This window comes from Halorussus lipolyticus, assembly GCF_029338375.1.
GTDB lineage: Archaea > Halobacteriota > Halobacteria > Halobacteriales > Haladaptataceae > Halorussus > Halorussus lipolyticus.
This window is the reverse complement of record NZ_CP119808.1, coordinates 57,672-115,342: the sequence shown is the minus strand read 5'-3', so window position 1 is coordinate 115,342 and position 57,671 is coordinate 57,672. Positions and strand designations below refer to the sequence as shown.

Here is a 57,671-nt window from a genome sequence, read left to right as displayed (position 1 = left end):
TCGTATTAGCATCGGTATGGAATATCGGCGGGAATTCCTTGAGGAGCTCATCGCCACACAAGATCGAATATTCTGTTTCCTCCGGCAGTCGGAATCGGTAGTCAGTAATGTCACCCGACCACTCATTTGCGGCGACATCGTAGGAGCACTCGATACAAGTGCCAAAGTTCTCGAAGGTCATGCACACATCAACTGTCTGCATCGGAGGATTTTCGGGGTCATCTAATTCAAGATCTATTCGGACAGTATGCCAGCTGTCATCGTCTGGTGTTTGCCGCTCAACTTTCGCCGTAGTTAGTGAGGGAAACGGCATAACAGCAAAGGGAGATGTTTCAAACTCGTCGATAGCTTCCCCGTGATTTCCGATACCAAGATTTCGAATTGTCGGTTCTCCATCTGCAGTAAGTTCGTCTGCTAGCGTCTCACACCAAGTTTCGAATACCGAGAGCCCAGCCTTCGAGTTTGACCAGATTGATGCTCTCGCAGTACTGATTCCTCGGGTTTTGGTGTTCGATGATTCGGAGAATCTACTATCGCCATCTTCTACGTCCGGCTCAAATGAGGCAAAGACGTGACCGTGCGTATATCGCCGTTTGTCTGAGTGGTAGACCGCACCTTGTACATCACCGCCAGTCAGAAGCTTATGTTCCGGCTGGGTACCGGAGGGGACAAGTACGTTATTCATACCTGCCGCCTTATATTTCGGCGCAGTGAGCGACTGCATCGCCTTCGAGAGTCGCTTCCCGTCTATCTGGGTCAACGCCGTATGATCCCGGAGTAACGCCGTACGAATCGTGTTCGCCCGCCGTGCATCAGAGGTGTACTCGAACAGTAACTCACTATCCGCGGGTGAGCAGTACAGATGCAGGTTATATGTCGGACTCTCTAAAATTGTATTGGTTCCCCATGTCGGAGACTCCTGAGTCGTCGTGATGCATCCCCACACGGATTCAGGGGTTGATAGAACGTGCCCGAAATCAGCGTCTGTCTCAACGACCACATCGTCTGCATCGTCGACAAGCGGCTCAAACACAGTCTCAGCAAGTGAGTAGACGGTGGCCGTTTTATACGGTCGAATATTGTCCGGGTTCACTGCCTCTAACGGCGTTGCGCCACCAATTTTGTCAGTACTATTATTTTTTATGTGCTCGGAGATCAGTTCGTCGGCGACACTTGCCCAGCCGGTATCTTCACGATACAGCTGGCGGACAGCCTCGGACATACCTTTACTCGTGAGTGTAGTATCTGTTGTGAGAATCGTCGCTGGCATTTCATCGTCGGGTTCACGAGCCAGCCGGCCAATGATTTGGAGCATCATCCGGAACGATTTGGGCGGGACATGAAACACGGCCAGCTGGAGGTTGGGCACGTCAAGTCCCTCGGCGAGTTTCTGGACGACAACCACGCCGTCGATCTCACCATCACGGAGGTCGTCAATTGTGTCCTGATTGTTGTCTGCGTCGGAGTGAATAGCTTGAATTTCTAAGTCCGTCTGTTCGCGATAAGTCTTGGCTAGGCTGTCGGCTTCCTCAATTCCGTCTGTACGAGCTAGGAGTGTTGCCTCCGCGTTTGACTCCTGCAGTGTCGTGAGCTGCTCGGCTGCCTCATTAACGAGATCCCGGTTTTGTTCAGGGATAGTTCGCAACCCGACTTTATGATAGATGCCGGCTTTGCATGCCTCTTCAATCGGATAGTGATAGATGAGTTCGCCAGGGAGAGTATCCTCTTCACGCCGAAACGGTGTGGCAGTAAAAAGTAATTGAGGCACCTCGGTGAAATTATTGAGGATTTGTTTCCAACCCGGTGCTGCTGAGTGGTGTGCCTCGTCGATCATTAAGAGGTCAAAGAAGCCGTCCGGCGGTTGTGCGGTCGGCTCCTCATCATTAGTCGCGAACTTCTCACTTACGCTGTTCGGTGTCGTCACCACAATGTCCGTGTCTTCGTACTCTTTCCAGTTACTCTTAGAAGTAAGTCGACTCTTGTGAATCCCCACTTCCGGAGCATCAATGTCACTAGAAAGTACATTCGCTTTCTTTAGCCCCTCAAGCCTCTCGAACTTATCGGAAATCTGATTTCGAACTGCTTCAGATGGGGCGACAATGAGAGCTCGGTCAACAGTGAATTCGAAGGCTGCCAGCATCATCAGCGCTGTTTTGCCGCCACCAGTTGGTAGAGAGATAATCGCAGGCTCATCACGCTGTGTCGTCCGATAGGATTTAATTGCCCAGTAGGCACCTTCTTGGCAGGTTCGAAACTGCGTCGAAGCATCTGACCGATTACCTGGGAATGTAACTTCCTCAGCGTGGTCAGAAAAGAATGAGGTCATTGTACTCGGTATTCTTCCTATTTCCCATATGTAATTTGTGAAGACACGGTCTAGTTGACACTACCTCAACACTCGTACATCCATTGAGCGCAATGTTCGGTCACTCGTAGTTGTAGTGAGGCTAAACCGGCGCAACCAGCGGTAAGGGCTAGCTTGGCGAGCCACACCAGAATAAAGGAAAGCAATCGGTTCACATCGTTACGTCTGGGACCATTTTTCATGACTACTCGCTTCATATCGAAAGAAGGCAATCAGATAGCCCGCTATATCGACAAGAAATCAGCGTCTGAGACATCGAGTTTCTTGGTAAGACGATGGAGAAACGCCGGCGCAGGATCAGTCCCACGACGGCCCTCCACAGAGTTTCAACAGTAGCCTTGACTTCGTATTGTCGTTGCGTACAGTCATTTCTCATCACCATCAACTTTGATCTGTTTCCTCGTCAGCTACGACCCGTCCACGGCGGAGCTGTCGTTTTAGGTTCCCGGAATATCAGAGTCATGGGATACGAGCATCGGTATTGAGCACGAATCGAATATGGATTGAGAATAGATTAACCAACAGGCCATCGAATCCTGTTTTGTTGGTTAACGAATAATCTGCATCAAGAGAGGTGAGTTTCGACTGGAATATCGGGAAGGTAACGATGGTAGTAAGGAGAGGGAAACCAGTGTTGCCAGTATTGCCAATAATGCCGTTATTTAAGTTCCTCTCTCACTCCACTATTGCCAGTAACGAGGAGGAAAACAGAAGCGGTCACAGTTTTAGTCTCGTAACTGTTGTCTTATCCTACTATAGCTAGCTGAGTTTTCGGTAGTACGGATTTGGTTTTATCTATACTGTATTAAGAGTATCGCTATCTAGAGAGGGTCTTTGACCCCCTCCAGTTGTTGCGAAGGTTTTACTGGCAATAGTGGAGTGTGTGTGTTTTATAAGTGAATGCGAAATTGGCAGAACTGGTTCGGGTGGTGGGTTAGTGGTGATACTGGATCCCGTGGTTTTATAATGTCTCTCGGTCTTGAGTCCATTTATGGGTCGATTTAATCGGGAATCGTTCATCATCCAGGACAAAGACGTCCTCCGAGATGATTACCAACCAGAGACCCTCGAAGAGCGGGACGAAGAACTCGACGAATACGCGGCTGCTCTCCGTCCTGTCATTCAGGGCTGGCAACCGAATAACATCTTTCTCTATGGCGTTACCGGCGTTGGGAAGACTGCTGCTACTCACGATCTTCTCGAGGAGTTACAGGAATCCGCCGAAGAGTACGACGACGTCGATCTCAACATCATTGAGCTCAACTGTACTGGCTGCACTACGTCCTACCAGGTAGCAGTCAATCTCGTGAACGAGATTCGTTCTCCTTCTCATCCTCTCACCACGGTCTCTTCTGCTCGCGAACCCATGAGTGAAACCGGGTATCAACAAAAACGTATTTTCAACGAACTTTACAACGAGCTTGAGTCAATCGGTGGGACTATTCTCGTGGTGCTTGACGAGATCGATAACATCGGCTCCGATGATGATATCCTATATGAACTCCCGCGAGCACGGTCTCAACTGGATCTCGACGTAAAGATCGGCGTCATCGGCATCTCGAACGATTTCAAGTTCCGAGAAAATCTGTCTCCGAAGGTCAAAGATACACTCTGTGAAGAGGAGATTCTCTTTCCTCCGTATGATGCGAATGAACTCCGGAATATCCTTCGACAACGTGCTGATATCGCACTTCATGATGATGTTCTTGAGTCAGATGTCATCCCGCTCTGTGCAGCGTTCTCGGCACAGGACTCCGGGTCCGCCCGGCAGGCACTCCGTCTATTACGGAAAGCTGCTGACGTCGCTGAGAGCGAGGCAATGGAAGGTGGCGAGGCGAAGATTACGGAGGAACACGTCCGGGAAGCTGAGCATCAAATTCAACGCCAGCAGGTTGTCGAGGGGATGCATTCGTTAACTCGCCAAGGTCAATACGTGCTACTGACTGTATGTCAGCTAGCTGCTGAAGGCGAGACTCCTGAACGCACGAAGTTAATCTATCAACGGTATCAGAAGATACTCCGGAACCATGGGAGTGACCCGCTGAAACGACGGCGAGTCCATGATCATCTCTCAGATTTGAGCTTGCACGGCATCTTACGGCTCGTCGATTCGACTAGTGGGCGTGGCAACTACAACGAGTACGAGCTGGATGTTTCACTTTCATCTGCCTTGGATGCGCTCGAGAGTGAGTTTGGAGAGCTCACTGAGATTCGTGAAACCGCAAAGAGGCACCAAGTTCTGGACTAAGAGAGAAACCATCGGAACCAGTACTGCCAGTATCCTCTCCACTTTTGCCAGTAAAACGCTGACCGGTAGTGCCAGTTTGTCCAGTATCCTCTCCGGTATTGCCAGTAATCTCTGTCTTCTAATTAATCCGATTGATTAGCTCAGAACCATCGTTGCCAATTTCATCATACAGTATCTTGCCCTCCGATTTTACTGGCAATAGTGAAGTGTCAGACTGGTTTAATATGAATTACATCTACACAAACTATGGTAATCTCCGGGGAACTACTCATTCGGATTGACCGGTCCTTTGTATTTTGATTTAGTTTTGCCTCCGTCCCGCCACTGCCAGTAGTAGTACCGATTGTCGTTGATCTCCTTTACTGTGATTGTCGCCTTTGACGGGACGCCATCTGGGAGGTCGTCCGGCCGTTCTTCGATCTCATCCTCATTCTCTTTCTCGGCAAGACGCTCTTTACGCTCACGGTATTCAGCAAGTTCCTCTGCGTAGCTGGCGACGTGACGAAGGAGCTCGGGCGAGTAGTCATTGAGGGTATCGCCGATGTCGGTGGGGAGTTCAGCTGGGGGTGTCGGTGGCTCGTAGGACATGGTGGCCCACTCTGTGTTAACCAACATGGGGCGGAAAGAGCATATCTTTGTTGGTTAAACCAGTCTCAGGGATTTTCCGTCAACTCAATGCACCGGCTGTAACATTGCTCGAAACTCCATTATAAACGAGTTTCGTACAATGTTACAGAGCATCGAACTTGAAGTCCTTACTTAGCTGAACACGGCGATATGATTACCGAGTCCGTAGCGACGTTCGACCACAGCGCGAGTTATTTCGGTTAAGACTCAGTCGATCTCGTCACAGAGACACTCGTGACTCTGTCGAGACCGTCCGTTGATGTAAGCGTGAATTTCGCTGGCGAGTGCGTACATTGCTTCAGCACGATCTGCTGAGGCAAGGCCATCCTGATAGTACGTCTTTGCTCGGTGATCACGCCACAGATCGGCAAGATCCTCCGCCATCGTTTCAGAAAAGATGCCTCTTGTCGCCGCCTCTCGGTAGACACCAGGATGAGTACCCGGTAGATCATCCGGTTGCATTGTTCCTCGCTCGAGTAGTCGGAACTCAACTGACCGTTCGATGGCGACAAAGGAGGCCTCGATAACAAGCGTGTAATAATTCGCCTCACGGAGTGCTTCGGCGCCAGCGAGCAACCGACAGGCTTTCCGCAACTGGAGGAGTGCTGCGTCCTCCACATCGAGTCCGGATTCAATCTCAGTTGGGCGGCGGTCGAACGCGGCTTGCACCTCGTTGATGAGTTGCTCGATTTGTGTACTACTCATTAGCAACCACCGATTTTCTGATTGATTGAAGCTGGTCGCTTCCGTATACTGTAATCCCTTCAGCGAAAATCTCGCGAAGTTTCGCTCCGGCCCTGCGTGCACTCTCCACAGATTCGACGTATGGCTCGAACTCAAACCGGTCTCCATCGAAGCGTTGGGTTTGTAGATCAGCAACGACGTCCGTGATGATGCGTCGAGCGGTCGTCCGGTTTCCTTCGACTACGACGAAGAGGTCGATGTCGCTCTGGCGATCAGCGTCTCCACGGGCGACACTTCCGAAGACAACGATGCCGAGAAGTTCGCTGATGTCATCAGTATCGGCGAATGCCTCTTGGGTGTGTTCGATGAATGTCCGAATCGGGGTGTGGAACTCTGATTGTTCGATGGCGAGTATCGGGTCGTCTTTCTGGAGTCGATTCAGGTTGATCGCGACGTAGTTGCGCTGTGGTGTCTCTCGAATCCGGACAGCCCCGATACTGTCAAGGAGGTCGACTGCTCGCCAGACGGTTGAGCGGGTGACGTCGGTCGCATCCACAAGTTCCGGTATTGTGAACTCTGTCTCGTGAGCGTCGGCCAGCAGTCGGAGAATATCGTCTGCGGCCCCGATGCGGAAGATACCGGCATCTGTATCTGGATACGCATCAATGCAGATCGTTATATCTCGTTTTGCCATATCAGACACTATCTGATTTTGTGCAACAGCATATAAATAGGTGGCGGCAACAGTTAGCTGAACTTCAGGTATTACGTCTCTTCCTCAAAGAGCGAGTAAAGCGGGGTAGTTCCCAGGCGTTACCCCTCAAGCGACCCAATGATTTCCTGAGCGGTCGAACTGATTCGACCGAGGCGCTTCTGGATTACCTCCGAGTCATCGCCCTGCCATGCAGCGAGGTAGAAGGCCGACCCACTCGTGTTGAGCCCGCAGTACCGGCCAACAATGTACGCGACGGCTTCTGCTTCGACCTCGCGTTTCGCCCGCTCGGTTTCGTCGGTGATGTCTGCGTGGAGGAGTGCATGGGCGTACTCGTGAATCAGCGTGACCGCGAGTTCGGCCTGATTCGAGCGGGCTTTCGCCTCGACGACTGGTTGGAGATCACGCTTACTCCGATATTTGCAGACGCCCGTTGCGTCGCCATGCGCCCACTCGTCAGCATCGACGATACGAACTGTCACGCCGATATCAGCGGCCGCATCCTTGAGTGCGGGCACGAGGTGGTCGGCATCCCCAGTCGCCTCGGCTTCTAGCTCGGGGAGCGGTTCACCTTCGGTCTGAGACACATCGAAGACCGCCGTTGGCTTGAACCCGACGAGGCCTTTCGACCACTCCTCCGGCAGCGTCTCGTCGTATTCACAACCGATTTGTTCGTGGTAGCTCGGCGAGTTCTCACAGTCGGGACACCGGTTGGTGATGATTGGGGCCCAAATCCAGATGGCCTGTTCGCCTTCCTGGACGTGCCGGTCGAACTCATTCCGCCACGTGTTGTAGCCTGCAACCTTCGTCGCCTCGGGATACTGGAGTTGGATGAGGAGCGTGTTCCGATGGGAATAGTCGTGGAAGCGACTCTGGACGTCCAGCCAGTCTTGAAACTCCTCGCTGGCCTGCGCATCGTCGACGTGGTCGACGAGGTCGTCGACCCACGCTTCGATGGTACTGTGCATCTCGTCGCGTCGGGCGTCGGTCTCCTCGAATGAGACCGACGAGTCACTGGTCGTAGTCATGATTTTCAGTAAATCGCGTTCACGGCGACTGCGTCGGAGTAGGACGCGCCGCACCCCTCGGGGCGCAAAAAAACACTCGTGGCGTCACGCCGGTGGGAGGTAGACGCTTTGCTCGCCAGCAAGTTCTTCAAGGTGGTTCCGATGTCGGTGGGTGAAGTAACAGTCGTAGCTACAGTAGCCACAGATGTCCCTCGTGTCGTACTCCGCGACGTATGGACCGCGCTCGGTCGTCCATACGTTTGTGCCACACTCGGTGCACGCTGCGCTCTCGATATCGCCCGGTGACGGACCCTGATACGCGACTTCGCGCCCGTCTTCTTGAGGTGTCGACTCGGGCCAGACGCCCTGCGCCTGCCAGAACTCACGAACACGAGCAAGGCCGTGGCGCACGGTCTTGCGAACCGTTACATGATCGGCGTCGCGACCGCTGTCGTCCCACCCGTCTGGCGTCCAGAACTCGCCGAACTGCGCCCCGCGATGGATACCGTTCCAGTCGAGGCCGACGATATCTGCGGGTTGGTCTCCTGTCAGCGTCGGACGAGTAAGCTGGTCGATCACGCTGAGTTGCTTGGGTGGGCTTCCACCGAGAATATGGACGCGACGGCCACGCCAATCCACGGGGTCAGAGAATTCGTGGGCGAGTCGATCGGCGTAGCCACGGGAGTACCCAACAACGAGGTCATCAGGAATCGCGCGAATCGCGGCACGGCACTTCGGGACGATTACGAGGTCGGCATCCGGGTAACTCCCTTGGATTTCGCGCGCGGCAGTAACGTATTCCTCGACCTCGTCGACGTCGTAGGCGTCACCGACCACACCTACCTGCGGTTCGTACTCGAAAAAGCGCTCGACGTATCGATCAAGGTCGGGATTGCGAAAATCGTTGTCGAGCATCCCGACCGGCAGCTCCAGATCTGTGTACTGTTGCTGCTGGTAGGTACAGTCCTCGCGAAAGCCCGTGAGAAAGCCGAGTTGGAATGCATCAAGCGCGAAGGGAACGCGGTGAAGGAACGCTACATGGTCGGCTTGCCGGGCGGCTGTAATTTCGGTTGCGATGCGACTGGTCGGACGTGCTGAGAGCGCCATCTCGAATCACCTCGAAGACGCGGGAGTGATCGCCCCGTACCCCTCGGGGGCAGAAAAACCAGTCGCAGACGCCAACATTAACCAACAACACCCGTAGAATTCTCCCTACTGTTGGTTACTCCTCGAAGAGACACCGAGTGGCCGCCTCCTCGCCTGTAAGCGTCCGTTGGTCGTCGGCGGTATCGGCAAACAGGGTTGACTGGTCGCTCTCGGACGAGCGCGCTACTTCGGGCCGGTCGTCAACGCCGAACTGGTCTGCTTCCGGCCGGTCCAGCTTGGAATCACGCTTACGGTGGTCGACCTCAGCGCCGAAATCTTCGAGGGATGTCTCGACGCTCTCTTCGACGACTTCGAGTCGGCCATCGTCTCCAAACGCGGTCTGGTGCTGAATCTCGATCTCTGGTCGATTACTCATGTTCTTCGAGCCTCCACCCGCCAGAGGCTCGAAAAACGCACTCCGCGAGACGGAGTGTTACCAGTAGCTGGTAGCACGGTTTCTGTATTCAGAACCGTCCGTGTAACCGTCGCTCAATAGAGAGCGTGTCTCTATTACTGCCACCAACGATTTGACTAACAGGTGTCAGAAAAAGTGTGTTGAATAGAGGGCGCGTATCTCCCACGGCAGCGGCTCACCAATGTGGAAATTGGAATTGTTCGGTACAGGGGATGTAGGGATCACTATCGGCATTCACGACGCGTTTTACCTCCTTAGTGTGATGTCGGCGGCTCTATCGAGTCCGGTTGGTCAACTGCTGCGCCCCGTCACGGACGACCCAAGGAATCGGCTCCGAATCAAGTAATCGAAAGACCGGTAATATCTCCGTCTCGAATGTCCTCTGCGGCCGCCAGTAACGTCCTGAGGGCATCGTTCTCGAGACTGATCGCATCGTCATCGTTGTCAGGGAGTATCCCTAACTTATCGATTACTCCTCGTTTACCATCAGTGACGGTTCCGGAATCGGACCGCTCCAATCTCGTAGCGACGAAAACCGTTTGGCAGGTTTCGGGCCGCCACAGTTGAACGTGAAGCTTTCCCTCGTCGGACCAGGATGGCTCCATTTTCGACTGATAGACGCCGCTTTTGTTCTGCTCACTCACAAGATCTTCGGCGGCTACTTCTTCGAGGTCACCGATTTGTTTGTGGCTGTACTGACGCTTCGCACCCCACAGTCGATCGACCATGTCCTCCCAATGAATCTTCTTACGCCAATCCTCGGTGAGTTCGACGTACGAAAACCGAGCGTCGTCGACGACGAAATCACGCGGTCCAAACCAAATCTTGCTGGTGTGGCCGTCGAACACTCCATATTCTCCGGACTGATTATCTACTTTCCAAGCCATATACGGTGCGTGCTCCCAAACGCCGTCTTTCTGTATCCAGAACTGGAACTGCGAATCGTAGACCGCCTCTCCGTCTGTCACCTGTAGTTCGATGACCTCGCCTGTTCCGTACTCGTCGACGATCGGAGCAGGACCGTCCTCTTTCGGATGATCGCTGTAGCTCACGGCATCTGTCTCGATATCGTCTCGCCAGGGCATAATTGAATGCGCATATATCCCACGCCACACATTTCAATGTGCTCCTGCATTCATCCGCTGTATTCAGCACGGCCACCCCTAAGCTACTCCGAACCTGACAGAAGCTACGTAGTACATTCGCATCATGCATTGAGCAAAATCACCGATTCAGTTACGGGCTATAGCCTGAATAAAGAAATCGTTTCACCAGCTACTGTTAGCTTGTTCTGACCGGAGTTCTTCTGCACGTCGCTTGAGCCGTCGGAGGATTTGGATGCGATTCTGGTGGGTGTTCTCGTAGGCGACACAGGCACGGAGGGTGTCCATGTCGTCTATCGTCGCAATGCTTGGATCGATGAGCCGGATGTTTCGCGGCTCAAGTCGTTGTTCTGGTGAGAGTCCATTCGATTCGTCGTCTCTGACATTGCTCACTTGTTGTCGCCTCCGCTCCTGTCGGAGGCGACGAAAAACCACCGAGAGCGATTTTCGGGACTCTACGCCGGAAGAATACGTGAGACGTGTTTCGAGGTGGAAACGAAAGAGCGCGACCGGACTAGCAGTCGCGGTCGGTGTACCGCTGGTGCTCCGGTCGAACCCCTCCAGCGAGGACCTCGCTTTCGGAGTGGTCGCCGACGTTTCTGTCGAGGTCGATGAGTTTGAATAGGCCGTCGCCGGTCCATCCACAGTCACCTATGCAACGTGCGACTGCGTGCGCATCTGCACCCTCGCCGAGATGGATACCGTCGAGCGTGAGCGCGCTATCGCATCTTGGACAGATGGGATTGACCGAGGTGTACGTCTGCCCGAGCATCACCTCGATGTCTGCCATGGAGTCACCGAGCGTCTCGTTGAGGACGGTGCTAACAGCCGCTTCGAGTGATTCACAGAGGGCCTGCTGTTCGGCTTCGTCTTCTGGAAGGGTGGCGTTCGTGACTGCGATGGTTAGTCGTGCGAGCGAAGCGTCGTCGTTGGTGTTTTCGGGGGAAGTCATAGAGTTCGGAATCTGTTACTAGTCGTTATTGCTTCGATACAGCGCCGGAGTACGCAAGCGGTCGTCTCGACGTGCGGAGTACTATTCAGGGAGGTCACGTCGGCCAGTTCGGTAGCACTCCCAACACGGAAAATCGCTAGAGAGGTCTGCACAGTCGCAGTCCGGTTCTTCTGCCTCTGCTTGTTCTTCGGAGTCCTCCTCGTGGTCGTGAGGGTGATTCGGAGGCTGGACAGTCTTGCCACCGTCGGCGAGGAGTTGGTGGTGGCGGACGGCGTCGAGAATGGGTCGGCGGAGCGCAACAGCGACGCGGTGTTTGCACGCCCCGCTATATTTCGCGTCTGCCGGGCACGTACACGCCGTCGGCAGGTCGTCCTCGATTCGGACGGTATACTCGTGACTCTCCGGGTCGGCGTAGCTCCCGTTCCGAACACGCACATCACCGTTCTGAAGTTCGAATTCGAGGGCTTCGTACTGGGCGCGTTTCCTAACTCTACTCGTCGTCTTGAGTCTTGCAAGTGGTGTCGTCATTGTGGTCGTGAGGCACCGAGAAGTCGAGTGCCCCGCACCCGTCAGGGGCAGAAAAACTAACCGACCGGCTCTAACTCGTCTATCGAAGCGGCTTATCTACAGATGAACGAGGCGAGTGACTTGTGGCTTGATTGTGAGGGATTTATTCCGGCTCGTAGGGGTTCGTGGCGGTATCGAGTCGGTAGACATCGTCAGCCGCATCGAAGTCATCATCGAATGCGTAGAGATACCCCAACCCTTCTGTTTGCATGTAGGCGACGATACATGCATCGACGAGCGAGAGTGCTTTGTGTTGTCTGAATAGTGCTTTTCCCGTCGCAAAGGCATCGGTAGTTAGTGACTCGACATAGAAGCGGGCGTTCTCTTCGATTCGGTCAAGAAGATCGACGGCCGCATCGTGTCCGGCGTGGGTGGTGAGCCCGTTCATCGTCTCTGCCAGAACGTAATCGAGAATGACTGCCTCCGGCAACGACCCGTCGTCAACGCCACGGAGGATGGGGAGCGCAGTATCGTGTGCGTTATCTCGTCGATAGGCCGCTGCGAAGAGGACCGACGTGTCGAGTAAGGCCCGAGGCATTTATTCGATGTCGACGCCCCAGGCGTCGTGGTCGGTAGTTACGTCTGTTTCTGTGTCTCCGTCGTAGCCCTCGAAGTCACTAAATGTGCCTGTCCGTTGTTGAATGACGTGGACGCGGATACTGCCATCCTTTTCGATGTGCCAGCGCAGCTGGTCACCGTCGTCAATTCCGAGTTCTCGCCGGATTCGGGCAGGGATGTTTGCTTGGTTGCCCGAGACCTTGCTCTCGGCGTCGATACGCTCACTACTCATGGTCAATAGAGGGAACTCTATCGTTAAAAAGGTAGTGTGGAGACACACTATGTTCTGCTTGAGGCAGCAAGTATCGTAGGATTTTGATAACGAACACGTCTTCGTTGACCATCTATACGTCTCCGCTCGCTAATCGGTCGATGAATTCACGCTGTTGGCGTTTTCGCTCGTTGACCGTTGATTCGTACTCTTTCTCGATTTGCTCGTGGTAGGTCTCGACGGCCTGCTCGTCGCCAATTAGCAGGAGACCGTCTTGGAGAGCGGTGTGTGCGACGGCAGTCGGAAGTTGTTCGATATCGCTTACGTCCACAAACTCCTCGGCATACTGCTGGAAGTCCGCATCGATTTGGTTTCGCAGTCGGAATCGTTCCCGAGCGTCCAATGTCTCCGGGAACCGGAGTGCGATGTCCACGTCTGAGTCCGGTCCAGCAGTTCCGCGTGCGTGCGAGCCGAAGAGAATCGCAAAGACGACTCGCTGTTGGTCGAGATACGACCGCAGTCGGTCGAGCTCGACGCGTTCGACCGCGGAGTCGTCTGTATGCACCATACGTACGTGTTCATCGTCCCGCATAATATAGTTGTGTTGCCGATTAGTCGAAGCGCTCGCCGAGTTCACGGATCTCGACAGTATCTTCTTCCTCTGGTATCTTGATCGCGTCTCGCATCTCGTCCACTTGCCCGCCGTCGAAGACATTTTGAAGATCACGGAGCGAACGGTTGTCGATGAGGCGCTCGATGGCGTCACTAAACGACTCTCCGTCCTGCCTGTTTGCTTCGATGCGCTCGTAGAGGTCGTCATCCAGCCGAATGTGGCGCGACATTCTTGTCGACGACAGTGCCGCCGAAGTTGAATCAGTATTTGGGCCACTCACGAAATCTCTCCTGACGCTCCCGGCAATCGTCAGCGATAGCATCCGGCTTGATAGGATGCGCCACACCATTCAATCCTCAATTGGCTCCAGAGTCTGAAGGTCTGCTCCCAGGACGTCGCCACGCCGGACGACGTATCGAGCGGCAAGTACTGGGAACCGGCACTTGGTGAATCCGGCCGTCTGAATATCGAGTTCGTCGCCCTCCTCGACGTACGTTGCGAGTGCTCGAAGGAACTCGTGGGTCCGCTGTCCTGCTTCGTAGTTGGGCAGGCCGTTTTCTCGACGCCCGTAGACCTCGAATGCGTCGTAGCCCCAGATTGAGAGTCGGTCGTTGTCGTTGACCTCCCATTCGAGGGTTCCGAAACAGTATGATTCGCAGAGTTCTCGAACTGCCTGTGCATCGGTGACGGTGACACCGTCTGACGTTGTTGCTGCTTGGAGTGTTGCCATGTTTCTCGGACAGGGAATGTTGTCCCCGCACCCTTTCTGGGGTCGAAAAACACATCGTAATCGCAGGTCTCAATCGGATTCACTTCTGCGCGGCCTCGGCGAGTTTCGATGGCGAGTCTCTATTCGAGGGGACGAAATAGAGTATTCTAGTAGTGGAGGAACTCCTCCAAGTTTTGAACGAGACTAACCTCCCGCCCGGCCAACTCGTTGAACTTCAAGTCCGCGAAATGGACGGATAGGGCGCTGATTAAGACAGTACCTCGCTACGTGAGATGGTTGGCATGTGCGTTTCGACAGTTGGGGTTTCGTTTGACCAACGGACTAATGTAGAGCGGGATTTCTGTTCCCGCCTGTTTGTTTCGTATCCCAGAATCAGGTAGTCCTATTTAATTGCGTAGCTATCTCAGGCGTGGCTGACTGCACTTGTTTGAATCTGATCATTCCACCTCTATTTAATTATATCAAAAACAATTTTATAATTGAATTTGTATACTGGCGCAATTAATGGACCGTCGCACGCAACAAGCCCTCGCCGTTACCTTCTCTATCCTCATCGTTACGGCGACACTCACCCCAGCCAGCGCCGCCCTCCACCCACCGAACAACACCCCGACCGGCAATTCGCTCACCGACTCGCTCATGAATTCCCTCACAGAGTTTGACGCACTTCCCGCAATACTCGGCAACGGGAATGGGAACGGGAAGGGAGAGGGGAAAAATACGTCACGAACGACGACTACAGCCACGACGACACCGCCCGGAACCACCACCCAAAACCCACCAGAAGGGCCGCCGACAACCACACAAAAGACGACTCAAGGGCCACCGGGAAACGAAACCGAAGGCCCGCCCGGAAATAAGACGCAGGGGCCACCGGAGAACAAAACGCAGGGTCCACCCGAAAATAAGACGCAAGGACCGCCAGAGGACCCCGGCCCACCCGAAAATAAGACGCAGGGACCACCCGAAGACCCCGGCCCGCCCGAGGAGGGCGGCGGCCCGCCTGAAGACCGAGGTCCACCCGATGACCGAGGCCCGCCCGAATGGGCGCAGAATCCCGAGACACCCCCGAGTATTGCCCACAACCGGTCGGCGCTCGCCAACCGAAGCAAGCCACTCGCCAACGCCACTGTCAACGTCACCATCGGCGACGACGCCTCTGCGGCCGACTACCGCCTCGCTGCCATCGCCGCGCTCCAGCAGGCCGACTTCGACGGCCCCGGTCGGTCGGCCCAGCGCCACCGCACCGCCGCGCTCAAAGCCCTCAACAAGTCTCTCCAGTACGTCCTCGACGCGAATCGGACCACGTCTGCTGTCCTCTTCGAACACGACAAGGAGGCTAGCACCCCGCCGCAGTTCGCGCCGAACGTCACGAAACTCCTCGTCCATTCCGACGCGCAATTAGCCGCGACGGCCATCACCGACGCCGAACGCGTCCGGAAGACGCTTCGCGCTCGTAACGTCTCGTTCAACGAATCGGCAGTCGAAGAGAACATCACCGCCGCCCACGCCGCTGTCGAGCGCGCTGAGCGGTTCCGAAATCGCGGCCAACACCACACCGCCGTCAGCCAATACCGAGTCGCGTGGATTCACGCCCAGCAGGCGCTCGACCTGCTGGACCTCGCCACCACGCCGAACGTCACTATCACCAGCCGTGGCGACCTGCCGCACGACCAGAACATCACTCACGTGGTCCGGGGCCGAGTGTTCGACGTGCGGAGCCACGAACTCACCGCGGTGGTCTCGCTGAACGGCGCGAACCGCACGCTCGCCCTCGACGTGAACGCGACCCCGGAGACGACCCCCGGCGCGGTCGCCACCTTCCAGACCAACCTCACGCTCTCCAAGCAAATCAACACCATTGAGGTCAGCGCGACCGACCCGAACCGACGCTGGGCACCCGATTACGACGACGCCAACGCTACCACCGGCCGGGATATCCTCCGACTCGACGGCGATGGCTTGCCCGACACCTACGAGGAGAACGTCACCGGCACCGACCCGCTGGATCCCGACAGCAACGCCACACAGACCGCGCAGAACGAGTCATCGAACAACATCAGCGACGGCGCGGAGGATCTTGACGGCGACGGCGAAACCGCTTACGAGGCCTACCGGTTCGGCCTCGACCCGCTGGACAACGACACCGACGACGACCGCCTGCTTGACGGCTTCGAACTCCAGTTCCGCGGTCTCGACCCGGCGACCAACGACACCGACAACGACAGCGTTGCGGACCCCGCGGAGGACCTCGACAACGACACGCTGTCGAACTACCGCGAACAGAACGCGAGTACGAATCCCGTCCGGGCGGACACCGACCTCGACGGCTTGAACGACTCTGAAGAGGTTGCGAACGGCACCGACCCGCTCGCGCCTGATACTGATAGCGACGGTCTCACCGACCCCGACGAGTACGAGGTCGGAACCGACCCGCTGGACAACGACACCGACGACGACGGCGTGCTGGACGGCAACGAGACGTTCTCGACCAGCAAAACAGACGCCAAGACCGGCGTCTCGATTAACATCACCGGCAAGGGCAACGTCGCTTCGACGCTCTCGATCAACAACAGTACAGAGCCGATGGTGCAGACCGACAGCGTCAAGAACGTGAGCGCGTCGGACGCTTATGACTTTGAGGCGAAAGCCAACTTCTCGACGGCGAACATCACCCTGCCCTACAACGAGTCGCGGGTTGGTGACGCCAACGAGTCGAACCTCGGCGCGTACCGCTACAACGAGACGCTCCAGACGCTCGTCCCGGTGAACAACTCGACGGTCGATACCCGCAACGATACGGTCACGGCCGAGACCTCGCACTTCTCGACGTACACCGTCCTCTCGACCGAGAAGTGGGAGTCGAAATTCGACGAACCGCTCCCCTCGAAGTGGTCGAACAGCGACAACTTCAGCGACCTCGACCGATGGCGACAGGACGGGAACGTCTCGATGGGGACGGCCGAAGACATGGACGCCTCGCTCGTGAGTGCAACCCGGAGTGAGAACGACACCGACGATAATTCGACAGCAGTCGTCGGGTCGGTCTATCGGATTACCGAGCGCAACTGGACGATTCCGAAAGACAAGGAAACCACCCGTGGAGACGAGACCACAACAACAACGACGACGACAACGAGTTCTGGGACGACCACGACGGGAACGGTTTCGAGTCAGGAGCGGTGTTTCTCGTTCGAGAATTGTGAGCCGACGGAGACAACGACTACCACGACCGAAGAGGCAGTCACGACCCAAGACCCCTATGAGGACTCTGACGGCGACGAAACGTACGACCGCAACGACGACTGTCCGGACAAACCCGGAGAGGCCGAGGATGGCTGTGAGAAGCACAGCGACGACGACGGTATCAGAGACTGGAACGACGACTGTGACGACGAAGTAGGCGAAGGCGACGGCTGTCCGACCGATAGTGACGATGACGGCACTATCAACTACAATGACGAGTGTGAGAACACACCCGGCCTCCGCGACGACGGCTGTACAATTCACTCCGATAAGGACGACGAGAACGACTACAACGACGACTGTCCAGAAGAACCAGGGACGGGTGCGGACGGGTGTCCCATCGACGACGACGGCGACGACACCCGCAACTTCTACGACAACTGCCCGGAGTTCCCCGGCTGGAAGGACAACGGCTGTCCGCGCGAGTCCAACCTCGAACGTACCGTCACGTTACGCGACGCCGAAACCATCACCCTTGGCACCGTCGCTAGGGCGAATGCCGTCAGTAAGCGGTCGGTCGCTCAACTCGTCGTCGTCGGACCGAACGGCGAGCGCATTGAGGTCTACGGCGAGGACCGAAAGAAGATCAGTAGTAGCAACGCGACGCGTCTATACGGTATTCTCCCCGGCGGTGAAGGCGATGCCCATGGCGACTTTGAGGCGGTCGAACAGGACCTGTCGGAGTTCGCTGGCGAGGAAGTCACGATCAAAGTTGAGACGGTCGGGAAAGCGACGTTCGAGATTGACGCGCTGAAAATCGGGTACGACACGGACGGCGACACGATTTACGACGCCATCGAACGCCCGAGTTGCGGATTGCGAGATGGCTCCGGCCAGTGTCTCGACACCGACCCGTATCTGGCCGACACCGACGGCGACGGCCTCTCTGACAGTTACGAAATCGGCGAGCGCAAGCGGGTCCACGGCCACGAGTACACAAAACTCTACAGTAATCCGACGGTTCGGGACACCGACGGAGATGGTCTGACCGACTACCAAGAGGTCCGCGGCAGTTTCGAGATGGCAGTCACGCGAGACCCAGAGGCCTCGAGCAAGTACCTGAATGGACAATGGCCGTCGGACAAGCGAGAGCATCTGTACACGAAGACGGTCGATAGCGACCCGCTTGAATACGATACTGACGACGACGGGTTGAACGACCGTCAAGAGTGGCTGTACAAGACTAACCCTCGTAACAGCGACAGTGACGGCGACGGACGTCTCGACGGCCGCGAGCAGGCAATCGGGCAGGACCCGACGCTTCATGACTATCGTGGCCCGGACATTCGACTCAAGCGATACGGTACCATCGCTAATTATAGTTCTGGTGAACTCAAGTATGTCGTCGAGTACTTCGTTTTCGACGGCGGTGGTGTCAAGAAAACAAAAGTCACTAGGAACGGCGAAACACGGTATCGAGCATCGCCTGACGACCTATTTAGTCGACACGATGGGTCGTTCACTACTACACCTGACCGGCTTTCGGTAGATGGCGGTCGTCGGAGTGGCATCGAAATTAAAGTCTCGGCGACTGACACCCACGGGAATACAGAATCTGTTACTGCGGTCCGTCGTTCAAACGAGTGCGGCCAGGCTGCCAAACGCTGGACCGGGAAATATAACTATTTCAACGAGTCGGCTGTGAGAGCCTACGGTACTTGTTCCGGCTTCCAAGCCAGTATCGGAGCCAGTATCGAATCTATCCTTACATTTGTGGAAAATCCACTCGCATTTGCCGAAGGTTTGGCTCGGCTCGTGACACTCCTTAACAGATCGGGTCTCCTCGATATGTTCATCAACGCGTTCGTCTCTGACCTTCAAAACAAACAAAAAACAAACAATCCGTATCCGGAAGGAACTGAGACGTACGAGGAATATCGTAGCTCGTGGTACGCAGGCTACTCGATTGCGTTCATCACGAAGGCTCTATACGGTGGCTCCGCGACGAAAGCCCTCAGAAGCACAAAATACGTCACGAAAGTTGAGGACTTTGCGAAGGCCACACGCGCCGGGAAGACCGCGATGCGGGTGAAAGCGCCCTACGACCGCGGGAAAGCGCGCGTGGCGACGGGGCTTGCTCAGGCAGGCGGGAAGGCTGCTGGGCCGATTCTCCGCCGTGCGAAGTCTGCGGGGGCGGCCTATCGGTTGTGGAAGCTACAGCGGAAGGGAGGCGTTGATGTCAAGTCCTTGTCGAAGACAGAGCGGGAACGTGTAACGGAATATCTCGCGCGTCACGGGAAAGATGGGGCAACGGACCTCCGCTGGATGGATGATGAAGACTTTGACGCGCTATTCCGGAAGGCGTGTAGTAGTCGTATTAGCACCTTTGAACGCGCTGGCGATGACTGTGCCGAATTAGATGAGATTGAACAGGATGGGTACGAGGACGCTGTGGTAGATGCGGGTGTTGACCCGGATCAGTTTGATGCTCGCTTGGAGCAGTTGGAAATAAATGAGGGGTCTGCTAAGCGCGTATTCTATCGAACAGGAACGCCCGGTGTTAAAATAGCGAGTAAACTTGATGACAAAGTCCTCAATCAGTTCGTGCAGTTGGATGCTAGAACCCAGCGCATGCTCGTCAAGGCGTGGCGGACCGACCGTGAGGTGTCTGGTGGCAAGATTGGATCAGATGGGCTTGACATCATGGTCCGGCAAGGGGCTGACGTGAGGGATTTGAGTCGGGCATCTGGTCTGTCGACTGATGACACTTGTAAATTGCTCCGGGCGTACGGGAGGTCATCGGGAGTCAGCGAGGGTCCCCTAGACGATGCAGACGACCTCCAGTCAGCACTTGAGAATCTGGCTGATGACGACGTTGACGGTTTGGATGAGGCGGTTGAAGATATTTCTGGGACCGAAACTGGATACAAAGGCATCGCTGGCGAAGCTGACATTTCCAATGGTCTGAAGGGTAGCAACAACAACATTGATGCCGATGACCTCCAAATGGAATACGATGTAGAGGTAAGCGAACTTCCAGAGGAAGTCCGTGAGAAGGTCCGCAAAAGTGGCAAATTTAAAACTGGGACAGACATTGACGTGAAAGTTGATGGCGAACTTACTGTGGACGGGAAAACGATGGATTCGCCTGCTATTGAGTCGAAAAACTGGAAACCCAATCCAGGCCTGCCACCAAAGTTCCGAAATGATGACATCAATGACCTAGAAAATAAGCTGTCCACCTATGCGGTTTCTGGTGAGGATGAGATCATTGTAGTAATGGAAAAAGATACTATTGAAGAGTTAGATGGTAGATTAAAAAAGGTTGAGGGGAACGTCAACGAGGCACTAGATAGTCTTGACACGAATGCGGATACCCCCGACGAAATCACCATCGAATTTATATCGTACAATGAGTTGAGTGAATAGTATGGCAGGGAGACCAAGTAGTTTAGGTGTCTATACGAAGAAACACCCTAGTGACGTTGTAGACATTTCACTTCAGGCCTTTGCAGCAGCAGGGTTTGAGACCGAGAGACGGACTGAAAAGTTCGACCAAGATATTCCTTCAATGAATATTCCGCATAAGGATAAAAATTTTAATATTAGTCTTAATCTCGAAGGGGACCTAGACCCTCATGAACCAGTTCTTACGATGAGTTTCAAAGACTGGCTTGATCCATCAAATTGGGAAAACACTAAAGGATATTCTAAATTCTTCGACATCTGTATCGAACTCGTTTGTAGACTTGCTACCGGATTTAGTGCGGATTACGTTCCTGTATGCACTCGGGTCAATCGGGCTGAAGTTCTTCCACTCGAACCTCCCCTCGCTGATCATATTGATCAAATCCCGCAGATCGGAGTCTACTCTCAGTCGTTGATAGACGAATTTGGGGGACTTGCCGGCTTGTTCGAGGAACCCCGCTGGGAGGCGTCCCGTCCACCGTGGCGAGTGGGTGAACTAGACGACGGCAGTCTCCTCGTTATCACTCACCCGAAGCCCTGGACCGATGGCGGGTGGACCGAATCGTCCTATGTCGACCTCCGGCCCGGCGAGGAATACGTCTAAGACATCTACCAACTTCGAGTGATTGGTTGACCCTATTCCTTCATCACGAGTCGAATTTTGGAAGACCTGCTCAACTGTTCCCTTCGGCAGTCGGGAGACCGAACTCGATTTAGGATGTTCGGAGAGACTGCCTTTGACTGCACTTCTGCCGAAACCTCTGCCAACGGATTTCAATCGGTTCTTTTACTCTGCCGGTTGAATCTGATGAGTCTCCTCGGCAAGATCACGAATGTACGCTCGAAGTGCGTCCATATCGTCACGGGCGTCGTTGAGCGTTTTCGCTTTCACCTTCGCCTTAATCTGGTCTTCATCCCGTGTCCCCGTTCCCCGCTTGAGTTTTACTGTGAGCGAGACACCGACATCGTTCCGCTCGATGTACTCTGTCGGCGATGATTCATCATTGGTCGCTTTCGATTCGGTCGTTGCACGAGAAGACAAGCTGTGTTCTGACATGGTGTAACTGTATTGCTTGATGTTCAGTTGGACGGTGCGACCGCGTCGTCGGACAGTTCACGAAGGGTGTTTTCGATGTCGGTACCGGTGAGTCTCCAGTACCCTTCAGGATGGGCGCAGTCTAACTGGCTCACGACCCGGTTTTTGAACGCGGTGTAGTGGGTTAGTGCGACATCCTCGTTGCCGGTGTAATCCAGCAAGAGTGCTAGCGCGAGTTGCGCCGGGCCACTTCCACTATATCCCCAGCTGAAGCCCGAGGGACTGTGGTTCGCCAGCTCAAGACTTGGCTGTGGCGTCACCCGCTCTTGCCCAAGTTGTTTTTCTACGATAGCGCGTCCGCGTCGCCGGTAGCCGACGTAGACAACATCCTGTTTCTGGTTTGGCCGTGTCTGTTCGAGTGATTGCGAGTCGGTTGTTCCACTCATAGTTTGTTCTGAGGGACTATTTCGAGTCCCCGCACCCCTCAGGGGGTGAAAAACTCACGCGGTCACACCGTCACGTTCCTCGGCTGGCTCAGGCGCTCAGTAGTGAACGTCTGCTGGCACGATCCAGAGATTCTCACTCTCGTCAAGAACCCGGTCGAGCTGTTCTCGATGCCGAATACCGCTCCCGTGTTCGTCGTACAGGAATATCGTGGGGCCCTCGTACGCGCCGACCTGGTGGAACGCATGCCGGGCGAGGCCGTCGTCACGCATGATCTCCTCGTCGCTCAGTTCCTCAAGTGCGTCCCGGACACGGTCGAGATTCCGCTTGAACTCGCTCTTCGTCGCCTCCCAGCCACGCTCCAACAGTTCTTGCCCATCGTCGGACTCAACGGGTGCTGCTACTGGCAGGTCGCCCCATCGGGCCTTCCCAGCGACTGACGTGCCCGACTCGTTAAACGTTACGTAGTAGTCGAACACAGCATCTGCGTGTGTGCTGGCTCCGACGAGTCGGTCGAACACCGTCTTTCCAGTCGCGAGTGCGTCGTCTCGTGTCGATGCGTCTACCAGCGAGTAAATTACCGTATGCATTGGTTCTCACTTCGGTCTACCGACGCACACGACTACACGCCGCGCTACTGCTTGGTGCGCCGGCATTCATCGCCGGCGCAGAAAAAACACGGACCGACATCGGCCAACTAGGAAGAGTGAGTGGGACTGTAGTTAACCAACAAACGCCGAAATACGTACCTGTCTGTTGGTTAAGGCTGTCCTCCCGTCTACTGGTCTGCTTTGGGTTCTGGCCCGTATCGAGGCGTCCCGCAGACGTGGCACTCCCACATTGGCTGGCCACTCCACTCGTCGTCTGGGACGGTCTCGAAGTCGAGGAATCGGTGCCTCGTATCGCGGTCGCACTCACGACACTCGAGGTGCCTCCTGTTCGGTCGCTCGCGTTGCTGGCTGTCAGTCCTGGTCTCCTCGATAGATTGCTGGAGTGCAATCGCGGGGACCAGCCAGACGTCGTCTGCGTCCTCAAGAAGTGTCACAAGACGATTTTCGTCATGAACGCCACGTCCACCTTCATCGTAGAGGAACGTCGCGTGCTCACCGTCGTAATGTGACTGCGTCGTGTCCTGCCACTCCGTCAGTTCACGGGCAGTTTCGAGCAACTGTCTACCTAAGCCGGACCTAACCCGTACTGCCTCAGGGAGCGAAGGCCACTTGTCTGCAAGTTGTGGTGCAGGCTCTTCGTCGAACTCGGAGATTAGTTGGCAGTCGTCCACCGCGGAGTCTCTGTCGGCCTTCACGAGGAGGCCCGCGCCTGCAGTCCCCTTCGCAATGGCACTGTCGAACGTCGATGCTTCCACGACTAGATGGACAACGTGAAGCAGTGTCCACTCGGTATCGGACCCCGATTGTTCTTCCTCGGAGCTATCGAGGTGATTTACCAGACAGAACCGACATTTGGTCCGACTAGCAGGGATTGATGCTCCACAGGAGGAACACTCCCTCTCCGTTGCTGTCATCTCGTTTGAATATCTTGTAGCGACTGCATCTAGTCGCTGTTGGCTTGACTCCTCGTCACTACTATTGGAGAGTTTGTCGTCGGGAACATGCGTTGCTTCGCCGAGCGGCCGAAGTTCTTCATGGTCAGAGTTCCGCTGAGTCATTGAGTAGTGTCGTTACCTGCTTCGTCTTCATATTTAACTGGTAGCTCCTTGGTCAACTCATCTTGAGAACTACAGCTTTGCTGAAACCTTCTACTGCTGATAGAATGGAATTGCCTATGCGCAATATAGAGGAACGATGTTTCACGTCGGGAATCAATCTAATCAGGGACTGTCAGGAACGGCGTGCTGAATATAGAGAGGGATACAGCAAATTGATAGGAAGCTTTCGCGTAAGTGACCTTATGGCTCTCACAGATGTCCTTGATGAGGACTTCTGGGCACGACACACGAATCCGTGGAGCGGCTATACGCGGCTTCCAATGGGTCCAGTACTCCTCCTTGGGCTGTACCGTCGAGATTGGCGGATGGTTGGCTTGACCCTTCTCTATGTGGCCATCAATCCGGTGCTCTTCCCCGAACCGGAAACAAAGGATGCTTGGATTAGTCGAAGCGTTCTCGGTGAGCAACTATGGTTAGAGGAGGGGCACAAGGTGTTCGAGGCCAGTCCTCCTGGCGCTCTCAACGTGTTGAATGCTGTGGCATATTTCTACGGACTGTATGGAGCCTATAAGCGCAACCCCCAGGTGACGGCCCTCGGCGGAGGGGTTGCGCTCACCTGCAAACTTGTGTATCTCCACATCCTTGTAAAATACTACGACGAAAATGCGCCAGACCGGGGGTAATCCCAGTAGGCCCATCACTTGAAAGCTGAACTCCCAATGCGATAGTGAAGGCTAAGGAATCGCCTAGCTTCAATGGTAATATAAATGCAGAGTATGAGAGTGAGAGGCTGCCCATTCAGTAAACCGCTGAGCCAGGTGGTACTCCGATGAGATCGGTGACAGTCCTCGTTTCGCCCCCGACGAATCATCCTGTGGATCATCTGTTTACCAATGAACCGAGAGTGCAACGGGAGCGAATCTTCAATCTCACCCTCCTCGAAGATGGGACGTTTGTTCTCCTCGGCCGGATTCGGGGCAATCTAACGCACGCACGCGAAATCCTCTCGGCTGAACAGGATGTCCTCGGGTTCAGTATCTCCGAACAGGACGCGAATGTCGGACTCGTGTTTGTACACGCCCGACCGCCGCCATCCATCAGGCGAATACTCGAACTCCGTCGAGAGCATGGCGTGTTCTTCGACTTCCCCATCGAGGCGACAGAAGAGGGGCAGGTCAAGCTCACCATAGTCGGCGAAACCAACAGCGAAATCACGGGAGTACTGGACGAAATTCCAGCAGAGATCGAGATGTCGGTCGAACGAATCGGCCCATACATCGAGGATCCAAAATCAATGACAGACTTGCTGACCGACCGTCAGCGCGAAATACTGGAGGTCGCACTCGCCAGCGGGTACTACGACGTTCCTCGACGCGCGACGCACCGAGACGTCGCCGAACAACTCGAACTCGCAGTGCCGACAGTGAGCGAACACCTCCAGAAAATCGAAGCGAGAATCTTCGGTGCTCTCGAACTCTGAGCACGGCCCCGAGACCCTCAAACAACGCCGTCCTCTGATTTAATATATAAACGGCCATTAGTACTAGGCATCACTCTAACTCTTCACCTGGGCAATAGGGAACTATGGAACTCCGCCCTGTTACAGATCAATACCGTGTAATTAGGAGGGATAATTAGATGCCGGAGACCGAACCATCAGTGGTGCGCGACCGGCGGTTCGTCATCTCGCTGGAGGAAGAAGAGGCGACAAACCTCGATCTTACTGGCGGGAAGGGTGCAAATCTCGCTCGCTTAGTCGAAGCGGGCATGCCAGTCCCCGCTGGAGCATGTGTGACGACTGCCGCCTATCAAGTTCTCGCCGACGAGCCCGACATCCGGGCAGAGATCGAATCGTTAGAAGGACTCGACCCGGAGAGTGCGGACGAAATCGCTACGAAGAGTGAGGAACTCAGAACGAAGATCCGGGAGACGGAAATATCGGAACACGTCCAACGGGCTATCTCGAACGTACTCGACACGCTCGGTGCCGATTCGTACGCCGTTCGGTCGAGTGCGACGGCCGAAGATTTGCCGACGGCATCATTCGCCGGAATGCACGAGACATTTCTTGGAATCGACCAAGAGAACGTCCTCGAATACGTTCAGGAGTGCTTAGCGAGCCTCTTCACCGAACGGGCAGTGTCGTACCGGCTCCGAAACGACATCTCGCACTTGGAGGTAGCGATGGCGGTAGTCGTACAGGCGATGGTCGAACCAGAAGTTGCCGGGGTGCTCTTCACCGCTGACCCTGTGTCCAGTAATCGCCACATTGCATCAATAGATGCTAACTATGGTCTTGGCGATACGGTGGTCGCCGGAGACGTATCCCCAGACAACGCACGTGTTGACCGCCGAACTGGAGAAGTCCTCGAATACGAAGTCGGCGAAAAGCAGCTCGCACTCCGCTCTGGGAAGGACGGCCAAGATGAGCCATCGCTGGAAGAGGTATCTACGGTACGCCGCGAGAGCCGGTCGTTGACCGATGCCCAACTACGGGAACTCGTAGAGTTCGGGGAGGATGTCGAAGACTTACTCGGCAGCCCACAGGACATCGAATGGGCACTCGTCGATGGCGAGTTTATGCTGCTCCAGTCACGTCCGATCACCTCTTTGTATCCGCTCCCATCACCAGCGCCAACCGATGACCAGCTGCACATCTATTTCAGCATCGGGCACCAGCAAGCGATGGCCGAGGCACTCCCGCCACTGGTCGTCGATTGGATGCGGGAAACGGTAAACAGATCTGTTGCTCGGTTCCAGTCCGCCGAACCTGAGCAGTCGTTCGCAGTCGAAGCCGGACACCGAGTGTATGTGGACCTCACCCCCCTTCTACGAGGGGAAGTAACACGAAAGATCGCTCTCCGCGTCCTCGACTCGATGAGCGAACCCGCGACGCGTGCACTCGAAGATATCCTCGACCGACGCGACGATACAGTTTCCCAAGACACGCTCACGAACCGGCTCCGAACGCTCGGTCGCATGAGCAGACGCCTCCTCCCGCTCGCTGTCTCAAACGCACCGGACCTGTTGGCCCGTCTCCTCAAGCCGTTCCTTCTGGGGCCACCCGACGCCGAACACGTCCGTGCTCGTGTCGAACAGGCGGGAAAAACGATGGCAGCCCGTGTCACGCAACCCGAGTCTCGGAGCGAGCAGATTCGAGTGGGGTTCGAGGAAACCGAGCTCGGTACGCTGGTCGCTTCGGTAGGAAGCAAGTCGATGCCGTATCTTTTGGCTGGCGTCGTGGCGGGCAATGTACTGGAACGGCTGTACCCAGACGCAGACGACGAACTCACAGCACTCAGCCGGGGATTCGACGAGGAAATCGCCACTGAAATCAATCAGCGGCTCGGCGACCTCGCAGATATTGCTAGGGAACATCCGGACGTCGAAGCGGCGATTCGAGACGAATCTTCGCTCTCAGAGATCGGAGATGTCGATGGTGGAACCGAATTTGTGGCGGCATTCGAGACGTTCCTTGACGACTTTGGCTTCCGGGCGAGTAACGAAATAGACCTGAGCCGACCACGCTGGCGAGACGACCCGTTAATACTCTTTCAGACGATTCAAAGTAATCTTCGGAGTAGTGATCAGGGAGAACACCGCAAACACTTGGCTCAACTGAAACAGGACGCAGGTGAAGCCGCCGAGACACTTGAGAATCGCGCTAGTCGAGGACTCTTCGGCCCCGTGAAACGGCCGATTGTGGGGCAGTTGATCCAAGTGTACCGAGGCGGAATTCAGCTCCGGGAGCACCATAAACACGGAGCTGCGCGGTTTCTCGCGGCCATACACGACGTCGTCTCCGATACAGGAACCGAACTCGCTCGGGCTGGTGTATTGGAACACCCAGAGGACGTCTGGTTCCTCCGGAAACGGGAGTTGTTGAATGCACTTGATGGTGAGTCATCTCTTGATGTGGACATCTCCGAACGACGTGATACTCACCAGCGATATGCGTCACTGAGTGCACCACCTATCCTCACGAGCGAGGGCGAGACACCAACAGGCAAGAGTAATGGTTCACCCTCAGAGCACGTGCTCACTGGAACGCCGGTCTCGTCCGGTGTGGTTGAAGGAGTTGCCAAGGTGATGTACGATCCGTCCGAGCAGTCGATTTCAAAGGGTGAGATTCTCGTCGCCCCATCTACGGACATTGGATGGACACCGTTGTTCCAGGATGCAACTGGGTTAGTAATGGAGGTTGGTGGCCGGATGACACACGGCGCACTGGTCGCACGTGAGTACGGTATTCCGGCCGTGGTGTCTGTGGCGAACGCGACCGACGAAATCCAATCGGGTGAGCGAATTCGAATCGACGGCGAGCGCGGAACCGTCGAGTTATTTGACCGAACAGACCGACCGACGGGAGATCTAGACTCTGAGAGTAAGCGATGAGCACTCGCTGGAACGAGATGAGAGACCGAATCGATTCGGAAGATCTCAGAGCGACAGCTGAATTTCTTGCTCTTCTCCTCGTCTTGCTGGTTTTACCCGACGAGCGCCTCGATATGCTGCTCGGAGTGAACCCGCGACAGGTCTGGTTGGTCGTGGTGTTCGTCGCGGGACTGAGTTTTCTTGGGTACCTCCTATCCAAGGTACTCGATCCGGGGACTGCAATCGGGGTCACCGGTGTACTGGGAGGTGCCGTGTCTCCCGGAATGACAATCACATCACTCACCGAACAGTACCGGCGTCATCCGGAGTTCGATCTTGCCTACACAGTCGCAGCCGCAATCGCATCGACGATGCTGTTCTTACGTAACTTCATCGTCGTGGCCATCGTCAGCCCTGCACTTGCCAAGTCACTCGTGATTCCATTTGTAGCGATGGCCGGGGTAGGATTCCTCGTAACAGGAAGTCTCTGGTTTCGTACTCGAAATCGTGAACCACCAACGAACGAATTGAAGACTCCGTTTCGGATTCGATCAGCGTTAGCGATTGGCGGCGTTATCGCTGTCGTTCTAGCAATCGTCAATTCCGTTGACCTGTCTCTTTCAGCAAGCACTACCCGAATTGGAATCGTCGTAGCGACGGTGGTTCAGCTATTTGTATACGTTGCAATTACGTCGATAGCTGGTGCGAAACAGATTGCTCAAGTGATTGTTGTGGTACTACTCGGTAGCGCAAGCGTCGGAATTGTGCTCGTCGTGTTATAGCGGAGCGTACACCTGAAATGATACGGTTGGTACCGAAATACACCCTGCATCTTGCACTAGAATCCCCATTCAACTAGAATATCTGATTGAAATTGAGCCAGGTTGCATGCCACATTCGCGCCTTGTATCTTGCACGGCTCCGAGAACGTCTACCGTATCTAGTAAAACTCACAGCGGTATCTACGCACCACGAACTGCTCACGTCACCTATTGTCAGACCTGAAGGGTTCCAACAGAGCCAGAACTACGAATGAGGGGAACACGTGCGTTCACACGGCAGCTCGTTCAATGTATCTCGGTGGGTGCGGATGGTCACTGTCGAGACACTCGCGGTCCGTGCGACTTCTGATTGGACCATCAAGCGGCCTGCGTCACAGCCTGCTTTGTACAAGCATGCGGCGGCGAATCCTGTCGGATCAACGCCTGAAACGGCACCTGCTGATTCTGCCTGTTCTGCTAACTGCCGGGCACGATGCCGGATTCGGTTGGGGATGTTGAGCTCGGAGGCTAACTGTGGAATGAATCCACTCGGCCTCACCGGTTTGGCTGGAAGGCCGAGCTCTGTATTCAGCGTCTGATACGCAGTCCTCACTCGGGCCTGCTTGACATGCGCTGGCTCAGTAACGTCGTCGAGTGTTCGCGAGAGGCCGTTACATCGGCACGCTCCGTGGACGCTTGCCGCCGCCATTGCCTCGATTGAGCTGCCCCGAAGAAGGTCTTCGGTCTGGGCGCTCCGGAAGAGCCGACATGCTTGGTCACGAATCGTCTCGGCGAGGTCGAGCGCGCTACTGATTCGGCGGACCTCCCCAAGGCCGTGTGCGAGGTTGCGCTCGGCTTTCGACTGGAATCGTCCGCGGGACTGTTCCCGGCGGAGTCGACCGAGTTGTCGGCGCTTTCGCCCGGAGAGCTGATTTCCGTTCGCGTCGGTCCCACGTCCGATTTCCGTCGAGAGGCCGCGGTCGTGACGAGTGACCGTTAATGGCGCACCTGTGCGCTCTCGGTTCTGCTCGTCGTTACTGAACGACCGCCACTCCGGCCCGTGGTCGATACGTTCAGCTTCGAGAACGAGTCCACACTTTTCACAGACGGTCTCTGCGACGTTCGTGGCAACCCGTCCGTCGCACTCGGGACATTGGTTCGTTGTATTGTTCTGTACGTCCTCGTCAAACGTCGTCTCGTAGATCTTGCTCGTTGCCATGATACTCACGAGGCTCTCCGTGAATTGGTCTCTCGAAGAGGCCCTCACCAATTGAGGGCAAAATAAACACGTCGCGGCGGGGCAACGGCTGAGTTGACTGCTGTGGCGAAAGCCCGGCCGCGAACGGCCCGTGGGTCGTGAGCGGCCCGGACCGTGGAGGTGGTGGGAGGTGGCGGTGACTGCACCACACCAGCAAAAAAGGGGGCGTGCTCGGGCTACTCCCACCAGCGACCGCGCTCAGGGAAGAACATTGTGCTCCACCCGGTCACGGCGAGGGAGACGCGCCCTTCGTACCAGTTCCGGGCCGCTCCCCGAATGGTCACCTGCTCGCCTTCCTTCATCCACGGCGCATTCGAGTTTTTCCAGACGGTCACTCTGGTTCGCCCGCTTTCGTCTTCGATGAGTCCGACTTGCGCGATACTCGGATGCGAGGGCTCCCACAATGTCTCGACACGACCCTCGATGCTTACCTCCTTGCGATTCACGTCTTTGAGCTTGCCAATTGGGATCACGTGTCCTGAGGCCGTCTGCAACTCTTCGTGAACGCCGACGACTGCACTCATCATGTTTGCTCCTTCGACCACGCGCTCGGCCAATCGCCGACTGATCGCCGCTCTCGTCCACCCATCCAACTTCTCGCTCAATCGCTTCGCCTGCTCGTTCACGCTCGCTAGCTCGTCCTGCGATAGCTCCTCGCGTGGGTCTGGACGCTCCGGGTCTGCCATTGGGTCTACGCTCGCCGCCCGCTTCTGGAACTCTCGACGCCGCTCCTTGCTTCGCTCTGCCGCAATGTCTCGCGCCCGCTCTGCCCGGCCATCCTGCTTACTGACTTCAGCCCGGACGCTGATGCGCTCCAGTTCAGCTTCCCGCGCCCGAATGCGTTCCTCCTGTTCGAGGGTCGCACCCTGAATTCGTTCTTTGTTCGTCTCCTTGATTCCGTCTGGGTGATTTGCATCCACCTTCGCTTGGGTCTCCTGCTCGACCGTCGCTCTGAATTCGGGCGTCTCCTCGACGACCTCGAAGCCATCTGCATCGACTTCCGCTTCGTCCGCCTGTTCGAGTGCCTGCTCATCGACCGAAACGACCTTGCCGCTTGCGTTGTTACTAGACATTGGTGTACTTGCACCTGAAGGCGCTCACGCGCCCGACACCGCGATGCTCCAACATCGCGGATTTCCTCGACAACCATAACCAACAGACCCATCTGCGCTCTCGCTCGCGCCTTCGCGCGCCCCCTTGGGGCGCGAGCGAGAGCGCACCCATGACGGTGAGTCATCCAGCACCGCGCGCCGACCCGGCCGCCGCGAGCGTCCAGCGGAGTATGCGTCGCGGGGTGAGCACCCACGGCGCGCAACCCCCGGCGGATACCCGCTGGCGTCGAGACCAGATTTACTGTAGCCCGGACCGGGCGCTCGCGGTGCGGAGAGCGCCCGCATGCCCGGAATGGTCGGTCGCGAGCGACGCGGCGGCCGGAAAGCGGCGAGCGGGGCGGGCCGTAACGAATCATCTGTTAACCCGGTTTGGTTCTCAGTAACCCGGCCGGTATTCTGGTGGACCGGGAAAGGTGAGGGTGCTCTATGAAATCAGTATCCAATGGTCGGTTGAAACAGAATTTGAACCTCTCTTCTACGCCATCGGCAGTAAACGCGAGTCAAGTTCGCACGTCACGGCTCCGGTCGAAATGAGTCCCCGATCTACGACCAGCCTGCCTCTAAACGCATCACGTCGTCACGCAGGTTCTCTATCGTCTCCACAATATCGTCTTCCTCCATCATCTCTACACGTCGAACCGTCAGTTCCTCCCGGAGTAGTGTCGTCGTCCGGCTCACGATGTTACTGTTAGACGGTGGGTCGTCGTACGCACCTTCTTCCTTGAGATTGTTCAGTGCGTCGTGACAGAGGAGATCACCGCAGGCATGCGTGACGGGGACGTATCGTGCAAAGTCGTGGTCCAAGATGTCGTTGGCGAGCTCCTGAAAACCGAGGACTTGCTTCGTTCTACTGTAGTCCCGATCTTCGGGGTCTCCCGATTCACCTTCCTCGTAGGTGAGTTCAGCACCCCACCAGATTCGGTGAAGTGCGTTGGAGTAGGCGTCGGTTCCAGCCTTCAGGAACTTCTCCTCCATATTACCCGGACTCTCCGGATCGAAGACGTGATCCCACCGGTAGTGAACGAACTCCGGGAATCGAACGACACAGAGGTAGTGCCACAGCCCGGCGTCTGCCGCCTCGTTGCGTGTTAGATCGAGAGTACGATGGAGGGTCGGCGCTAGCTCGGCGTCGATAAGCGAGTCCTGAGCGTCGATGTCGTCGTCCGCACGGATTTCCTCGATCCGCTCGTCTACCGGACTTAGGTCTATGGAACGACCTAGCGGCTGTAAGTACGGGCGAAGGTCTTCCTCCGTGAGTTCGCGCTCGTCCGCGAGGAATCGATTGTCGATCATCGGGTGGGCTGCACTCTGCAGGTGGTAAAGCTCAGTCGTCACTCTGGATCGCCTCCTCAATAAGATTCGTCGTGTCGGATGGGATGTCGTACTGCTGATGTACCGTACGTTCGATCCGCTGGACGAGGTCTGGAATATCGACGTGACTCCGAACGTCCTCGGCAAATTGGATCGCCGCCTCGTCGTCTCCGAGGTCCGGATACAAATCGTCCAAGAAGATGTCTAATACGTCTTCCTGCCAGCTGTACTCTGGTTCGCCGGTATCGGGGCTCGTGTCGCGTGCTGTCTGCATCAGGAGCTGCGTCCAGACGGAGTGCTCAATGTAGTCGTAGAGTACGTCACGCAGTCGTGGTGGCCCACCCGTGGCTCCTGAGTTCTTCAGAACTTCGACCACCTGTGGGTGTTCCCTGTTCAAGTACAGTTGTGGGTTCCGAGGTGCCTTCAAGCTGAGATAGTGGATGTGGCTCTCATCGGGGAAGCGGTCGTAGTCGCTGAAGTCTTCGATAATCGGCATGAGAAGACTTCCACCGTCCTTACTCTCGTCAAGTTGAATAACCCACGAGAGTCCGTCAGCGACTCGTGCGCCAACCTTGGACGCGTGTTTCGATCCTCCAGATCCGCCTTCCTCGGTTCTGGTGAGGAACGGCTTGATTTTCACCCGTCCACGGTGGTCGTCTCGATTGATGCACAGGGTGAATTCATAGGTCCCTCCATCTAAGGGAGACTCGGCGAGTATCTGCCGGTCTCGACTCATTGCGAGGGGATTCTCTTTCACCAGTGCGAGACGACCTGGCGTCTCTTCCCACTCGTTGAACGGGAAGACCTCCTCAATAGTATCCTGATTGATGGTAACCGTACCTTCTAACTCCAGAATCTCCCAGTCATCCTCATCCACTAACGACAGAAACTGGTCGTCCTGGTCAAGGTCTCCTTGATCACCAAGCGGAGCTCCGTCTAGACGGAATGATTCAACGTTGAATTCAAGCGTTTCTTCTTGGTACTCATGCGGGAGGGACTGGCTTACTAAGCTACCTGTCTGGACGTCGTCTTCTCCTTCTTCGTCTGCCTCTGCTCCTTCGACTTCCTCGTTGACAGTCGCCATCACTCGTCCCTCCGTTCTGCCACGTCAACTGACACCTTCAATCTGGTCTCGACTTGTCTGTGATCCTCTATTGAGACACCCTCAAAGGAGATATTTGACGTACCAGGAGCTGGCTCTAGCCGTCCTACTTGGACTCCGTTTTGTACCGGGAGCGATATCGAGACCCCAGTCGTATCTGACGAGATATTCTTCACGGGAAGGCGATCCGACGTTGCTCTCTCCTCTGCCATCCGAATTAGTGAGACAGTGACTGCCCGTATCTCGTTACGGTCGCTCAAAGGCTCCACCTCGCCGTTGAACGACCAATGTGTGTACACATCGTCGAACGAGATGTTCGTATCTCCGGTAACACGCTGACTACTGGGTGATTCACGATCAGAGCGACCACTTCGGGATTTGTTTCCAATCTTGAACCGGTTTCCTAGACGCTGAGCCCCGGTCGTGCCTCGGTCAACGTCGGGCGCGACGAGTCCCCGTAACGTCTCGGTCACGTCAGACTTGATACCCTCTACTGCAGTCCGGAACCCTCGTGAGTAGGTGTTCGCTAATGTCTCCGTTCGCACCCACTCGTCGTGTTGGGGTGGCTCCGCAGCGGTCAAGAATTCCTCTACGATAGTATCCGCGTCTTGTGGACTTTCATCGGTTCCCCAAGGTCGCGCGCGCCCACCGACGAGGACGGCGTGGAAGTCCTGGTTCCCGACGACGACTCGGTCTCGGTCGTAGTACTCGACGACCATCCCTGCACCGCGGACGAATGCCACCTCGTTCCGATGCTGGTACTCGCCCTTATTTGCACGCCGAACCAGCAAACCGAGTTGGCCGTCTGCACCGCCACTGCCGTCGCTCTTCTCGGGTACGTCGAGTGATATGGACGCTTGCGCGACATCTCCGGGTTCGTTCAACTCGCTGACCGAGTCATCACGGTCGTCTAAACAGTTCGTGAAGGGTTCGTACTGCGGATACTCGTCGATACTTGCTTGCTTCGTCTCACCATCCACTTCAACTGCTACCTCCAGGTCACCTCGATAGATCGCGGGCCAGAACCACTCAATTGCCATCTCCGTAATTTGGTCTGCTAACTCTTCGTCGTCCAGTCGCTCTTCCGCTGTAGGTACGCGGAAGTCCACAACTTGGATGCTCGTTCCCGGACCGTCCGGACGGCTTAATTGGAGGTCGTCCGCTATCGATTCGGCTTCTCCTCCCCAGATGGACTCCGGTCTCGCGCCCTCTTCGTCGCCGTTCAGACCACCGTACCAACCGTGCCCTTGGTACACCGTATCGCCGTCCTCCGACTTGTGCGTCGGCAAGCGCGTTCGACCGATCAATCGAGGGGATTGATCTTTTGGATTGGGCTCGCTCAGCGTTGAGTTGAACATGACGAGTGATAGGCCCGAGTACAGCCAGAGAACGGCCTTCCCAAGACCATAACTCCCACCGGCGGTATCTCCCGACTTGCTGCTGAATAGAACGTCTCGGACCAGCGCAGTGAAGTTTGATTCGTCGGCGTTCTCCTCACCGAGGAGACCTTCCGTGTTCTCGTCCTCGATAGTCAGAATACGGATTTTCTCGTCGTCTTTTATGCGTTTGATCGCCTCAGCGATGTGCTTGCCGCTCTCTGTGTCTGACGCTAAATTAGCGTGCTCGGCCCAGGTCTCGATATCGAGTGCTCTGAGGTACTCTATTGCCTCGTCGCCCTGTAAGGATTCCAGTTTGAACGTGACCCGTGCCGGTTGGTCGTTGTCCAACCGTGCGTCGTTCGAGTTCTGCAGTACCTCCCGAACGAACGTCTTCAACCCGGGTTCACCGTGCGACATCGCGTACTTTGCAACGTCGTCACCGTATCGGGCATCCGTCGGTCGAGACGTGGTGAATCCCCACTGACCGCCCATCACGACCCCCCACAGGCACTAGCCGGTGTGGCCGCAGACGTGTTGTAGAAGTGTGCGCTACGATTCATAATTGGCACAACGCCCCCCCGCCGACATAAATATGTGCGGTACGTCGCTGTCGTAGTCCCTTGATCAAGGTCAGAACTGTGCCTCTGGAGGGGTACCAGTAGCCAAGTAGTGTGCGCCGATGAGGTCGTAACGGACTTCACGGAGTTCACGCGACCGACGTTGTGTGTCAGTACTCAGCCCGTCAAGGGCGACGACGGAGAAACGCACGTCGTCTCCATACTCGTTCTGCAGTTTAAACAGGCGACTTGATATCGATCCAGTTGTACCCATTTCTTGGACTGTTTGACTCCACCGGTCTCCAGTTTGATCTTCCCGCCACAGTCGAAACGCATGTACTCCGGTACTGTCGATCATGTCTCGCTCAAAGAGCGGACGGTTCTCGGTCCAGTTAAGTCCCAGCCAGTTTGGAGTGGTCACGTCACGCCAGGGTTGCCACGACGGTACAGTATAAGAGGACCGTTCTGCGATGTCCCGTAGTTTTTGATGCAACTCACTGTGGGGGCCGCTCATATGCTCAGCAGGCTCTCGGCTCAGTTGGACCATAGGAGTCCAGCCGATTTCCCGCCGACAAATCGCCACCAGAGTCGTCTCAATTGCGCGGCGGTGTCTCCGATTCGACGATATCGGGGGTGTCGTGACAGAGACCTCCACCTTCCCCTCAGCTATCTCGGTAATTTGTTGAAGTGGACGCGCCGCACCATGTCGTTCTCCAGTCTGTCGATCCGATTCGTTCAACCCCGCGGACAGGCCAAGTCCTACTCGCTGTCGAACGCCTCCCTCCGACCCTGATTCCCCTACGTACATCAGACCCGGGAGCTCTGTGTGTCGAACTCTGTAGAGACCTGGACGGCGTGGCAGTTCTTCACGGAGCGTTTTCCCATTTCGAAGGTCAAACCACCTTGACCAATTGAGTCCCATCCACGTCGGGGACTGAGGTTCTGGATCAAGGCGAGTGAGTGGTCCAGGGACGTCAAGAGTTCGTGTCTCTGCTGCGCTCTGCCGCGTAGTCCGGTCAACTGTGGCGAGCTCCGACTGCACGACTGATTCGGGGATTGAGAGTATCCGGGCGATTGCGTCACTACCTGGGACGTACTGTGAGAGGATCCACATCGTCGCCTGTTGATTCGTCAGTCTGGTCTTTTCGACCACCGCTACAATGTCGTCGATAGCGTCTGCGGGGAACTCCGAACACGAGACGACGAACCCACTACCGCCTCTTACTTCTTTGTCACCCCACATCTTTCTGACCTGCCGGTCGTGAGCGGTCGCTACGGCGTCACGGCCGTCTTCTGTGAGTCCGATTCGATCAGCTACAGTGTCCCAACACCCGTCTGCCTCGGCTAACACATACAAGAGTCCCTCGTCACTTCGACCGACGGGAAGGGGGTCAAATCCCATAAAGAGGGTTTCGACGTTAATTATAGACGTACTTCGCACATCTCGCAGAGCTCTGGCGAGCGAATCGGCCTCTACGTGATACTGAGTGGCGACGGCTTCAACGATGTCGCGGGAGACGGGCACACCGACGAACGGGTCCCCGACATACGACGAATTCGACTCTTGATCCAGATACACGTAACACTCGTTCTCGCCCATCAGACTGTGCCTCTTACCGAAACCTGGGACTCACTTGTCCGTATCGGGTGTCTCATTTGTGGTACATCAGAACTCGTCTAACTGGCGATTGTCCTCGCTTTTGCGCTTGATGTCCATCCGCTCGTCGTAGTCAGAGTAGTCCACTCGACCCTCCGAGATTCCTTGTTCGTCCTCGTACACCATCAACCACATCCGAACCAGATAGTAGATGAATGGCGCGGGAATCGCGTTCTTGGCTATGTGACTCTTCGGATACGGCCTCGGTGAGTAGTTTTTGACCGCCGCCCACCACTCTCTGGACCGTTCGGAGAAGAAGAACGACGAAGTCTCGGCGTTCTCGGACGGTCCATCTGTCGTCAAGAGTCGCTTCTCACGGGGTGGCTGTGGAACCTTGAATGAAGTCTCGAACGCCCGCTCATACTCAATTGGCATACCGAACCTCCGTCCGTTCAACACAACGGGATCATTGAGCGGTGCGCGCGGGACGTTTTCGATGATATGGTGATCGCAGTACTTTTCTGCGAGTTTCCGTGCACTCGGGATCATATTTTCGTGCTCGTCGGGGTTTCCCGAGATACTTGTCGTCGCGGCCCACCGTGAGCAGACCGGGTGGAACAGTCCGAGATCGAACGTGACGCCGTCCTTAATCGGGAGGTCCCACTCTTTGTCCTTGATGTGGGCGTCTGCCTTAATCGGCGTACTTTCGTTCGTGTCCTTGGGGCCAATTCCGACACGAATCACGTTCCCGAAGTCGCTGAGTACCTCTGATTCCGTCCCGTAATCTGCGAAACAATGGAGGATAAGCGGCTCCTCACGTGTCGTGTCCCCGTCCGAAGTCATGAGGGATCACCTGATACATATTCTGCGCTCTGAAGGGTACTAAGAAAACTCCCCGTAGAGTTTACCCGTGTAGAGTCCCCGTGGAATGTCACTGTTATGCGCTTAGACGGTTCTCTGATTTAAAGCCTCTATCTAAGAACGGTACTTAAGTATAGTTCGACTCACGTAGCTATATTGAGCCTCGTAGTAGTAATCTCCCATTCTAGTAGGTCTGTCTGAAACCGGCGCTCCGCCTCAGACAACATGAGTTCTCTCTCAGTCGTCGGCGACGGTGGACTCAACAGACGGCGTTGCCGCACCGACATGCGAGAGGATTGCTTTCCCCATGTACTCGCCTAGCTTCGGAGGTACTGCATTACCGATCATGCGGCCCAGATTTGACACGCCGACGTCTTCCCACTCGTCGTAGAAGTCGTAGTCTTCCGGGAACGTCTGAAGCAGTGCTCCCTCAAGGATTGAGAGTGCCCGATTTTGGTCTGTATCGTAGTGTCCAAAGCGACCACTCCCGTAATTGTAAAACTGCGTCGTGATCGTCGGGGAGGGTTCGCCGGGCCTCATCCGGCTGTAGGGGGCCTTGTACGACCGTCCGCTCGCCTTCCGGTGGCAGTCTGCAAGGAGGTGGTTGAGGTCTTTCTCTTCCCAGAGAGTCCAATCTCCACCGGGTTTCATGTTATCGATACGTTCCAGGTTCTTTTCCGAGAGAGAACGTGCTCGATGCACGTCGTTCTCGTCACTAACTTCCCCTGCTTCGATTGATGGCAAGTGATCAATCGTGTCTTTGACCGTCGGGTAGTCGTCTTCATTCTGAATCGGGGGGTCGGGCAAAGAGAGAGGCCCCCGCTTGGACGCCATGACTACCCACCGCTTCCGCTTTTGTGGTATCCCGTATTCGGGACAGTAGACGTTCTTGTTCTCGTCGCTGTTGACGTGGTAACCTTGGGATTTGAGGCTCTCAATGAATGCGTCGTAGACGCCGTCCTCTTTTTTTACTTGAAGAACGTTTTCGGTGACAACCACGTCCGGTTTGACGTACTTTATGATCCGTGATACCTGGTTTAGCAGCCCCCATTTTTGATGATCCTCATGGCCCTTCCCCTTTGAGTGTCCCATTGTGGAGTACGGTTGACAAGGCGCGCATGCTGCGAGGACCTTTAGGTCCGCATCCCACGGATACATCTGTGCGATTGGTTCAGGGTCCTGTGCCAATGCGTGAACGTCCGCGTGTACGTATTTGCCGTCTATATTCTGTTCATACGGGTACTTACAGTCTGGGTCCTGATCAATCCCTGCGACGACCGAGATCCCGGCTTGCTGGAGGCCGTAACTGAGTCCGCCGGCCCCGCAGAACAGATCCACTGCGGCTACCTTCATAAACCCCTTTCCCGCGTATCGTCACATAAACGTTCGGCAATGATATTGTCCCGACTACCTCATACCGCGCGAAGAGTACGGCGATGTCCCCCGATTAGAACCTCTGCCTTGTTCTGACTCACGGGACTCATCGACGTATAACAGTAACACTAACTAGGTGGTCACAGTTCCGTACAAACAAACGGTTTATCACATGAATCAGGAGCAGATTCAAATCAACGAAGCGGCCAAGTGGTTCTTTTTCAGTGGTGGGCCAGGAGCGCCACGGTACGGCGACGATCCAACTAAACACGCCGTTGACCACGACTCCGAGGCGTTCGTCCGTGAGGTCCTCCAAAACGCGAACGATCAAGGTCTCCCGAACGGCGATCCAGTCGAAGTGACATTCCGTTTCGTCACGCTCACAGGTGACGAGAAAGAGGATTTCCTCAACAGACTCGGCTGGGACGATGGACTCGGTGAACGGATGCGAGCGGTTGCAGACACACATAACGGCCATCGCTACGAACGGGTCGTCGAACGAGTTAACGACCCCGATGCCGAACTCCGCCTCCTTGTCGTTGAAGACAGAAACACGACCGGCTTGACCGGAAGCTGGGACGAAGACTCGAACTACGCCGCGCTAGTCCGCGACGAACTCTACAGCAGCAAGCAAGACGACACCGCCGGCGGCTCGTACGGCCTCGGTAAGTCCGTACTCTGGACATTCTCGGGTGCTTCGACGGTCGTTTTCAACTCGCACCTCGCACACAGTGAGCGTGGGGACGATTCTCCTCGACTCGTCGCCCGCTCTAAGTTCCCTACACACCAACTCCCAGAAGACGATACGACGTACCAAGGTGCGGGGTGGCTCTGTCAGCCTATCGAGACGGACGATGGCCCTCGCCCGGAGTCCTTTTGGGGAGATCGCGCGTCGTGGCTGGCAGAACAACTGCACGTGGAACGGCCCGCTGTTAGTGGAACAAGCGCTATGGTTGTCGAGTTCCAGGACCCCACGCGGGACGACCGACCGGACGTCGAAGACCTCGCACAGGAGTTCGTTGACGCCTCTGTCAAATACTTCTGGCCAGCGATCTATCGGGGTGATCTCGAAATCACGGTCGAGACGCCAGACGAGACTCTGACGGCCGACGTAGAGAGCGTCCCGGCAATCCGACCGTTTGTTGAAGCTTACGAGGAAAGAACCACGGACGCTCAAACTCTGGTAGACCCCGGAGACGTTGCCGGACTTGATATCCCGGCCGAGCTCCCGCCTCGTGCTGATGGAGCCGAAACTCCCGACGGCTCAGTACGATTGTCGGCTCATCTCGCATCTCCCGCAGACGACGATACATACCTGAACAACATCGCGCTGTTCCGGGGAGCGGGGATGGTGGTTAAGTACTACGACCAGAGCCGCGTCGCATACGGGGACCGAAACTTCTTCGGCGTGTTGGCCGCTGGCGAAGCACGGCCGGAAGGGACCCCGTCCGAGAGTGATCGAGAAATCGACCGATTCCTGCGGTTCGCCGAACCCCCCGAACACGACGAGTGGGAATCCACGGAGAACCTCCGTGAGCAGTACCAACGTGGATTCCGGATGGCACTTGACGATATGTTCGGAACGCTACGTGATGGCCTCCGTCACTTGATCTCTAAGGGTAGCAATGGCGACTCCCTCTCTGACAACGTTCTGAATCGGTTCCCGATCCACGGGAGTGGGAATCCTCGATCCACGACGTCACCCACTGACCACGTCTTCGAGATCGACAGTTCGTCTCGCTTCGATGGCGACGCATGGGCGATATCTGGTCGAGTTGAAGTACTCCCAGAGGAGTTTGAGGGATGGAGTGCCGACATCACACTCACCGGTGTCGGTGAGGACGGGTCCCGTTACGACGACATTCCCATTGATTACGTCGAGATCGAACAATCGGGCGTAACCGTGTCGTACGACGATGGATGTGCTCACCTCGTTGCCGACGAACACGTTGATGAAGTCTCGTTCTCTGGTCATTCTCGTTCGGATGAAGCCGCTGACTTAGTGCATGGTGACGTCGGCGCGACACAACTAGAGATACTCGCAGAGCTAGAGATACCTGAGGAGGATCAAGCGTGACCAGACACTCGCAGCGACACCGTACTACGACACTTCCGTTCAGCTACCGGGATAAGGGAGTAGACTTTGAGCTGGACTCGTTCACCGTTGACGACGGAAACCAAACAGCACTTGAACTGAACCCGGCACAGACAGAGATTGACTTGGCGTCGGCAGTATCGTCATCTGACAGTAGTGATGAGCCGGATTGGAACACCATCACTCTCCACGGGAAACTGCGTCTGCCTGAGGAGACAGTCCAAGCAGTCTTTCCACAGGACGAACGGACACATCCTCCGGCCAAGCTCTACGTCACCATTCGCTGTCACGAGACGATCTACCGTGACCGGGTCGTCATTTCCGAAGCTCCCACGACACCCGGTGAACACGACGTCACGCTAGAAGTTCCGAAGAGTACTGTCCGAGGGACTGTCGAACTGCGTCCGTATCTCGTTCGCACCGAATCTCGCTCGGAAAAAGAACTGAACGACTACGCTGATCAAAAGAATTTCCGCGTCGCTAGTGGGACGCTGTACTACGTCGTTGTTGACCGCCCTGACGACGAAGAGCGAGCCGCCATTGATGGTGAACGAGTGCGTTTCTCACAAAACGCTCACCTCCCAGATGGGAACAAGCTATACTACCTCGACTTCCGGAACGAGAGTCGTCCTAAATTGTGGATTAACTCCGACCATCCCCGTATTGCCGAGGTACTACAGAGTAGAGGATCTGTTGGGGCCGAAGCTCGGATGCGTGACGTGATACTCGACCAAGTGAGCTACGGTGTGTGGGTACAATTACTCGTTCGAGTTGGGAGTGCCGTAGACGTAGAGGGCGACGTTGAACACGAGTGGCAGGAGATGGTGCTCCAGACGTTTGCTCGTAACCTCTACGATACTAGTGACGTGTCGGAAGCAACTCACCGTCTCAGGGACGATCTCTCTGACCCACAGACCTTACCCCACGTGATTCAGCGAATTGATAGCGAACTTCAGGAGTACATAAACCCCCGAGAGCAACTGATCCATCTCATGGAGGAAGGCCTCCAGATCTAACGTGACCGAGACAGAATTACACCGACTGACCGAAGACGGACGCCGCCTCGTTGGTGAATCGTTCATGAAAGGCGAGGCGACGCTCACTGACGAACAACTGAGCGAATACGTGGAGCCCATGCCGGGTCATCCGACGGCCGATCTTGATAGGATCGACTCGGCGGTAGAGCAAGTGCTTACGGAGTATCCCGAGTACGACACAGATATAGACGGCGCACTCGCCGAAGAGATTTACTGTGGTCTCGACATCACGAGACGAACCGCTGGCGATCCGGGCCTCTGGCACTGGCTTGCGGTCGTCCGGTATCCTGATCTCGTTCGGCACCGTTGGGAGTATCGTTCCGAGGAGGCGATGAGGGAGAAGTTCCTCGGTGCAGGCTCCGACTTGTACTCAAACGCCATCCACCGACTCTGGTGGATCGCAGAGCTCACTTCGCATGGCGACGATTATTCAACGACTGACGCGGTCTTTGCCAACCAGACGATGGTAAACAAGGTGTTTGACCGCTGGTTCGCGCGCTACCAACCCGCTGTTCGAGCCATGTGTGACGAACTTGAAGACGAACCGTCGCGTGTCATAGACGAGACGACACGGCGGTTCAATCACGCACTGACGAACGTGCAGCTTGAAGGACTGTCAGAGAACGAGGCACGAGAGATGATTAGAGAGATTGTTGCCGAATCTCGGTGAGAACCTCTCACCCAGCCTAAATAGTCAGGAAATTGTCTATGGGAAAATATGTAAGGCTGAATTAGTGTCGTAGTGACTCATTAGATAGTCATTGATTCGCTTCGGTACGGACTTATTCTCTGATCCTAAGAAATCCGAACATGGTCGGGGAGACCATCGCCTCTCTTGTCCGCTTCACCACCTTCTACAACATTTCCTATATCTTCGTTGCTTCCCGAGAGGTCTTCAGTGAGGAATGTACCCGGTCCGGCGTTTTGACTCCACGTGGCTACATTACAGAGAATTCTGATATCGTCCTTGTTCTTGACGACACCACGTAGCTGGCCTACTAGCTGAGCGTTAACCCCATTAAGCGCCAAGACAATAAAAACTCCAACGGTTTCGAAGATTTCGTCTTTCGCCTTCTCCAGCCGATTGATCAACTCGTTCAATCAACGAACTATTTTAATGTCATCCATATCAGTAGGGTCGGAGTATCGGTCAATGATGTACCGAACGTCGTTCTTCTGATGCAGGTCAGCGAGTTCGTGTTCATCCAAATCATCCGTCGCGGCGAACTCATTAATCAACTTTAGCACTACCGGCTTTAAACGGTCGTCCAGAAACTCGGCGATCAAAAAATCGCCGGACTTGGACGAAGCGTGATACAGAATAGCGTACATTTTTGTCCCTCTGTTTATTCTACCTCAGTGAGCTATGGCCCCAGGAGATGTATTCAACGTTCCGTCTAACGTCGCTCCAGTGTTGGAGACCGACGCAGACGGGATGCTCTGCTTCGGAGAGGAGCGTGCGGGCTTCTCGCGGTTTGACCGATCGTACATCGCCGTCGCAGCGAAAGCGTTCGCCGAAGGGCGGGACGTCGCACTTGTGTATCCCTCTCCACCGACACATGTGCAGATACCGATCCTCCTCGCCGTCGGGTTCCAATCTCGGAGTACAGCACCCATCTTGTTCGTGAGCAATCGGAGTGGAATCAGAGACCAGTACTTCGAACTCGGGATGGGAGAGAAGCACGGACTCAAAGACGGGATCTCGCCGACACCACTCGGTGACGTGACAGCACCGATAGTCAAAACCGGGGACGGGTCCTCCTTGTCGTACATCACCAACCACAAACCACGGCACTGGGACCCCAAGAAACCGGAGACAGTTGCGATCGTCCACACGACGTTCGGAAAGAAGATCACGACGACGCTGTCGCCAGATCTCGATCTCTCCGGGTTCGTCTTGGACTTCACCACAGGGCTGTTGGATGACGAAGCCACACAAGAGGCGTATCGAACACTGGCCGAAGAGCTGGATATCCCGCGAATAATGGTATTTGACTCCCCGAACCACCCGTATCTTGAGACCCTTGAGTCTCGAAACGGGGACGACGTCCTCTTTTGGGGATGGACGACCTCGGCGCTGGAGTCGGCACCGCAACAGTTGCTGGAGCCAGTCACAGACACGACACACCACACAGGGAATGCCTCAAGTGACGGTGGGACCGTCCAGTCTCCGTTCACCGACTCGGTACGGAGTCTCGAGAACATCCGGAATGGGATCAACCGGTCAATCGTTGACATCGCCTACGATGATCTGGAGACGGCAGCGAGACGATCGTACGAGCGGCTCTCCAGCGCGTCGTCGTTCCCGAAGGATACGCCGGACAGCTACTCGTCTGCGAGTCGTCAAGCGATCACGAACGGCTACTTCCTCTACATGTATTTCGATACGCTACCGATATCCGTTGAGTTCCACGACTCACTCTCGTCGCTTGACGACACCCAATCGTGGGGGACGGCGGCGACCCTCCAGTCGAAAGTGAATCGGTTGCGCGACCAGGCGTCGCAGTTGGACCGAGACGCCCCCGGCAGTGGTGGAATCCTGGAAGAGGCGTGTGACGCTTTCGACGCGATGGTCGACCTACTCACGGAACACAATCCCAAAGCCGACGCCATCGTTGAGCAGATCCGCGACGTGCGGGAGGAGGGCGACACCGTCTGCGTCTTCACGGCGACACGGAAACAGGAGTCACTCCTTCGGTCGTTCGTCGCCGAGAAGACTGAGTTCGGTCGAGATGACGACCTGACCGAGAACATCTTTTTCCACAGTCTGTACAGTCCACACACGGTCCCCCCGGTAGACGTCGCCGTCTTTCCAGGAGTCCCGACGAAGAGTCACTACCCCGTGGTCCAGACAGGTGCAGTTTCCGAACAACGCTTCCTCACCTACACGTGGGACACCGGTCGGCTTGAATCCCGGCTCTCGGACATCGTAGAGACCGCCGAGTGGCGCGTCGGATCGGGCGTCCAACACCACACGGCACGACAGCTCGGGTTAAAAACGGACAGCCTCACGGAGTATGTCGACTTGGATGATCCACGGCCGCCACAACCGCGGGAGTACTTTTCAGAAGAACGCGATGGAGCAACGGAGACGTCGCTCAACCTGGACGTGCCGACCACGCGCTCGGGCGTGCGGTCGCTCCCGGAGGACGAGCGAGTCGGGTCTAGCCCGACACTCACCGGCGACGACCTCAATATCGACCTCGGATCATTGGCTCCTGAACAGAACGCGGACGGCGACGCGCGGAACTGGAACAGGGAACTGGAGTACGATGACGGCCTTGACAGGGAGACGATCGGCGGAGGTCGGACGAACACCGACCGAGACAAGGATGGGGAGGTCCGTGCACTTGAGATTGAGTTGAGTGCTGGGAACGTCCTCTATGAGGAACCCAGAGGTTTAGTCTGGACTCTAGACTCGACGGACGGCTCCGTGAACCGTATGCGCCGGTCGGCCGCGAGTCTCTCTCCGGGCGACCAAGTCATCCTCATCGAAGACGACAGCCGTCGTGACGTGTTCGAACACGTCGTTGAGAAGATCCACACCGAGTGTCGTGGACAATTTCGAGAAAATCTCGTGATGCTCGATATCTGGAATAGTGCCCTCGACCAGATAGTCGACTACTGGAGTGAGATGCAAGAACAGTTGAACCAGGATCCGACCCAACCCGACGTGGAGATGGGGAGGAGAGAGATGGCCGAGATCATCACAGAAGAACTCCAGATGTACGCGGACGAGTTCGACGCTCCTGAAGTCCTCCGAGAGCCACAGACTATCCACAATTACCTCACGCGCGAGACGATCGGCCCCTCAAACCCAGAGACAATTCAGGCTTTGGGTGCGGTCCACGAGATCGAAAGTCTTCAGAACCATCACCTTGAGATCCACCGAGGGCTTGAATCGATCCGACGGCTACACATGCAGGTCGGTAGGAAACTTGAGCAGATCATCTTCTCGTCTCGAAGTGAAGACAGCGATGAGTGGATCTTAAAGGAGGCGGGGTTGCGGGTCGGGGATGTCCAAGACGCGACCGTCGTCGAACAGGTCGTCGCGGTCAGTAAGAATACGGTCACGGTCCCCGAGTCCAAGATCGGGAGACTCCGTCGGCGCGACTGAGTGTTCGTGGGGCGAACTTAAGGGGGAAGATTGATACGTCCGCTGGTAAATAGGTGAATCAGATGACGCTTGGATCTTACTTTACCGATGGATCCAAACATCTCAACGAGGACCCATCGGATCTTCCCACATGGGCTAGTGAAGCGTATCTTGACCGGGAGCGACTCGGTCAGTTCCTCACGGAGCGGGTTCTCCAGTGTGCGAGTGGGACCGGGACGAGAGACGGTGACGAGTTCGCGACGGCGGACCTCCCATCGGACCAGTTGTTCGCCGGCACGCTGGCACCGAGCGAGGAGGCAAACAACAGCGGGATGTCGGACAAGATGGCGGAAAAGCTCATCCCGTCGGCCCTTCAGGCGACGTTTCGCCTCCCAGACGTCCGTGGGAACACACTCACCGTGGAACTCTCCGGTCACGTGTACTGTCGTGTCTTCCCGACTCTGGAGCAACAGTTCGAGTCTGCGCACGTCAGTGTCTCCGAGGACGACGACGAACAGAGTTCCTCTGGTAGCTCGGAGGCTGAACTCCTCAAGGTGTACCGCCGTATTGAGTTCGGGAGCGACCCGATCACGATTGACCTGCCCTCCGAGGGGCAGATATCGGCACGGGAGGTAGTTTCCGGAGAAATCGAAGAGGCAGTCGTTGACGAACTGGTAGAGAAGCTTGAACAGCGAGTCCACGAGATCGACGAAGACCCGGACGAACCAACTGTGTGGCGGGCTGGTCGATCGCTGGGCGACCCATCGGCCATTGAGCTGAGTGACCTTCCAGGGGCACCCGCGGACGCGACACTTGAATATGATGAGTACTCTGGAAACTACCAACTCCCACCTAGCCTCCTGAGAGTCAAGGATGAACGAGAACAGCGCGAAGTGTTGACCACGGTCGTTGACCGGATCGTTGACCGTGCGGGTGGACCGTTCGTGCCACCGTGGGACGTCACGGTCGACTGTGAGTTCACTGAAGACGACGAAGACGTCCGCGGCGAGTTGACGGTCGAGAACTCGTCAAAACCGAACCCGGGAGACCTGGACGACGATCACCGGGACTACAGGAAGGGAGTCGACGTGTACGACACAACGTTGTTCGATGTTGAGGCGACGATTCGCGTAGCCGGTTGCGAGTTCATGGACTTTACGTTCGAACGGTTGGAAGAGGACTTCCGCTATGATCGACACCTCCCAGGTCACGGGACGAACTGCACGGTCACACGAGTTGACTCACAGACTTTGGAGACGTCGTACCTTCCCACGTACCGACAGGGCAGGTACGAGACCAGAGACCCGGAGAGTTTCGACCCACCACTGGACACGACGTTTGAGACGTTAACCGACGTTCGTGGTGATGGCTTGGAGGAGCTGGAGAACATCGCCGAGCGGATGTGGGAGTACGAGTCTCAGCGGTACGACGAGTGCTTCCGCGAGTACGAGGAACAGGGCGACTTCAGAGAGTCCGACCGGGAGGCGTTCGCCGAGGACCGCGAATCGTTCAGAGACGAGATCCGACGATTCGAACGCGGTATTGAGTGCCTCCAGTGGGACAAAACCGAGGGAGACGGGTACATCGTCGACGCCTTCGAAGCGATGAACCAGACGTTTATTGAGAAAGTGACCGGCGACGATGGGACGAAAGAATACAACTCTTGGCGTCTGTTCCAGCTGGTGTTCATCCTCCGAGTTCTCCCCGACATCGCCAGTCGAGAGTACGACGAGTGGAGCGACGTCCCCTGGCGAGATGGTGCCGACGCCGAGAACTTCTCTGGCGAACCGATGGAAGCGCTAGACCTCGTTGACATCCTGTGGTTTCCGACTGGTGGTGGGAAGACCGAGGCCTACCTCGGGTTGGCCATCTTCACTGCGTTCTTTGACCGCAAGCGTGGCAAGCGGTACGGTGTCAGCGCGTGGACCAGGTTCCCGCTTCGCCTGTTGTCACTCCAGCAGACCCAACGTATCACGGAACTGTTGACGAACGCCGAGATAATCCGGCTCCAGGACTCGGACATCAACGGGCCCGGATTCCTCCCGTTCAGCTTGGGGTACCTAGTCGGGTCAAAGAACACACCGAACAAGGTTAGTAACTACGCGAAGTATGGCGACGACGACGCGTATCTCTCGGAGTTTCACAAGTACACTGGAGGTGAGGAGAATGCCGACGACCGTGAAGAGATCAAGGTGATTCCGTCGTGTCCCGTCTGCGGGGCGGACGTCAAGATCCGCGCGACGGACGACCTCCGGCTGGCCCACGTGTGCACCAACGAGCCATCGGAGTGTGCGTACCAACAGCGACCCCGTGAGTCGGGAGACTACCAGATCTTCGCGCGCGACGAACTCCCGGTCCATATCGTCGACAACGAACTGTACCGGTACGCGCCGACGATGATCGTCGGGACGATCGACAAGATCACCGCAGTCGGGTACGAGCGCAAGTCGGCGCACGTATACGCCGGGAAGATGACGCACTGGTGTCCGGATCACGGATTCGCAAGTTTCGGTGAGTGTACGGAGAAGTACGGGTGCCAAGAGAACTACGGTGGAGACAACCCGAAAGACGGGTCTCACATGGAGCCGCTCTCAAAGACACCGTTCGGCGAACCGTACGACGCCGCACCCGGCCTCCAGATCCAAGACGAGTTGCACCTCTTAGAGGAGTCCCTCGGAACGTTCGACAGCCACTTTGAGACGTTCACCGACGCATTCCAACACTACAATGGCGAGCAGCGGACCAAGATCATCGGGGCGACCGCGACGATTGAAGAGTACGAGGATCAGGCTCGCGAACTCTATCTCCGGAAGGCAGAACGCTTCCCCGCACAAGGACCGAAGCTCGGTGAGAACTTCTACGCGACGACACAAGATTCGACGCGTAGGCAGTTCGCGGGGGTGATGCCGCACGGGGAAACCCACATCAACGCGGTCATCATGCTGAACTTCTATTACCTGCGGGAGTTTGAGCGCTTCCGGGAGTACGTTGAAGACGCGGATGACCCTGTCACCGAGATTGAGGAGTTGGGGTTCACGACGGTTGAGACGAACGACGACCTACTCAACCTGTTGGACGTGTATCAGACATGCCTGACGTATACTATCAGTAAGCGTGACAAGAACCGCTACCGGAACTCAATGGACGGACAGATCGCGGGGTACCTCCGAGAACTCGGGTTACCGGAACCGCGAATTGAGGAACTGACCGGTGACACGCCGTTTGACGAGGTCGAAACGATCCTCAACGGCTTGGAGGACCCACCGGCCGACCCGACGGAGCGGACCAACGTCATCGCCGCGACGAACATGATAAGTCATGGTGTTGACATTGACCGCTTCAACTTCATGGTGTTCTTCGGGATGCCTCGCCAGACGGCCGAGTATATCCAGTCGAGTTCCCGGGCCGGTCGGCGACACCCGGGATCCATCGTAATGTGCTTCAACCCCGCGAGAGAGCGAGACCAGAGCCACTACCACCTCTTCGAGAAGTATCACGAATTCCTCGACAGACTCGTCGAACCGGTCCCGATCAACCGGTGGAGCCACTTCAGCGTTGAGCGGACGCTCCCTAGTATGATTTTCGGGTGGATGCTGAACCAGTGGCTGTACGAGTCGGGTGAGCGACTGTTCTTCGGCGACAAAGTGAGTAACCTGATGCGTGCATTAGCCGCCGGCAACGGTCGTGCACAGAACCTCTCGATCAACGACAAGGACGACTTCCAGCGACTCTTGCGACGGTCCTATGGAACCGACCTCTGGGGCGACCTGCCCGAGGCGTTTGAGGAGCGACTAGACAGGCGGGCTAACGGAGCACTCAGTCAGCTTGAGAACGTCCAGTCAGACTTCGCGAGCAACGCCCTCAACCCGGGGCCGATGACCAGCCTCCGAGATATCGACGAACCGGTCCCATTCAAACCACACGACGACGCGAACCGGCGTCTATTCAACATGATGCGAAACTGGTGATACGATGAGCGATGACATCTATATGAAACGGGGCAAGTCGCAGGTGCTGTTCAACTACCTGCCCAACAACACCTTCGACTATACCGGCGAGAACGGCATCCACAAAGTCGTCAAAGTCGAGACCATCCCCCATACCGAGTCCAACAAGGAGTACATCATTCAACAAGTAAAGAATCGGGTCGCAGCGTGGCAGGCCGGGAGCGGGCACGGGGCTGTCGGCTTCCCGAAGTACGAGGAGGACTACCAACTCGTCCGCCCGCGGGAAGTTAAGACGACGCTGTTTCCCCTCCTGTTCCGGTGTACGACGTGCGACACGGTGCACACGTACGACGACACCGACGAGTTAGACCGGTACAACAGGTCACTCAAGTGCACGAAGTCTGGGTGTGACGGTACACTTCAACAATACCAGTTTGTCTTCCTCCACCACTGTGGCGCCATCAAGACGCCTCGTCCGTACAAGTGTGATCAGTGTGGGAATTGGGACGATTGGGAGCTGGAGAACTACGGGAGCCAGCGTCTACGGAACGCCAACTGGGCATGTCAGAACTGTGGGAACACGAAGGACTTCAGAGCACGCTGTGACTGTGACCTGCCGTCACACAGCATGGTCCCGAACGTCCACCGTGCCAGCTCGGCCTACCAGCCTCAACACATCTCGGTCATTGACATCGGCTCTGACATCGAAACCGACCCACGCCGGCCCAGCTTCTCGAAAGCGGTGGTCGCCCGGTACCTCGGGTTGACCGACGACGATATCACGGACGTCCAGCTAGAAGAGGAGAACGCCAGCGAGGAGCGTGAAGAACTTGAGTGGGAACTCAAGCGGTACCGTGAGATGTATGAGGATAGTGGCTCCGAGGACATCCTTGAACAGATCGAACGAATTGAGGCAGAACTCGAAGAGATGGGTGAGTCGACCGGTCCACTCGGCAAACAGGTAGAGCGGTTCGTCCACGAGCTTAATGCCACCGACGATAAGGACGAACTCCCGAAGCTGATCCAAGAGGGCGTGTTCGACGCCTACCAGTTCCAGAGTGTCGAATCGGAACTGAATCGAACACCAGCGACGGAGTTGATCGAGACGACGGGAGAGGACTCCCCGAGTAGTCGGCGACGCCGAGAGGCACGGGCGACCCACGTACACGAGGAAATGCTCTCAATGGGCATTGACGAGATCGCGTTCGTCGAGAACTTTCCGATCACGAACGCCGTCTTCGGATACACCCGTATCGAGAACGAACCGGACAACTCGCGGCTGTGTGCGTTCTCCTCGTCGTCAGTGAGTTCCTCAAGCGACGGGACACCGATTTTCGCGGATACTGTCGAGACGGAGGCCGTCCAGTTCACGTTGAATCCCCGAGACGTGTTCCGGTGGCTGCTGGAGAACACACTACCCGGCGACCAACCGTCACAGAACCTCCGTGAAGCGGTCGTCACGAGCACACTTCCGAAGGATCGTGAAGTCCCTCGCCCCGACAGCTGGGAGTACAGCGACATCGACACCTGGCTTGAAGACACCGAGCTGGAACCGAGCCGCACCGAACCACTATCCAATTGGGGGGAGGAGGACATCCGTGCATGGTTGTTGTCCAACGTTGGAGAAGTGCCTGAACTGGACAGCCTCTCCATCAACGTCCACGACGAGCAGATAATCGCGTACATGGTGTACAATTTGGTGCACTCCATGTCGCACCTCGCTCTGAAGCAGGTCTCGAAGCTGTCGGGGATGTCTCGAACGAGTCTCGCCGAGTACCTCCTCCCACGAGCGTTGTCGTTCGTCATCTACAGTAACCAGCGAACCGACTACAACATCGGTGGAATGTACACGCTCGTCGAATCAAGTCTCGACGACCTGCTGACGGGGATCACCCAACGCGGCAACGACTGCGTCTACGACCCCGTCTGTAGCAGAGAAGGTGCGTCCTGCCACAACTGTCTATACATCTCGGAAGTCTCGTGTACGCACTTGAACCGCAACCTCGGTCGGGACTTCGTCTTCGGGTCCAAGCCGATCGCAGACCGTGGCATCCGTGGATTCCTCAGTCTGGCAAACGATGAGTGAATCCGTATCAACTAGGTTCCGAGACGCGGTCGACCTAGCCGTTATCGCCGACAGCACACGCCAACTGGACGTAATACTTGGTGACGTCTTGGTCGGATCCCCCGAGTCCGACGGACCGTTGTTCCCGACCGCGCGGAGTCGCTTTGGGGACGACCTCGCGGATGGTGTCGGGTACTTCCTTGAGAACTGCGATCTCGCAACGATCGACTCAAAGCGATCAAGTGTTAGAGAGCTCGACCGTGAGGCGGTGATTGACCTCCTCGTGACGGCTCGGACCGTCTCGCGATCGTTCCAGGCTGCGGCCGAGGAGTTCGACACCGGGGAGTACGAAATCGTCTGTACGCTCCCGGACTCCGATCCCCAGTTCGCCGACCTGTCGCCGTCCGATTTCGAGATGCGGCGTTTAACGAGCGCCTTACTCAACCTCTGTCGTGACGCTCGTGAGTCACTCACTATTGTGAGTCCGTACCTTGAGTCCGGTGGTGTCGAGTGGCTCCTTCCCGGAATTGAGGGGGCGATCCGACGTGGCGTCAACGTTACTGTCGTGTCTCGAGAACTCGAAGCTGGGGAACCGAACATGGTTGCGTTGAGCGACCTGTTCGACCTCGCAGGCGGTGAAAACGGCGAATTGCGGGTATACGACTACTACGAGGCTAACCCGGACTCGCGCCAGCCGTTGTACACGCTCCACTCGAAGGTTCTCGTCGCCGACGCCGACCGCGCGTATGTCGGAAGTGCAAACTTCACCACGTATGGGTTCGCCCAGAACTTGGAGGTCGGCGTAATCGTGGAAGGGTCACGAGTCGAACGACTTGAGCGAGTCTTTGATACGGTCATCTCTTCCGCACGGGAGGTGACCACGACGTGACGAAGACACGAGAGTTGGAGTCGGACATCGACCTGTGTGAGTGGTCCGGAACCGACGCCAACGGCGACTCGATCGATTGCGAGCGGCAAGTTGGAGGGAACGGACCCCACTGCATCATCCACTCACCAGAATCGGTATCGAAATCTAGACTCCACGACGAGGTCGAAGAAAACGCACCATTATGTGGCGCGGTCTTTCGGACCCTCGACCTGACGAACAGTGTTCCGGCACTCTCCGACAATCAACCACTTGACCTGACGGACGCACGGATTCGCCACCTCAAGTTAGACGAGGCGACGATCAGCAGTGCCGTCTGTTTGGAGGGAGCGACCATCGATACAATCACGGCCGAGAACGCCGTCATCAAGGGTGGAGTCGCCGCGTCCGGACTAACCTGTGAAACCTTCGAAGCCTCTGAGGTGACGATCGAGGGGGACCTCAAGTTGTCGCACGCGGATATCAGCGACCTGTTGGAACTCACCGAGAGCAGGATTGAGTGTCTCCGAGCCGACGACCTCACCGTCAAAGGGAAGGTGCGGCTCGACGATTGCTCGTTCCCCGAGCAAGTCTCGATCATTGACAGCACCGTGACTGGCGCGATCACGTTCCGGTACTCTGACTTTGAGGGTCGCGCCACCATCGAGAACACCACCTTCGAGTCAAGTCTCGACTGCCGGTTTGCCGACTTCCACAGTCAGGTTTCGTTTGACGATTCGGAGTTTCACTCAGTCGCCCGGTTCAAACAGACCCGGTTCGGTCCGTTCGCGTCGTCGTTTCGTGACACGGATTTCCACCGTGACGCGACGTTCACGGAGGCAGTCTCCACTGGCGTGTTGAACTTCAGTACGACAGAACGGCCCGACTCGGGTGAGCCCGCTGTGTGTGAAGGCAACCTCCGGTTGGACGACGCCGACCTCTACGAGTTGCGACTTGATGGCGTCAACGTTGACGGCGAGTTGTCGATCTCCGAAGCGTCCATCAAGGTACTCACCGCCACGGACATCCAGTGTAACACACTCAAAGTTGTCGGGACCTCGCTCGGTGGTACCGCCGAGTTCTCGAACAGCACTGTCGGCACATTGGAGGTTGTCAACTCCAGGTTCGGGGGGTTCGCCGAGTTCGACAACATCAACGTCAGGAAGTCGGCGCGTGTCAAACAGTCCGTCTTCCAGTCGGACTGTGACTTCGAGAGCACCACGTTCCTCGGGGACGTGTCCTTCGAACGGACGCGGTTCACGGACCGGACGAGTTTCAAGTCCGTCCGATTCATCCGGCGTGCGTTCTTCTTCGGCGCCCGGTTCGAGGGGACGGCTACGTTCGAGTTCGCCGAGTTCCACGAGTTGGGGTGGTTCTCTCGGCGGGGTGAGCAAGACCCCATCCCCCCGGTGGTCTTCGGTAACGAGGTGGGATTCCACGACGCGATATTCCACACAGCCGACTTCTCGGGTGCCACGTTCAGCGAGCCGGCTCGATTTGATCGGGCCTACTTCGGTGTCAACCCGAGAGACGTGACTGGGCAAGAAGAGCGACTGACGTTAGACACGACCGTCGACGAAGACGTCACCGCAACTCGCGACACCGGCGAATCGCTCTCGTTTGACGACTGGACGCCTCCAACGGAGACGGACGCGCGGTCCGACTCCGACGGAGACGGGCCCGTCAAGGAGAGGGCCGCCCCCGCCGCCCGATTCGACCATGTGACGTTCGACAGTATCGCGTCGTTCAACGCCGTGACCGTCGAAGTTAACCTCCAGTTGAGTGACACCGACGTCAAGTCACTCTACCTAACTCCGGAACGAGTGGTCACAGATACACGCATCGTGTGTAAGGACGCGGCCGTCGACACTGGCGAGATTGATCTCACCGACGATGAGGGGACCCAGTACACGGTCAATTTCAAACAGGCACGAGTCGGTGACGTTGACCTCTCCTCGGACGCGGTCCACACCGACGTCTTTGACCGGTGTCTTGTCAAGAACACCCGCTTTGACGGGTTCAACTTCATCCCACACCTCCAAGAACTCCGGACACTAAGGTGGGAGATACACCACACGAACTCCGATTCCGACAACACCTCGTATCTAGATCATCTCTGTTCCCGGCTAGGCGACTACCGAAATATCCTCTCGGCGTGGTGGTCGGATTCCGACTCATTGCAGACACACCGTAACAAGTACCAGAGACTCCAGACAACCTACCAGTACGCGAAGACGGGAGCGAACGTTACAGGCCAGAACGAACCCGCGTCCAAGTTCTTCCAACGCGAGATGCGCTATCAGACGCGGAACCACGCCGCCGAGGCACTCTTGCCCGGCCAGTCGCTCAAGCACAGAATCGTCCCGTTTGTGAAGTCTGTCCTCATCTTCCTATTCGGGATCCTCTCAAAACACGGCGAGAGCGGGTCTCGTGTCGTCGTTTCCTCGGGCGTCATCGTCGTCGCGTACTGGGTCGTTTACCTCTTCAGACCAGACACCAGTGTTGGACTCTTGCAGAATCTTGTGTTCAGTATTGGCTCATTCGCGACTCTACTCACTGGTTCGATCGGGAAATCCGTCGGTAACGCGACAGCACTCGTCGCGGCGACGGAGGGGTTTGTCGGCGCGCTTATGAGCGCGCTGTTGCTCTTCACGCTGACCCGCTCAATCCACCGGTGAACACGACTCACCGACATCCACTCCTTTGGGCGGATCCAGTTACTGTACGGTCTTTCTGTTCTTGTCGCACCGTCGCTCGGAGACATAACTCATTCCCGGCTGGCGAATTCAATTTTGGTCACCCCTGGGAAGTATGTCACAACAATTTCCGCCCCCACCAAGATTTGATTAAAAAACATCGCTGATGTACGCTGAAGTCATAAGCGGCCAACCCGACCGTAGTTTTCGATTATTACTTTCTGATCGGCAGTATAGTATCTCACGGATTTGCATTAATTGTCTCAGCACCGGAACGCTACATCATAGATTTACCTGGTCACGGCCGCTTCAAGACACTTGAATTTCGATGATATCACCGTCTTTCCCTGGTTCGTATTTGACCTCACCCACCTCACGCCGCTCTCCATTTCTCAAGTCTGATTTCTCGTACATTAACTGTACCTCCTCTTGGACGCGTTCAAACGTTCCTTCCGGAAGCTTCCCGAGAGGATTGATGATACTTCCTTGGATAGCTTCCATATCCTGGTGGATCATTCGATCGTCACGTTCCACGACGATTGTTGCAGTTTCGGACATGAATCGGTGTTCTACGTCTACTTTTTTAGCTATTCATCCCTAATGCTTTCCCTACTAAAACGAGATTGATTTGGTTGAATTTCGATACAACGCTTCTAATGCCTCGTCTAACGATGTCATTGTTCGACAATCGTGTCACTCTGTGGTTAATGCATTCGTTCAATAAATGTATATCCACGATTAAAGTAGGCCGGATAGGAGTCACGAAACTACTATCTCAGGGGAATTCGTATTTGACGACCTCCGTTGGGCCACAGTAAGGACATTGATCTGTCTGCGAGTCAATAATCGTCCCACAGTACCGACACTCATACACTGTCGTTGATTTGCTTTGCCTCGCTACGAGGCGGTGAAAAAGCTGAAGAATACTCATCGGTTGGTCTAACTCTGCGTTGAGTGCTGACTCGTGCACGACGGTCCATCCCATGAGCGCGAGATCATGCCCTGACGCTCAATCACGTCGGCGTACTCTCGAAGGAGATCGACGAGCACGAGTTCGGGGACACCGGCTTGCGCCTGTCGGAGGAGCCAGCGTTCAAGGTCGTGTTCTACTGCGTCGATACGACTTCGGCCGAATGGACGTCAAGTCCCCTCAGTCATTGTTGTGACGCGACCTTAGTGGGTCGCGCCTGCACCCCTGCAGGCGCACACAAACTCCCCGTACGCCACACGTCACAACACGCCGTCGTGGGGGCCGATGACCGCCGTCTCGTCACGACTCCACGCCCGAAGTTTTTCGACGATGTACGCCCGTGCCTCCCCAAGCGTGAACTCACCGTCGTCAACGCGGTCACCGACGATGACTTTCAACGCGTGGAATTGGCCGTGGCTGTACTCCTCGTGAAGCGATTCGCTGTCCCGCCAACTGACGGACTGGAGGACGCC

46 protein-coding genes and 2 pseudogenes (2 of these 48 cut by a window edge) are annotated in these 57,671 nt (G+C 56.1%); 15 read left to right on the top strand and 33 right to left on the bottom strand.

Translation table 11 applies throughout. From position 1 onward, the window contains the following. Together P2T57_RS20255 and P2T57_RS20250 are read right to left on the bottom strand one after the other, a co-directional pair. Nucleotides 1-2,326: the 5' portion of a DEAD/DEAH box helicase gene (locus P2T57_RS20255; protein WP_276302714.1), read on the bottom strand. The gene continues 704 nt to the left of window position 1, outside the view; only the first 2,326 of its 3,030 coding nucleotides appear in the window; the start codon lies at nt 2,324-2,326; the stop codon falls past the left edge of the window. A 255-nt stretch (nt 2,327-2,581) separates the two neighbouring features. Further along, nucleotides 2,582-2,679 (bottom strand): annotated as a pseudogene (locus tag P2T57_RS20250) (IS6 family transposase); the annotation flags it as partial. 677 nt (nt 2,680-3,356) lie between these two features. On the opposite strand from P2T57_RS20250, the gene P2T57_RS20245 reads away from it, so the two are divergent. After that, nucleotides 3,357-4,613 (top strand): orc1/cdc6 family replication initiation protein, encoded by a 1,257-nt coding sequence (locus tag P2T57_RS20245; protein ID WP_276302713.1) that lies wholly within the window; start codon nt 3,357-3,359, stop codon nt 4,611-4,613. Between the two features lie 264 nt (nt 4,614-4,877). Here the strand turns inward: P2T57_RS20245 and P2T57_RS20240 are convergent, their stop codons facing one another. The 16 genes from P2T57_RS20240 to P2T57_RS20165 form a co-directional block, all read right to left on the bottom strand. Continuing rightward, nucleotides 4,878-5,201, bottom strand: a complete 324-nt coding sequence (locus P2T57_RS20240) for a DUF6788 family protein (protein WP_276302712.1) — start codon at nt 5,199-5,201, stop codon at nt 4,878-4,880. A gap of 246 nt (nt 5,202-5,447) precedes the next feature. Beyond that, a complete protein-coding gene (locus P2T57_RS20235) occupies nt 5,448-5,945 on the bottom strand; it encodes a DUF8154 family protein (RefSeq protein WP_276302711.1) in 498 nt (165 codons plus the stop codon). Further along, nucleotides 5,938-6,618: a nucleotidyltransferase domain-containing protein gene (locus P2T57_RS20230; RefSeq protein ID WP_276302710.1), complete on the bottom strand. Its 681-nt coding sequence runs from the start codon at nt 6,616-6,618 to the stop codon at nt 5,938-5,940. The genes P2T57_RS20235 and P2T57_RS20230 overlap by 8 nt, the downstream gene beginning before the upstream one ends. Before the next feature lie 119 nt (nt 6,619-6,737). Continuing rightward, complete coding sequence (locus P2T57_RS20225) at nt 6,738-7,664, bottom strand: ArdC-like ssDNA-binding domain-containing protein (protein WP_276302709.1); 927 nt, start codon at nt 7,662-7,664, stop codon at nt 6,738-6,740. 84 nt (nt 7,665-7,748) lie between these two features. Beyond that, nucleotides 7,749-8,750, bottom strand: a complete 1,002-nt coding sequence (locus P2T57_RS20220; protein WP_276302708.1) for a DUF6610 family protein — start codon at nt 8,748-8,750, stop codon at nt 7,749-7,751. 115 nt (nt 8,751-8,865) lie between these two features. Beyond that, on the bottom strand, nt 8,866-9,165 hold the full coding sequence (locus P2T57_RS20215; protein ID WP_276302707.1) for a hypothetical protein: 300 nt from the start codon (nt 9,163-9,165) through the stop codon (nt 8,866-8,868). Nucleotides 9,166-9,542: 377 nt separating this feature from the next. Next, nucleotides 9,543-10,289, bottom strand: coding sequence for a hypothetical protein (locus P2T57_RS20210; RefSeq protein ID WP_276302706.1), 747 nt, complete (start codon nt 10,287-10,289; stop codon nt 9,543-9,545). Between the two features lie 183 nt (nt 10,290-10,472). Then, complete coding sequence (locus P2T57_RS20205; RefSeq protein ID WP_276302705.1) at nt 10,473-10,700, bottom strand: DUF8129 domain-containing protein; 228 nt, start codon at nt 10,698-10,700, stop codon at nt 10,473-10,475. Between the two features lie 121 nt (nt 10,701-10,821). Next, entirely contained in the window at nt 10,822-11,259 is a 438-nt protein-coding gene (locus P2T57_RS20200) for a hypothetical protein (protein ID WP_276302704.1), read from the bottom strand. Nucleotides 11,260-11,340: 81 nt separating this feature from the next. Continuing rightward, the gene (locus P2T57_RS20195) at nt 11,341-11,787 is read right to left on the bottom strand and encodes an SWIM zinc finger family protein (RefSeq protein ID WP_276302703.1); all 447 of its coding nucleotides are present in this window, start codon (nt 11,785-11,787) and stop codon (nt 11,341-11,343) included. A gap of 142 nt (nt 11,788-11,929) precedes the next feature. Then, a complete protein-coding gene (locus P2T57_RS20190; protein ID WP_276302702.1) occupies nt 11,930-12,364 on the bottom strand; it encodes a PIN domain-containing protein in 435 nt (144 codons plus the stop codon). Continuing rightward, nucleotides 12,365-12,616 (bottom strand): AbrB/MazE/SpoVT family DNA-binding domain-containing protein, encoded by a 252-nt coding sequence (locus P2T57_RS20185; RefSeq protein ID WP_276302701.1) that lies wholly within the window; start codon nt 12,614-12,616, stop codon nt 12,365-12,367. Nucleotides 12,617-12,728: 112 nt separating this feature from the next. Beyond that, complete coding sequence (mntA, locus tag P2T57_RS20180; RefSeq protein WP_276302700.1) at nt 12,729-13,163, bottom strand: type VII toxin-antitoxin system MntA family adenylyltransferase antitoxin; 435 nt, start codon at nt 13,161-13,163, stop codon at nt 12,729-12,731. A gap of 43 nt (nt 13,164-13,206) precedes the next feature. Then, nucleotides 13,207-13,557, bottom strand: coding sequence for a DUF7557 family protein (locus P2T57_RS20175; protein ID WP_420028569.1), 351 nt, complete (start codon nt 13,555-13,557; stop codon nt 13,207-13,209). Further along, the gene (locus P2T57_RS20170) at nt 13,558-13,938 is read right to left on the bottom strand and encodes a hypothetical protein (protein ID WP_276302699.1); all 381 of its coding nucleotides are present in this window, start codon (nt 13,936-13,938) and stop codon (nt 13,558-13,560) included. Nucleotides 13,939-15,339: 1,401 nt separating this feature from the next. Further along, nucleotides 15,340-15,663 (bottom strand): hypothetical protein, encoded by a 324-nt coding sequence (locus P2T57_RS20165; protein ID WP_276302698.1) that lies wholly within the window; start codon nt 15,661-15,663, stop codon nt 15,340-15,342. Between P2T57_RS20165 and P2T57_RS20160 the strand changes: the two genes are divergently transcribed. After that, nucleotides 15,643-20,553 carry a hypothetical protein gene (locus tag P2T57_RS20160; RefSeq protein ID WP_276302697.1) on the top strand — a complete coding sequence of 1,637 codons (4,911 nt, stop codon included), beginning with the start codon at nt 15,643-15,645 and terminating at the stop codon, nt 20,551-20,553. The two genes, P2T57_RS20165 and P2T57_RS20160, sit on opposite strands and share 21 nt — an antisense overlap. A gap of 1 nt (nt 20,554) precedes the next feature. Further along, a complete protein-coding gene (locus P2T57_RS20155; RefSeq protein ID WP_276302696.1) occupies nt 20,555-21,196 on the top strand; it encodes a hypothetical protein in 642 nt (213 codons plus the stop codon). 183 nt (nt 21,197-21,379) lie between these two features. Here the strand turns inward: P2T57_RS20155 and P2T57_RS20150 are convergent, their stop codons facing one another. The 4 genes from P2T57_RS20150 to P2T57_RS20135 form a co-directional block, all read right to left on the bottom strand. Then, nucleotides 21,380-21,649 (bottom strand): DUF7389 domain-containing protein, encoded by a 270-nt coding sequence (locus P2T57_RS20150; protein WP_276302695.1) that lies wholly within the window; start codon nt 21,647-21,649, stop codon nt 21,380-21,382. Nucleotides 21,650-21,672: 23 nt separating this feature from the next. Continuing rightward, nucleotides 21,673-22,074, bottom strand: a complete 402-nt coding sequence (locus P2T57_RS20145; protein ID WP_276302694.1) for a DUF6166 domain-containing protein — start codon at nt 22,072-22,074, stop codon at nt 21,673-21,675. A 96-nt stretch (nt 22,075-22,170) separates the two neighbouring features. Next, a complete protein-coding gene (locus P2T57_RS20140) occupies nt 22,171-22,662 on the bottom strand; it encodes a DUF7995 family protein (protein ID WP_276302693.1) in 492 nt (163 codons plus the stop codon). Between the two features lie 188 nt (nt 22,663-22,850). After that, nucleotides 22,851-23,741: a biosurfactant protein 1 gene (locus P2T57_RS20135; RefSeq protein ID WP_276302692.1), complete on the bottom strand. Its 891-nt coding sequence runs from the start codon at nt 23,739-23,741 to the stop codon at nt 22,851-22,853. A 242-nt stretch (nt 23,742-23,983) separates the two neighbouring features. On the opposite strand from P2T57_RS20135, the gene P2T57_RS20130 reads away from it, so the two are divergent. From P2T57_RS20130 to P2T57_RS20115, 4 genes are all read left to right on the top strand, one after another. After that, a complete protein-coding gene (locus tag P2T57_RS20130) occupies nt 23,984-24,424 on the top strand; it encodes a DUF6653 family protein (RefSeq protein WP_276302691.1) in 441 nt (146 codons plus the stop codon). A 146-nt stretch (nt 24,425-24,570) separates the two neighbouring features. Then, nucleotides 24,571-25,221 (top strand): helix-turn-helix domain-containing protein, encoded by a 651-nt coding sequence (locus P2T57_RS20125; protein WP_276302690.1) that lies wholly within the window; start codon nt 24,571-24,573, stop codon nt 25,219-25,221. Nucleotides 25,222-25,379: 158 nt separating this feature from the next. After that, on the top strand, nt 25,380-28,136 hold the full coding sequence (locus tag P2T57_RS20120) for a PEP/pyruvate-binding domain-containing protein (protein ID WP_276302689.1): 2,757 nt from the start codon (nt 25,380-25,382) through the stop codon (nt 28,134-28,136). After that, nucleotides 28,133-28,897 carry a DUF4010 domain-containing protein gene (locus P2T57_RS20115; RefSeq protein ID WP_276302688.1) on the top strand — a complete coding sequence of 255 codons (765 nt, stop codon included), beginning with the start codon at nt 28,133-28,135 and terminating at the stop codon, nt 28,895-28,897. The genes P2T57_RS20120 and P2T57_RS20115 overlap by 4 nt, the downstream gene beginning before the upstream one ends. Nucleotides 28,898-29,141: 244 nt before the next feature. Here the strand turns inward: P2T57_RS20115 and P2T57_RS20110 are convergent, their stop codons facing one another. From P2T57_RS20110 to P2T57_RS20075, 8 genes are all read right to left on the bottom strand, one after another. Then, nucleotides 29,142-30,095, bottom strand: coding sequence for a transcription initiation factor IIB (locus P2T57_RS20110; RefSeq protein WP_276302687.1), 954 nt, complete (start codon nt 30,093-30,095; stop codon nt 29,142-29,144). A gap of 215 nt (nt 30,096-30,310) precedes the next feature. Beyond that, entirely contained in the window at nt 30,311-31,207 is an 897-nt protein-coding gene (locus P2T57_RS20105) for an SOSS complex subunit B family protein (protein ID WP_276302686.1), read from the bottom strand. A 582-nt stretch (nt 31,208-31,789) separates the two neighbouring features. Next, the gene (locus P2T57_RS20100) at nt 31,790-32,581 is read right to left on the bottom strand and encodes a DUF6339 family protein (protein WP_276302685.1); all 792 of its coding nucleotides are present in this window, start codon (nt 32,579-32,581) and stop codon (nt 31,790-31,792) included. After that, nucleotides 32,571-33,641 (bottom strand): hypothetical protein, encoded by a 1,071-nt coding sequence (locus P2T57_RS20095; RefSeq protein ID WP_276302684.1) that lies wholly within the window; start codon nt 33,639-33,641, stop codon nt 32,571-32,573. Before P2T57_RS20095 ends, P2T57_RS20100 begins: the two co-directional genes overlap by 11 nt. Beyond that, nucleotides 33,641-35,530 (bottom strand): hypothetical protein, encoded by a 1,890-nt coding sequence (locus P2T57_RS20090; RefSeq protein ID WP_276302683.1) that lies wholly within the window; start codon nt 35,528-35,530, stop codon nt 33,641-33,643. The genes P2T57_RS20095 and P2T57_RS20090 overlap by 1 nt, the downstream gene beginning before the upstream one ends. A gap of 138 nt (nt 35,531-35,668) precedes the next feature. Beyond that, the gene (locus P2T57_RS20085; protein ID WP_276302682.1) at nt 35,669-37,195 is read right to left on the bottom strand and encodes a DUF8048 family protein; all 1,527 of its coding nucleotides are present in this window, start codon (nt 37,193-37,195) and stop codon (nt 35,669-35,671) included. Between the two features lie 66 nt (nt 37,196-37,261). Beyond that, nucleotides 37,262-38,035 carry a hypothetical protein gene (locus P2T57_RS20080; protein ID WP_276302681.1) on the bottom strand — a complete coding sequence of 258 codons (774 nt, stop codon included), beginning with the start codon at nt 38,033-38,035 and terminating at the stop codon, nt 37,262-37,264. A 255-nt stretch (nt 38,036-38,290) separates the two neighbouring features. Continuing rightward, the gene (locus P2T57_RS20075; protein ID WP_276302680.1) at nt 38,291-39,406 is read right to left on the bottom strand and encodes a DNA cytosine methyltransferase; all 1,116 of its coding nucleotides are present in this window, start codon (nt 39,404-39,406) and stop codon (nt 38,291-38,293) included. 193 nt (nt 39,407-39,599) lie between these two features. Between P2T57_RS20075 and P2T57_RS20070 the strand changes: the two genes are divergently transcribed. The 3 genes from P2T57_RS20070 to P2T57_RS20060 are packed head-to-tail and all read left to right on the top strand — an operon-like array spanning nt 39,600 to nt 43,229. Then, a complete protein-coding gene (locus P2T57_RS20070) occupies nt 39,600-41,504 on the top strand; it encodes a hypothetical protein (RefSeq protein WP_276302679.1) in 1,905 nt (634 codons plus the stop codon). Further along, nucleotides 41,501-42,538: a hypothetical protein gene (locus P2T57_RS20065; RefSeq protein ID WP_276302678.1), complete on the top strand. Its 1,038-nt coding sequence runs from the start codon at nt 41,501-41,503 to the stop codon at nt 42,536-42,538. Before P2T57_RS20070 ends, P2T57_RS20065 begins: the two co-directional genes overlap by 4 nt. A 1-nt stretch (nt 42,539) precedes the next feature. Continuing rightward, nucleotides 42,540-43,229 carry a DUF6339 family protein gene (locus P2T57_RS20060; RefSeq protein WP_276302677.1) on the top strand — a complete coding sequence of 230 codons (690 nt, stop codon included), beginning with the start codon at nt 42,540-42,542 and terminating at the stop codon, nt 43,227-43,229. Between the two features lie 36 nt (nt 43,230-43,265). Here the strand turns inward: P2T57_RS20060 and P2T57_RS20455 are convergent. Next, nucleotides 43,266-43,891: pseudogene (locus P2T57_RS20455) on the bottom strand (DUF8169 family protein). 34 nt (nt 43,892-43,925) lie between these two features. Here P2T57_RS20455 and P2T57_RS20050 point away from each other — a divergent pair. The 5 genes from P2T57_RS20050 (at nt 43,926) to P2T57_RS20030 (ending at nt 56,210) form a co-directional block, all read left to right on the top strand. Continuing rightward, nucleotides 43,926-46,676 (top strand): DISARM anti-phage system protein DrmE domain-containing protein, encoded by a 2,751-nt coding sequence (locus tag P2T57_RS20050; protein ID WP_276302675.1) that lies wholly within the window; start codon nt 43,926-43,928, stop codon nt 46,674-46,676. A 62-nt stretch (nt 46,677-46,738) separates the two neighbouring features. Then, nucleotides 46,739-50,623, top strand: coding sequence for a helicase-related protein (locus P2T57_RS20045; protein ID WP_276302760.1), 3,885 nt, complete (start codon nt 46,739-46,741; stop codon nt 50,621-50,623). A gap of 4 nt (nt 50,624-50,627) precedes the next feature. Further along, the gene (locus P2T57_RS20040) at nt 50,628-52,688 is read left to right on the top strand and encodes a hypothetical protein (protein ID WP_276302759.1); all 2,061 of its coding nucleotides are present in this window, start codon (nt 50,628-50,630) and stop codon (nt 52,686-52,688) included. Next, entirely contained in the window at nt 52,681-53,556 is an 876-nt protein-coding gene (locus P2T57_RS20035) for a phospholipase D-like domain-containing protein (protein ID WP_276302758.1), read from the top strand. The genes P2T57_RS20040 and P2T57_RS20035 overlap by 8 nt, the downstream gene beginning before the upstream one ends. After that, nucleotides 53,553-56,210, top strand: a complete 2,658-nt coding sequence (locus tag P2T57_RS20030) for a pentapeptide repeat-containing protein (RefSeq protein ID WP_276302757.1) — start codon at nt 53,553-53,555, stop codon at nt 56,208-56,210. Before P2T57_RS20035 ends, P2T57_RS20030 begins: the two co-directional genes overlap by 4 nt. Before the next feature lie 327 nt (nt 56,211-56,537). Here the strand turns inward: P2T57_RS20030 and P2T57_RS20025 are convergent, their stop codons facing one another. Both P2T57_RS20025 and P2T57_RS20320 read right to left on the bottom strand, forming a co-directional pair. Further along, complete coding sequence (locus P2T57_RS20025) at nt 56,538-56,786, bottom strand: hypothetical protein (RefSeq protein ID WP_276302756.1); 249 nt, start codon at nt 56,784-56,786, stop codon at nt 56,538-56,540. 672 nt (nt 56,787-57,458) lie between these two features. Further along, nucleotides 57,459-57,671: the 3' end of a DUF6735 family protein gene (locus tag P2T57_RS20320; protein ID WP_337250819.1), read on the bottom strand. Its footprint extends 534 nt past the window's final position; the window shows 213 of its 747 coding nt (coding positions 535-747); its start codon lies off the right edge, out of view; the stop codon is at nt 57,459-57,461.

What these genes read in the sequence shown, in the direction of transcription:
- P2T57_RS20145 (WP_276302694.1), bottom strand. Translation starts at nt 22,074, where the DNA reads ATGAGTGGAACAACCGACTCGCAATCACTCGAACAGACACGGCCAAAC.
- P2T57_RS20105 (WP_276302686.1), bottom strand. Translation starts at nt 31,207, where the DNA reads ATGTCTAGTAACAACGCAAGCGGCAAGGTCGTTTCGGTCGATGAGCAG.
- P2T57_RS20195 (WP_276302703.1), bottom strand. Translation starts at nt 11,787, where the DNA reads ATGACGACACCACTTGCAAGACTCAAGACGACGAGTAGAGTTAGGAAA.
- P2T57_RS20110 (WP_276302687.1), bottom strand. Translation starts at nt 30,095, where the DNA reads ATGGCAACGAGCAAGATCTACGAGACGACGTTTGACGAGGACGTACAG.
- P2T57_RS20120 (WP_276302689.1), top strand. Translation starts at nt 25,380, where the DNA reads ATGCCGGAGACCGAACCATCAGTGGTGCGCGACCGGCGGTTCGTCATC.
- P2T57_RS20140 (WP_276302693.1), bottom strand. Translation starts at nt 22,662, where the DNA reads ATGCATACGGTAATTTACTCGCTGGTAGACGCATCGACACGAGACGAC.
- P2T57_RS20135 (WP_276302692.1), bottom strand. Translation starts at nt 23,741, where the DNA reads ATGACTCAGCGGAACTCTGACCATGAAGAACTTCGGCCGCTCGGCGAA.
- P2T57_RS20190 (WP_276302702.1), bottom strand. Translation starts at nt 12,364, where the DNA reads ATGCCTCGGGCCTTACTCGACACGTCGGTCCTCTTCGCAGCGGCCTAT.
- mntA (WP_276302700.1), bottom strand. Translation starts at nt 13,163, where the DNA reads ATGGTGCATACAGACGACTCCGCGGTCGAACGCGTCGAGCTCGACCGA.
- P2T57_RS20225 (WP_276302709.1), bottom strand. Translation starts at nt 7,664, where the DNA reads ATGACTACGACCAGTGACTCGTCGGTCTCATTCGAGGAGACCGACGCC.
- P2T57_RS20075 (WP_276302680.1), bottom strand. Translation starts at nt 39,406, where the DNA reads ATGAAGGTAGCCGCAGTGGATCTGTTCTGCGGGGCCGGCGGACTCAGT.
- P2T57_RS20070 (WP_276302679.1), top strand. Translation starts at nt 39,600, where the DNA reads ATGAATCAGGAGCAGATTCAAATCAACGAAGCGGCCAAGTGGTTCTTT.
- P2T57_RS20035 (WP_276302758.1), top strand. Translation starts at nt 52,681, where the DNA reads ATGAGTGAATCCGTATCAACTAGGTTCCGAGACGCGGTCGACCTAGCC.
- P2T57_RS20230 (WP_276302710.1), bottom strand. Translation starts at nt 6,618, where the DNA reads ATGGCAAAACGAGATATAACGATCTGCATTGATGCGTATCCAGATACA.
- P2T57_RS20095 (WP_276302684.1), bottom strand. Translation starts at nt 33,641, where the DNA reads ATGGCGACTGTCAACGAGGAAGTCGAAGGAGCAGAGGCAGACGAAGAA.
- P2T57_RS20050 (WP_276302675.1), top strand. Translation starts at nt 43,926, where the DNA reads ATGGCCCCAGGAGATGTATTCAACGTTCCGTCTAACGTCGCTCCAGTG.
- P2T57_RS20210 (WP_276302706.1), bottom strand. Translation starts at nt 10,289, where the DNA reads ATGCCCTGGCGAGACGATATCGAGACAGATGCCGTGAGCTACAGCGAT.
- P2T57_RS20085 (WP_276302682.1), bottom strand. Translation starts at nt 37,195, where the DNA reads ATGGGCGAGAACGAGTGTTACGTGTATCTGGATCAAGAGTCGAATTCG.
- P2T57_RS20235 (WP_276302711.1), bottom strand. Translation starts at nt 5,945, where the DNA reads ATGAGTAGTACACAAATCGAGCAACTCATCAACGAGGTGCAAGCCGCG.
- P2T57_RS20090 (WP_276302683.1), bottom strand. Translation starts at nt 35,530, where the DNA reads ATGGGCGGTCAGTGGGGATTCACCACGTCTCGACCGACGGATGCCCGA.
- P2T57_RS20080 (WP_276302681.1), bottom strand. Translation starts at nt 38,035, where the DNA reads ATGACTTCGGACGGGGACACGACACGTGAGGAGCCGCTTATCCTCCAT.
- P2T57_RS20240 (WP_276302712.1), bottom strand. Translation starts at nt 5,201, where the DNA reads ATGTCCTACGAGCCACCGACACCCCCAGCTGAACTCCCCACCGACATC.
- P2T57_RS20045 (WP_276302760.1), top strand. Translation starts at nt 46,739, where the DNA reads ATGACGCTTGGATCTTACTTTACCGATGGATCCAAACATCTCAACGAG.
- P2T57_RS20025 (WP_276302756.1), bottom strand. Translation starts at nt 56,786, where the DNA reads ATGTCCGAAACTGCAACAATCGTCGTGGAACGTGACGATCGAATGATC.
- P2T57_RS20175 (WP_420028569.1), bottom strand. Translation starts at nt 13,557, where the DNA reads ATGGTGTGGCGCATCCTATCAAGCCGGATGCTATCGCTGACGATTGCC.
- P2T57_RS20170 (WP_276302699.1), bottom strand. Translation starts at nt 13,938, where the DNA reads ATGGCAACACTCCAAGCAGCAACAACGTCAGACGGTGTCACCGTCACC.
- P2T57_RS20115 (WP_276302688.1), top strand. Translation starts at nt 28,133, where the DNA reads ATGAGCACTCGCTGGAACGAGATGAGAGACCGAATCGATTCGGAAGAT.
- P2T57_RS20130 (WP_276302691.1), top strand. Translation starts at nt 23,984, where the DNA reads ATGGCTCTCACAGATGTCCTTGATGAGGACTTCTGGGCACGACACACG.
- P2T57_RS20245 (WP_276302713.1), top strand. Translation starts at nt 3,357, where the DNA reads ATGGGTCGATTTAATCGGGAATCGTTCATCATCCAGGACAAAGACGTC.
- P2T57_RS20155 (WP_276302696.1), top strand. Translation starts at nt 20,555, where the DNA reads ATGGCAGGGAGACCAAGTAGTTTAGGTGTCTATACGAAGAAACACCCT.
- P2T57_RS20220 (WP_276302708.1), bottom strand. Translation starts at nt 8,750, where the DNA reads ATGGCGCTCTCAGCACGTCCGACCAGTCGCATCGCAACCGAAATTACA.
- P2T57_RS20200 (WP_276302704.1), bottom strand. Translation starts at nt 11,259, where the DNA reads ATGACTTCCCCCGAAAACACCAACGACGACGCTTCGCTCGCACGACTA.
- P2T57_RS20040 (WP_276302759.1), top strand. Translation starts at nt 50,628, where the DNA reads ATGAGCGATGACATCTATATGAAACGGGGCAAGTCGCAGGTGCTGTTC.
- P2T57_RS20185 (WP_276302701.1), bottom strand. Translation starts at nt 12,616, where the DNA reads ATGAGTAGTGAGCGTATCGACGCCGAGAGCAAGGTCTCGGGCAACCAA.
- P2T57_RS20215 (WP_276302707.1), bottom strand. Translation starts at nt 9,165, where the DNA reads ATGAGTAATCGACCAGAGATCGAGATTCAGCACCAGACCGCGTTTGGA.
- P2T57_RS20125 (WP_276302690.1), top strand. Translation starts at nt 24,571, where the DNA reads ATGAGATCGGTGACAGTCCTCGTTTCGCCCCCGACGAATCATCCTGTG.
- P2T57_RS20150 (WP_276302695.1), bottom strand. Translation starts at nt 21,649, where the DNA reads ATGTCAGAACACAGCTTGTCTTCTCGTGCAACGACCGAATCGAAAGCG.